This window comes from Cohnella sp. GCM10012308 (genome assembly GCF_042649185.1).
GTDB lineage: Bacteria > Bacillota > Bacilli > Paenibacillales > Paenibacillaceae > Cohnella.
On sequence record NZ_JBHRYU010000013.1, the window covers coordinates 57,672 to 115,342 of the forward strand.

Below are 57,671 nucleotides of genomic sequence, written 5' to 3' on the forward strand. Positions count from 1 at the left end.
AGCCGTTGGAGAAGACCTCCTGCTGCGGAAGCGTAGAAAAGAACCGCGAAGCACGATGCTTCGCGGTTCTTTTTACCGGCTTTTCTTCTCATCTTTATATGCATTCTTAACTACTCATTCACTCAAGCGTTCTCCTCCAACCGGATCGGGTAGAAGTCCGACGCGCTCCATACGGTTCCGCCTCCCCAGCCGAAAAAGCCTTCCTGTCCGTGATAAGACCTAAAGAAATAGCCGGACAGCGTCTTGGTTGCGCTCGGATCGACGCCGATGCTGGCAAAAGGGATCGCTTGAATCGAGATCCAGCGGTCCGCACCGACGTTCGCGCGCGCTTGCCATGGCGCGCTGTAGCCGCTGTTTTGAACCGGGCCGCTGTATTCAAGCTTCAGGCCCGCCGGATTGTTGAAAAATACATAGTAATTTTGCGCCGAGGCATCGCCTGTAATGAAGGTTTCGTTGTCGTCGTCCGCACCGCTGGTCCACCATTCGCCTGGCGCGACGGCGCTTGAGACGATCTTGGACACGTCGTTGTCGAAGTTCTCGTAGCCGACATACAGATTGTTGTCGTCCCACAACAGCCGCACCTTCGTCTGCACGGGCACCGGATCTCCCGTATTGATCTTCAGAAATTCGGTAACCGGCACGGCATCGGCCCACGGACCTTGGCTAAAATCGGTTGCGTTCATAATATCCTGTTCCGACGCCGTGGTGCGCAGCGCATGCGCTTCAAGCTGCGGCCGTCCGCCGACTTCTTCCACCATCTTTTCAAATGTCGTCTTAATGGGCGCGATTCGCGCTCTCACCTTCTCGTCCGCCAGCGCCCAAGCCTGATCGAGCGCCTGCTGCGCCTCGTCCGCGATGCCGGCTTCGATGACATATTTGCCGATATACGTGCTTGCGCTCGTATTGTAGGCGATCGGATCGTCGTACTGATTCCAGCCCTGTTCGATCAGGTCGTAATAGGTCCGCATCGGGACGGACGCGTCACCGTAAACTTTTGCGATATATTCCGTCTTCAATTGCTCGATATCCGCGTCGGGATTCCACATCAGCTTCTCGAACAGCCAGAATTGAAGCGCGTTGATCGCCCAGTTCGGACCGTTGGCGTCGACGATACCCTCCGGTATCACGCCCGTCAAGCCCAGCTCCCGGTAATAACGCATATCGGCCTGCACTTTTTCCGCGATCGGCCTTTCATACTTGTCGGAGAGGAACGACCCGTAATAGTTGTACATGACGATTTGGTTCGTCTTCGCCAGCCAGCCTTGCAATTTGAGGACATAAGCGTAGTTCAGGCTGTCCGGATCGTCGGTCTTCATCGGCAGGCGTTCGTCTCCGGAGATCGGCGCAAGCACGATCACGATGTTATCCTCCAACGCGATCCTTGGCGGGACCTCCGTAAAGAAGTAGGCGAACGTCACGATTTTGGCCTCCGGATGCGTCACCTTGACCTGCCTCGCGATCTTGTTCAGGAAGGTGTAGAACACCGTCGACTTGTAATCCGCCTCGTTCGGCTGGATCGTCACGCCGTCCTCGGTAACGAACGGCTGGTCGCTGTAGCCCGCTTGCTCGTAGTAGTGCGTATCGTTAATGCCGACGCCGACATATTCGATCGGATTTTCGTCCAGGAACGCGGCCACCCGCTCGGCGATGACTCCAGGGACATCGGGATGATAAAAGTTGATCTGCGTTTGCTGCGACTCCGGAATCGGGTTGCCGTTCGCGTCCGTATTGAAGTATTCGGGATGCGTGTTAAAAAACAAGGCGTTGGGCAGCCAGTAGCCGAGGTTATGCCCGATGTTGAACGGCTTGATTCCAATGCTGTCCTGTCCGGCCCACAGCGGCAGATTTTCGAACTCGGCCAGCTTGGCATTCAATTTGTTGCGCGCCATCATAAGCTCCGTAGCGGGGTCCGAATGGTATTCGCCGTTCGCGCCCAGCCCCGTAAGATGCCAGCCCCTTAGCAGGAACGGAGACTTCTCCGAATAGTTTACATGCTCGGCCCTGACCGTCTGCTGCGGCTCGTAAACGGTTCCCGTATCCGACGCGCGGGTCCACAGAATGCCCGTGTTCTTCTCCAGGAAGTCATACACGCCGTTCAGCGCGCCCTTGGGCTCGGTACCCAAAATGTAGATGCGGTTCCCCGTCTGACGAATGGCAAACCCGTCCGTTCCGTGCAGATCGGCGATATCCGCCGGGAATAGCGCAGCGAGCGCAGGATAGGAATCGGGCGTTCCCACAATGATCTGGTACCGTTCCTCAGTCTCTGCGCCGGACGTCAACTGCGCGGCCGGAGCCGCTTGCTCCTCCGTCAGGGACAGGGATGAATCGCTTCGCGTCCTGGAAGTCCCCTTGTCGGCGATAGTCAGCGTGACATCGTCCACCCATAAGGCCGGCGTATCGGATACGATGTACAAATAGGCCAATACAAAGTTGGAGCCGCTGACCGCCTGCGGCGTGAACGTCCATTCGACCTGCGTCCAGCCGTCGGATACGTCGTGGGACACCATCTCGGTCGGCGGCACGAGATCGGCCCAATCCGCGTTGTTTTTCTCCATAAAACTCGCCAGCACGCGCTGGCCTGTCGGCGCGCTCCCCTTGACCCAGGCCTTCAATACATATTCTTCGCCGATCTGCATGCCAAAGATCGGATCGGTGCGAACGGCCGTCCATCCGGCCGCGGGCAGATCGATCCGGAGCGCATTCGTCCCGCTGCGCTTGACGTCCTTGTCCAAGGCGCCGGAGGGAACGTTCCAATCGGTCGGCAGCTCTCCTCCGGGCGATTCCGATTCAAATCCCGGATTGCCGATCAGATTCGCCGGCTCGGGCTGCGGGTCCGGATCGGATGTCACGCCGGTGGCCCTCAGGGACACATCGTCGATCCACACGCGGTCAGTGCCGGCAACGATGTGGAAATAAGCCCATGCGAAGTCCAGCTGGGTACTCAATACCGGCGTGTACTTGATCTCGATTCGGGTCCACGTGTCCGTCACGTCGAACGTATACTGCGGCATGCCGTTCGATTTGGACCAATCGGACGACAACTCAGCGAACTGCGCGATTACTTTTTGCCCGGACGGCTGGCTGCCTTTGACCCATGCGCTGAGCGCGTATTCATGCCCTGCCTGCAGCTTCAGCTGCTGATCCGTGCGGAGGGTCGCATACGGCGCGCTGAATTCCAGTCTCATCGACTGCGTCCCGCTGTGCGCGGCGGTCTTGTCAAGCGCGCCGGAGCTTACGTTCCAGCCCGAAGCGGACACCGTCTCGAAGGACGAATTGAGCAGCAGATTCCGATTCAGGCTTACGCTCAGGTTCATCGTCGCAACCGGCAGCCCGTCGATATCGGCTTGTATCGTCACGAGATGGACGCCGTCTTCCGCCGCATTCGTCACCTGCACGGCAACCGGCACATTCCGGCGTTCTTGCGGCGCCAGTACCAGGATCGGCTCAAAGCTCGCGGCAATCGGCCCGTCGTCCGTGCGCCTGAAGGTCAGCGCGGCCGATTCGGCGCTGTTGTTCATGACCGATATGGCGGTATGATAGGTGCCGTTCTCCTTGAGATCGAGCCGGTCTTCGAGCAGCTCGACGCTGACGGAATCGCCGTCGATCTGCCCTTCATAGATCGGAAGCTCAGCGCCGCTGATCATCCGGAGCGTATCCCGCAGCTCTCGCGCGGCAAGCCGCTCCATCTCGTCGGCCAGCGGGCTGAAGACGATATCGGCGTTGTCCGTTCCCGCATCGACGAGCGTTGGCGTGACGGACGGCTCGGGATCGGGCGAAACGGTCGCGGTCGGCGTCGGGGTAGGACTCATAGTCGGAGTCGTGGTGGGGCTATCGGTCGGCGTCGAGGTAGGACTCATAGTCGGAGTCGTGGTGGGACTATCGGTTGGTGTCGAGGTGGGGCTATTGGTCGGTGTCGGGGTTGGGCTCGCAGTCTGTGTTCCCGTTTCCGGCGCGTGAGTTGCTTTCCCCTCCTCTGCATGAGGTCTTCGTTCGAAAGTGCTGCCATTCCCGTTGCTGCCGTAGATCACTTTATCGATGTCGCCTTCTCCTTGCATACGTACCACCTCATTCAGCAAAAGTGCTACGATCCTGGCGTCCTTATCCAAGGCGATCCGCGTTCCGGGTGCCTGGTCTGTGTTGGTCAGCTTCTGAATGACGCCGCCCGAGAGCTGCAGCTCGATCCCCGGCGCATCGATCTCTACTTCCTTGAAGCTGCCTGCCAACCTGATCTTAGCGCCCGCGGCGAGCTTTCGGTCGAGACGGATCAGACCGATGCCCGCTCCCGACGAAGCGTTTTCGGCCGATTCGACGACGGACGAGGACTGCAATATCAGTAACGCTATTTGCGACGATCCCTCGAGGACGATACGAAGGGTGCCTGTTTTCTTGTCCACATGCACTTCGCCCAATATCGCGTTTTGCACATGAACGCTGTTCTCTCCGCCACCGTTTAGCGTCGTTTTGCCTTTTACCGTCACGCCGCTCAGAGACACGTCCCCTTCACCCACGCCATCGCCGACGAGGAGATCCCCTTCAATGATCATGTTCCGGAGCGTGACGCCGGGAACGCGGATCGCGACATTGCCTTTGACGGTCACCGCGCCTTCGAAAGGGCCGAACGTTCCTGCCTTGTTATAGGACAGGCCGATGCCGGATAAAATTCGTTCCAGAATCGCGACGGTTTCCGCGCGCGTAACTCCGCGCTCCGGCTTGAAGCTTCCGTCGACGTAGCCTTCCATCAGCTTGCCGGCTGCCGCGGTTCCGATCGCTTCTTTGCTCCAGGCTGCCATCTGACCCGCATCCGTGAAGGCATCTGCCGCCTCGGCATCTGGCGTAAGTTCCGATGCCAGCAGTCTGGCGACGACAACCGCGGCCTCTTGCCTCGATACCGGCTGCTTCGCGCCAAATCGGCCGTCGGCATAGCCTTTCAGGTAACCTGCTTGGGCAGCTGCGGCGATGTCGCGGAAGGCCCAGTCCGATGGCGCCAGGTCGCTTGCGCGCCAGTCCGGCGCCGCCTCCGTGAAGCCGAATATGCGATTGACCAGCGCAGCGAATTCCGCCCTCGTAATCGTCCGGTCCGGGCGGAACGTACCGTCGGGAAATCCCTGAATCCGCCCGGCTTCGATCCATTCGCCGATCTGTCGCTCGGCCCAGTGGCCGGCGATGTCGCTTACGGCGGCCTTCCCGCCGGCGCCTTGGACCGGAACCGGGTCAGCCGCCATCGCCGCCGCCGGACTAAAAGCCGATACCAGTAAGCAAAGCACCGTTACGGCTGCCAAAAGGCGAGTTTTTAAAAATAAAAAGCCGTTTGCCGATCTGGAACGGAACATGTGAACGCCTCCAAATCAATTTTGTTGGTGTGATAAGCCGGCATCGCCTCTCGTCGTGCAGGCGATGAACCTCCCGCGGTCCGCAAAACTAGCATCGCCTCTCGTCGTGCAGGAGATAGGCCCTCCGCGGTCCGCAAAGCCGGCATCGCCTCTCGTCGTGCAGGCGATGGACCTCCCGAGGCCCGTGAAGCAAGGATCGCCTCTCGTCGTGCAGGCGATGAACCTCCCGCGGTCCGCAAAGCCGGCATCGCCTCTCCTAGTGCAGGCGATGAACCTCCCGCGGTCCGCAAAACTAGCATCGCCTCTCCTAGTGCAGGCGATGGACCTCCCGCGGCCCGCAATATCGTCATCGCCTCTCGTCGTGCAGGCGATTGGCCCTCCGCGGGCCGCAAAGCCGGCATCGCCTCTCGTAGTGCAGGCGATGCACCTTCCGCGGCCCGCAATATCGTCATCGCCTCTCGTCGTGCAGGCGATGGACCTCCCGCGGGCCGCAAAGCTGGCATCGCCTCTCCTAGTGCAGGCGATGGACCTCCCGCGGTCCGCAAAACTAGCATCGCCTCTCCTAGTGCAGGCGATGCACCTCCCGCGGTCCGCAAAACTAGCATCGCCTCTCCTAGTGCAGGCGATGCACCTCCCGCGGTCCGCAAAACTAGCATCGCCTCTCCTAGTGCAGGCGATGAACCTCCCGCGGTCCGCAAAACTAGCATCGCCTCTCCTAGTGCAGGCGATGAACCTCCCGCGGTCCGCAAAACTAGCATCGCCTCTCCTAGTGCAGGCGATGAACCTTCGGATCCCGCGAATCTAGCATCGCCTAGCTCACATAAATTTCAGAATTTTCAGTCTACTACAGCCGGAGGTGCCCTCGGCACCGTCTTTTTCTTCATCGCTATGCTCACTGTCCTCACTGTCCCCACTGTTCCCGATATTCCTGAGGCGTAATGCGGTTCTGCTTTTTGAAAAAACGGATGAAGGCATGGGAGGAGTTATAGCCCAGCTCCGCCGCGATCTCATGGACCTTGAGCGGGCTCTTTTTCAGCAATTCTTTGGCTTTGCGGTCCCGGAATTCCATCAGGTAATCCGACAGCCCGTTCCCGGTGATCTGCTTGTACAATCTGGACAGGTACGAGGGATTCAGGTTCACATGGTCCGCCAAATGGATCAGCGAGATGTCCGTGGACAGATGGCTTTCGATGAACTCATGCACCTTTTTGACGACCTCATGGGTGCTCTGCTCCTGCTGATTGATGTTCCACGAAATGATGCCGTGCGCCAGCTGGAGGAAATAGCGGCTCCACTCGGGCCAGGATACGCCGTCGTCGAACTGCGCCAGTCTGCTCCAATCCATCTGATCGCCGAGTTCCCGCTCGAGATCGTACTTGTTTACGAAGGTCAGAAAAACGAGCGCCATCGCATGGTAGAGCTCCAGCTTCTGCAGGCGCGGAATTCGATCCTCCGTGAACACGGGAGACAGGTCTTCGTAAATTCGGTAAAATTCCTCCTCGCTGGCATTTTCCAGCGCGTTGAGCAGGAATTGTACTTTGCTTTGCAGCTCGAAGTTCTTCGTTCGGCTTTGCTGCCCGGCGCCCTCGCTGCTCGTAGAAGTCCCGGACGCATCGTGAGCAAGCTTTTCGTCCGTCAACAGAATGCCCCTGCGCCAACCGAGCCCCCTCACGAACAAGAACTTCAGCGCATGGAACCGTTCCGCCAGCTCGGGCCACGGGACTTCGCGACTGCCGAGGACGAACGAGATCGACAGCTTCAGCAATTGCTGGCACTTGCTCTGGATCATTTCCATCATCCCGTTGACGTAATGGAACGTCCGCTCCCACGCCTCCGGCTCCACGGATTGGGGCTGCAAGATCCAGATCATTTTAGAAGATTCATAGACAAGGGAGACCAGATTGACGGAGTCGGAAAAGAATTCCTCCGCGATGTTTTCCGCCGCGTAGATCATCAGCGCTTTGTCCGGCGCGGTCGTAATCTCGTTCCAGTCGTCCACCCGGCACAGCAGCAGAAAGACGGGATGATCCGGGTGGAAAGGAAGCTGCAAATTCGAGAAATGCTCCGCCATGAGCGGGGACCCGACCTTTTTTCCTTGAAGAAGCATCCACAAATATTCCTTCTGCAAGGAAGGCAGCGCCATCTTCATATGCGCCTCGGCCTTCTCGATCAACCGCCGCGCGTCATACTCCTTTTCCAGGCTCTGTATAGCCTTCTCCACCGACTGGACGATGACTTCGTCGCTCTCCGTCTTCAGCAGATATTCCATCCCGCCCAGCGACATCGCGCTCTGCACATAGTTAAAATCGCTATGGCTGGTCAGCAGAATCACCTTGCAGATCGGGTAGCTCCGGCGAATCTGCCGCAGCAGCTCGATGCCGTCCATGCCGGGCATGATGATATCCGACAGCACGATATCGATGCGGTACCGTTTCATGAGCTCCAGCGCCTCGAAGCCGGAATAGGCCTTGTACACCTCCAGAGGCAGATGGCTCTCCTTTTCGAACAGCTCCGCCAGACCGTTAGAAATGACCGGAAGATCGTCGACAATCAGCAGTCTGTACATGCCTCATCCCTCCTTTGCTTGAAGCGCCAGCCGGATCGCGACGCACAACCCGCCCAGCCTCGATCGCGACATGCGCAAGCCGTATTCCGGACCGTACATGATCTGAATGCGCCGGTGTACGTTGATGATCCCCGTCGTATCCTCGATGCCGTGGGCCGACAGGCCGAGGCGTTGATTCAGCCGGTCCAGATCCTGTTCTGCCAGTCCGCTGCCGCTGTCCTCCATGTAGATCGTCAAGTCGTCTCCGCTGCGCTCCGTATGGATCGACAGCTTGCCGCCCTGGATCATACCGGCGACGGCGTGCTTGTAGATGTTCTCGACGATCGGCTGCAGGATCAGGCGCGGTACCTGGTAATGGGCAAGCTCGGGCGTTAGCGCCTCGAAATCGACCTGTATCCGTTCCCCGTAGCATACCTTCTGCAGCTCGACGTACGTCCAGGCATGCTTGAACTCCGTACCGAGCGCCACTTGATCGGCATCGTTGCGGGTGATGAACTGGAAGTATTCGCCGACGTACTGGCAGAATCGGTAAGACAGCTCCAGATCCTCGGACTTGATCAACCGGCACAGGACGAAAAAACAATTATAGAGAAAATGCGGATTGATCTGGGATTGCAGCCGCTTCAATTCGGACCGCTGGCTGTGTATTTTCTGCTCGTAGTTTTCCTGGATCAGCGTCTTCAAGTGAATCGCCGTCTCGTTGTACGCTTTGTACAAATATCCGAATTCATCCTGCGCCGGCGGATGGGCGATCGGCCTGATGTCTCCGGTTCTCATCAGCTTGAAGGCGCCGATCAGCCGCTTTAACGGACGGTGAATCATACGAAAAATGGACATGGAGAACGACAGCACGATAAACAGGGACAACACCGAAACGCCCAGGATCCAAAGCTGGTATTTGCGGGTCGGGCCGGTCATGCTGCTCTCCGGAACGTAGCTCACGAGATAGGAAGCAAGCGCCGGGGAATACGTGTACGAGATCAGATAGGGGACGCTCCCGATTCGCAGCGTCTCGTAGCCCGCGGCCTTCTCTTGCCGCCGATCGGCGAAATATTCGCGAAGCGCCGCAAGGATGGCCGGGTCTTTTTCACCCGAGATCGTCCAGTTCTGCGAGAGGTTCACCAACGCGGCGTTGCCCTCCGGGACGCTGATTACTTCGCTCAACGTTCCGATGAGCTTATCCACCGACATTTCCACGCCGACGACGAACAGCGCCTTGCGGTTGACCACGGCGGGGTACTGCATGCTGACGAACAGCCGGCCTTCCCAATAAATGAGCGGGCTTTCCTGAATATGGTTTTTTAGCTGCAGCGCCTCGAACTCGTCGGACCGGATCTCGGTTTCGTACTTCGAGCTCAAAATCGTTCTTTGAAGCAAAGGAATGTAGGCCCTGACTTCTTTAATGTAATTGCTGTTGTATTTGATCAGTTCGATGCGCTTTTGAATGGCGCTGATCATCTCGAATTTCTCGTAGTCGCTGATGCTGTCGCCGATCGAGCCGAGCAGCATGAGGTCCTTGTCGGCCGCGTATTCGGGAAGCACGCGCAGCAGCCGCTCCACCTCCATCTCCAGCATATTTCTGTAGAAGTCGTTGCGGCTCGAGATGGATTGCGAGATCTCCCTGCGGACGCTCTCCGCGCCCTTGTTGTTGATGACAAGCGTCAACAGGTATAAAGGAGCCAATACGACCATGAAGATCAGCATCAGCTTGGTAAAAATCGTAAAACGGTTCCACTTGGGCAAATTCAGCATGATGACTCCCCCTGCCGGCCGATGATGCATCTCTGTGCGTAAGTACACTTTAGCATGCCGGCAAGGAAAGCGACCACGCGCCCCTCCCCTTATTCCTTCACGCTGCCCAGCACGATTCCTTTAATGAAAAATCTTTGCAGGAATGGATAGACGAGAAGGATCGGAAGCGTAGCGACGAAAATTTGCGCCGCGCTGCTCGTGCGGTCGGAGATCAAGCGAAGCAGCTCGGCATCCTGAGAGCTGATGAAGCGCATGTCGCGGTTAATCACGATCGTTTGCAAAAAGGTTTGCAGCGGATAATTTTCCGGCCGGTTCATCAGCACGAGACCGTCGAACCAGCTGTTCCAATGATTCACCATGGTGAACAGCCCCACCGTCGCCAGCGCGGGCATGGACAAGGGCACCATGATGCTCCACAGAACCCGGAAATGCCCCGCTCCGTCCAATCTCGCCGATTCGTCCAGCTCCTTGGGCAGACCGCGATAGAAATTAAGCAGCAGAATGATGTTAAATACCGCAAGCGCGCCGGGCAGTACCAACGCCCAGATCGAGTCCATCAGACCGAGCTTCTTGATCGTCATGTACCAGGGCACCAAGCCGCCGCCGAACAAAATCGTAAATACGAATATCCAGGTATACCAGGTTCGAAATTGAAAAGAGTCATTGTCCTTCGACAAAGGATAAGCCGTGATCACGGTGAGAATCAGACTGAACAGCGTACCCAACACCAGCCGCTGGCCCGAAATCCCGAATGCGGTCAAATATTCCGGCTTGCTCACGATATTCCGGTAAGCCGCCGTGGTGAACTCCACGGGCCACAGCGATACCTTTCCTGCCGCGGCAGCCGCGCCGGAGCTGAGAGACAATGCGAACATATGGATCAACGGAAACAGGCAGAGCAGGGACAGTAAGACCAAAAAGCCGTAATTGCCGACTGTGAACAGCTTTCTGCCAATGGACATGCGCGAGGTCAACGGACGGCCTCCTTTCCTAGAAAATGCGATAACCGGCAAAGCGGTAGGCCATCGTATACGACATAGCCACCAAGACGAAGGACACCACGGATTTCAACAAGCCGACCGCCGTCGCCAATCCGTACTGGACCTGCTCGAATCCTACGCGGTAAACGAAGGTATCTATAATATCGCCGCTCTCGTACACGATCGGACTATACAAATTGAAGATTTGCTCGAAGCCTGCATTGAGCACGTTGCCGATGCTGAGGGTCGCCATCAATACGACGATCGGCAGCATGCCGGGAAGCGTCACGTGCCAAGTCTGCTTCCAGCGTCCGGCTCCGTCCATCTCCGCTGCCTCGTACAAGGAAGGATTGATACTGGTTAACGCAGCCAAATAGACGATCGTGCTGAACCCGAACTCTTTCCAAATATCCGAGACGACAAGCGTATAAGGAAACCAGGCATTGCTGCCAAGAAAATAAATCGGCCGGAATCCGAGCCAGCCCAGAAACTGGTTGATGATGCCGGACGTCGGCGACAGCAGGTCGATCAAGATGCCGCCCAGCAGCACCCAGGACAAAAAGTGAGGCAAATAGACGAGGGTTTGAACGGTCCGCTTGAATGCTTCTTTGCGGATTTCATTCAGGAGCAGCGAGATCGCGATGGGCACGAGCAGGCCGCCGATAATTTTCATGAACGCGATAAACAGGGTGTTGAACATAATCCGGTCGATGTCCGGATAATCGAACATGTACGCGAAGTTTTTGAAGCCGACCCATGGGGAATGGAAGATCCCGCGGGTAGGAATAAATTTTTCGAACGCGATCAAGATCCCCGCCATCGGGACATAGCTGAACAGGACGGCCATGGCGATACCCGGCAGCAGCAGCAGATGCAACGGCCATTCTCTTTTCAATCGTTTGACGATCATAGGCGGGCTTCCTCCTAAACAAATCGGGAGGGGACCTCCGGCGAGCGAGCTCCCCTGCCGCATAACCTTACTTCGTCGTTTCGGCGTACCAGGCGTTCACTTCGGCCGTCATCTCGTCGCCGCCGAGCCTCTTCCACTCGTCCACGAATTTATCGAAATCGTCGATCGGCGCGTTGTTCATAATGATTTTGAAGAAAACCTCGTTCATCTTGGCATCGAGTATCGGCTTTTTCTCCAGCATGACAGGACCGAATGCCCCGTAAAACTCGTTAAAGTGGTAACGGTCGTTCTGCAGATAGTCGTACATGATGGAGAAGGCGCCCTTCGGTCCGGAGATCGGATATTCCGCCCATTCGCTCATATCTCCGTCCAGATACTTCATGATCTTGCCGTAACGGTTCGGGGCTTCAAGACCCGTAAGCGAAGCGGGATCCTTGGCTTCGACCGCCTTCGGCACGGAGTCGCCCAGCAGGACGGTCTCCGTCTGGGAGAACGCGCGGATTGGATTGAGCTTCCAATAGTTGGATGCTTCTTCGTTTTGGAGAAGATATACTTTGTCCGACTCGGCCGGATTCGTATAAGCCTGGACCCACTTGTTCAGAAGCCGGATGACCGCTTCGGGATTCTTCATTTTTTTGTTGACGACGTAATAGCCTCCGACGCCCAGCTCGATCTGCGACAGGGCGGGCTTGTCGTCGGCCGACACGATCGGATACGGCCACCAGTCCTGCTCAAGCTTGCCGTTCTTGACCGCGCTCGTGAAGAGCGGGTACGCGCTCAGCCAGAAAGGTCCGTATACGATGCCCATCTTGTTCGAGGCGACCAGCTCGCTCTCCTTCGTGACATCCTTGACGCCGAATTCGGGATCGATGAGACCGGCCTTGTACATATCCTGCAGCTGCTTGAGCGCCTGCTTGGTCTCCGGCTGGATGTTGCCGTTCACCAGCTGGCCGGACGCATCCTTGATCCATTGGTTCGGGTACGAATGATAGCCGTTAAAAAAGCCTTTGATATCGAAGGTCTGGTCTTCGAAGAATTCCTTCGTCAGCGGAAGTCCGTACGTCTTGCCGGTCCCGCCGGCATCCTGCGAAGCGAACGCCTGGGCGATATTCACGACGTCCTGCATCGTTTTGGGCTCCTGGAGATTCAGCTTCTTCAGCCAATCCCTGCGAATCCACACTTCCGTAGAAGCGCCATAGGGGCCGTTGGTCATCGGAATCGCCATCAGCTTGCCTCCGATTTTGGCCGACTCCATCTGCTTGCCGCCGTCTCCGGTCAGGTAGGCTTTCGTTTCCGCGGTCGCGTTTTTCTCGTAAACGTCCGTCAGGTCCATGATCATATCGGCTTCGATGAGCTGCTGAAGCTGGGCCGTGTCGCCGACGAACATCAGATCCGGAATGTCGTTCGAAGAAATGCTCATTTGAACCTTTTGTTTATACTGCGACGTTTCCGCCACCCACAGATTCTTGATCGTAATGCCGAGATCCCGTTGAAGCGCATCGGAGACGGCGTTTTTGTCGATGGTCTCGCCTGCCTTGTACTTGATGTCCGCCGCGTTCTCGCGCACCATCGTGATCTCCACCGGCTTCGGACTGCCGCTTGCGCTGCCGTCGCTTGCGGTGCCGTCGCTTGCCGTTGCCCCGCCGCTCGGCTGAGCCGTATTCGCGGCTCCCTCGTTCGTGTTGTTGCCGCTGCAAGCGGTGACGGCGAGCAGCGATGCGATCAGCAAGCCGGCGGCCGTGATTCGTCTCTTTCGTTTCATTTTCGGACCCCTCCATTTTCGTTAGGAAACGAGTAATGAACTAGCGGAAGAGAAAAACCGAATAATTATACATATTATGTATGTTAACTATACGGCCGTTTCCCTTGTCTACATTGTAAGAGATGGAGGACGCGAAGCTCTATACACATCCCTTTACTTTCGTGTACAGTTGTTTACTTCCCAATGCCCGGCTCGCCATTCCGCACCAAAAGGGTCAGCGACAACGGCGCCAATCTCCCTTGCACGATTGTCCGGTCCGCATGGCTCCGCAAAGGAATCGGCCGTCCCGACGGCACGTCGCGGCTGAAGAACCGCCAAGCTTCGCCCGTCAGGTCCGCGCCGGCAAGCGCGATCTCGTCCACCTCGTCCAGCGAATGGTTGACGAGCGCAATCGCTTGGCGCCGCCCCGACCGGTACTCGAATACCGACACATGAGGCGCATAGCTTGCGATCGTTAAAGGCCGGCGTCCCGGCATGGCGGCCAGCACTTCCTGGATGACGGCCCGGCGGATCGGATTCAGCAGTCCCTCGGGCTGGCGCTGTCCGTAAGGCAGAATAAAGATGCGCCCGTCCACGATCGTCATGCCCGCGCATACCCGAACTCCCTGCACGGTTCGGATGTCGGAGACGATTTCTATCGAAGCATCTTCCTCGTATTCAACGTTTAAAAAGCGTCCCAGGGTCAGATAAGGGCGCATTCTCCCCTCCCTTGTGCCCGCATACTCCCGACCGTCCACGATTTGCTCGCAGGTCTGCAGCTCCGTCCACGACGCCTGCTTCGCGCCGCAGAGCGAGCCCAGCCCCATCGCGCACAGCGTGTCGACCGCGTCCCCTTCCAGCAAAACGGCATGCGCCGCGAACAGCGCCCGTATTTCGGCCTCGCCGTAATTCCGCAAGCTCTGTCCGGACAAGGCGATCGCCCCGTTCGATTCCGGCCGGTTCACCGCATATTTGTTGGCGATTCCGAAGGCGGACAACAAACCGGACCAAAAGGCTTCCGCCGGATACAGCGCCTCCATATGGCAGGGGGAAGACGTGTGCAGCCGATAGGCGGAGCGTTCGTTGACCAGCACCTGCACGCCCTCCATTTGATCCATAGAGAGGTCCAGGGAAGCCGCAGCATCCAGGAACGTCTTCTCCTCGCTCAACCAAAGCTCCGCCCGCTCCTCGGGATACAGGCCGTTGCCGGCCATATCGACGATATTAAGCGTGATTCCCTGGCTGCCGAGCAGCAAGGAAGTCTCTACTTGATATTTCTGGAAAGTCTTCGATTTGGAAAAGGACGTATAGGGGACATTCTCCAACTCAGGCCTCAGTTCTGAATGCGGGGGCAGATAAGCGGCGGTCAGCATGGAGACCTCTTGGAAAAGCCACGCATACTGCATGCCGCTCGTCTCGCGGTAGGCCGGCAGATGCGGCCGAACGAGGGCATGCCGGGCGCCGCCCAGCGCCTCGATCAAGGCGTGCCAATCCCGGCCTTCGGCCGCGTGCACGCTCGGCATGCTCGTCATCAAGCCCATGCGGGTATCCGGCGAGACCCGATGCACAGCGTCGGCGATCAATTTCGCCACGTCCACGAGCGTCTGCCGGCACGAATCCAGCCAGATCCGCCGGTACTCGTGCGGCTCTCCCCCGGCCAGCAATCCCGCGACGAACGCCTCCCGTCCGATGGACGTAAGCCCTGCCATGCGGGCGAATTCGCGCAGATGGGCATCGCAGAAGCATCCGCCCCATTCGAGCGGCCCGTGGTTATGGAAGCGGAAATCATCTTCGATCCAAAGCGAATAAGGCTTCAAGGTCGCATAATAGGCATACATCTCCGCGATATAGCTGCGCCATTCCGGACACAGCGGGCAAGCCACGACGGAGGAGGATGTCCCTTGCGGATCGACCATCAATTGAAAGTTCAGATCCTCGGACAAACGGTTGCCTGCGGCATCATGCAGAAGCGTGTTCAGCGGATTGATCGAGGTTGTCACGCCGATGAGGTCCAATCGAGCCTTCGCCTTGGCGATCGTCTCCATCCAAGGCCTCGCTTCTTCCATTCGAGTATGGTTCAGGTTCATCGGCTCGATAAAGAACATCACATCGTCGATATGTCCCTCGCGGCAAAACGCGACCAGCGCCTCCAGGCGCTCCTCTTCCCGGTGTCCCGGCTGCAGCGCATAGCGCAGCATGTATGAAAAATTCGTCATGTCGGTTCATTCCCGTCCGTAAATGATTGGTTAGCCATACCTCTCCTATTCAATCAGGCTGGACCGCAGCTTCTCGACTGCCAGAAAAAACGCCGTCGAAAACGAGCGTAAAATTAAAGACGTCCAATACCGGCTGGTAGGCTTCTTCGTTGTCCCACAGACTGTTTTTCAAGTCGTTCCAGCCTGCGAGCGCTTCTTCCGCGCGACCGCCATAGAGATGCTTCAGCGCCTCTGTCATCGACAGCCATACTTCCCGGTGATATTTCAGGTGCGCCCACGATGCCGCGTGGCACGGAATCTCGGCGGACAGGTTGCCCCCGATAACCGGCTCGAAGCGACGGAGCTCCGCTTGAACGGCTTCTATAATGGCAGCATCAGAATAGGCATCGCTCGAAAAGGCACCGTCCGAAAAGACAGCATCTGGCGTCCGGTTCGTCGTGCGGTCCAGATCGAGCTTCTCGAACAGCGCCGATAAAGCGGTCATATAATCGCGGCACTTGAAGCCGTCTTCCCCGTAGGCTGCCAGGAAATAATCGCCTGCGATCTCCTCGAAGCTCAAATGCCGGTTCCATAACGTCCTGCCCATCACCGTAAGGCCGAGTCCGTGCGGGAAAAAGGCCCTTTGCACCTGGCAGCTCACGTACCCTTGCAAGCCGATGTCGTGCAGATGCCTGATATCCTCGTGAAGGACGCGCGAGATCGACATCTGTCCCGGATCCTTCTGATGCGCCCACATGAAGTGGTAGTCGAAGTCGAAGCCTTCTCCGGGGAATACGTCCTGCCAGCCTTTCAAATAAGCCAGGTTGTCCTCGATCGTCAGCGGGAAGCGAATCGCGTTCCGCTCGAACGGAGAAAGCGCCGGCAGCGCCTCCGCTTCCGCAAACGTCTTGCCGTAAGGACGGGTAATGGGCGCAAACATGAGAACGAAGCGGTCGGGACGACGAATCCGCTCCCGCTGCGGCGGCCACAGCAGCTCCTGATAGAGCAGGAAGGCGATCCGCGTCTTGATCCCGTTGGCGGTCAGAGCATCGTCCAGTTCGTTCAACAGGAGAACGTACCAGTCGGAGGGCGTCGCCAGCCGGCATGACGCGCATTCGCATTGATTGTTATGTCCGTCCGACAGCCATACGTGAAGCAGGTCGATGTCCGGATGATCCAGCGCATACCGTACGATCTCCTCCGTCATCCTGGTTCTGGCCGCGGGATTCGAATAACATAGCTCCGTATCGAGCGGCACGCCGCGCCACCAATCGCGCTTTCCGTCCACTTCGGCCAAATAAGGCTTTATTTCCGGCGCAGCTTCTCCCGCCACCCGATCCCAGCCGAGGCCCGGGATACCGAGCGCCGTGCAGGTCCACCCGTGACCGATCGCATGGTACGTCAATCCCCTTTTCCGAATCTCTGCCGCCGCCCGCTCCACATAAGCGCTTGCGGCGTCCAAATCTAGCAGCCCGGACGTTTCCTTCCCGGGGTTGCGCAGGTGGTGGTACCACCTTTCAAAAAAAACGTAGCCTTCCCTGAACTGGATGAAGTACCCGTTAAAGCCCGCTTTGGGCAGCCAGTCGATCATCTCCAGCACGTTCTCCACGCTGACCGCGCCCTCCAGGCAGATGCCGCGATACTTGAAGTCCGCCTGCTCCGAGATGCGTACCGTCCGGGTCCGGTAATCCCTCCGGGGAATCACTTCGCCGTCTTTGCCAGGCCTCACCCATCTGCAGCCCAATTCCTGCAAGTACCGGTAGACCGCAAGCAGCACGCTCCCCGGATTGGAGCCGCTCAAGATGCCGTTGCCTTCCCGGATATCGATCCGGATCGCATCCCGCGACTCAGACTGAAGCCGATCCTCGTCCGGCGCATAAGAAAAAGCCTCCTGCAGTCCGATCCAGATTCCGGGCTCGTCCGGGCGGTACCGCTCGGATCGGGCTATCGCAATCTCCCCTTCAGACAAGAAGCTCAAGTAAACCTTTAATTGTTCCGCGGCAAACGCGACCGGTTCGCCGCCTCCGTCGATGATGCGAATGAGAGGGTTCATGCCGTTCCTCCTGATTTGGACTTATGCCCAAATTATAGAAGGCGTGCGGCGTGCGCTCTATACGCATTTGTTTACATTCATGTACATCTCTTTACGGACGGCCGCTTCAGGACCATTCCACGGCCTGGAACGATCCGATGACGTTCATTCTCACCCGATGCTCACGACCTTCCAGCCCATGAGCTCGCCGAATCGCTCCAGCACGGACAACGCGTCGCCATACACGATCACGCCATGGTGAATGCCGCCGTGGCGGCTGAAGGCGGCCAGGAATTCGGACACCGGCAGCCGGGGCGCAAACCATCCGCGGATCGTTTCCGGCATCCGGTCCAGGCCCTGCGTATCGAGCATGTCCACATCGGACAGGATCAGCGTAAAGCTGTCGTCCTTGGCCGGCGCCAGGCAAGCGTATACCGCTTGGCCGCCGCGGAATGCCGCATAGGCGGCGACGGGCGTGTCGGCGTCCGTAAAAGGAAAGGCCTTCTCCAGGAGCGCGGGCTTCCCGGCGGCGACGCGAAGATTCATCTCGCCCATATGGCTCACGAAGACGCGATTATGCTCCCAGTCCGGACAGAACATCTCCGCGAACGAGGCATCCGGATAGACGGACAGCAATGCGCCTACCAGCGCAGCGGTAAGGACATCGCCTTCGCCCGCATACCCGACGCCGCGGTCCATCGCTTTGCCCGCCTCCAGGAAAGGCATGCAGGACAAGCCCGACGACCTCGTAATGTCCATGAAGTTCACGGTAAAGGCGGTCAGTCCGTGCTGTTCCGTCAAATGCCGCACCTTCAAGCAGGCTGCCGTCGACTGCCAGTATAGACGCTCGTCCAGCTCGCCGATCTCGAAGCGGTCCCGGTCCGACTTGATTTCCTCTTCAATTTCTCCGTCCGTTATTTCCGCGAACGGCGTCCGGCCTTCCGTCAAGTCGAACTCGACGGTCTCGATACCGATCGCCTTGCGCAGCGTGTCGGCCGGCACCTCGAAGTCCCCCATGCCGGCAAACGGGCGCCCCAGCCTGCCCACCTTGGCCGTCCTCATGCCGTCCGCGATGCGGGCGGCTCTTACGCCTTCGACGACCCGATCCAGCACGTCCGACCGCGACCAGTGCCCCGCTTCGATCTGGAACGTCTTTCCCCGCCGGAGCAGCAGGTTGCACATGTCCTGTACGCCGTGTATGCCGTGATTGTACATGATCTCGTCCGGCAGCTGCGACGGACCGAATTCGTACGTGGGCGTCGTGTCCAGCACGACAAGCGGAAGCCTCGTGGCCGCCAGCGCGCCGATGGATTCAAGGGAGGGCGAATACGCCAGATGCAGCGTCACCACGGCATCGACGGACTCGCGTTCGAAGCGGGCGATCGCTTCCTCGAACTCCGGCTTGACCCTGCACGGCGGGACGGTGACGACGTCGAGGCCTTTGCCGCGGAGCTCGCCGGCGATCGTGCCGTGGAACGCGTCCACCCTTTCCCGAAGCTCGGGCCAATGATCGTCATATAACCGGACGTACAGCGGCAGCAGCCCGATTTTCAGCGGCTTCATCTGCGCCTCTCCTTCCCGATTCCGTCGACCAGGTCGAATGCGTTGTTGTAAAAGACGTCCTCGATGTCCTTCTGCCCCAAGCCCTCGGCGAGGCTCGCCCGCCGGAACGCTTCGATCTCCTCGTACATGAAGAACGTCAACGCTTCCGCTTCCTCGCCATCGACCTCGCGCAAATTTTTATCGCCCGATACGTCGCCGTAAACGCCCTTCGGCACCAGATTGATATATTTGCCGTTCTCGTAAATGCGCCGCATCCGCATCCGCAGGATCGGGAAGTCGCTGCCGAACAGAATGCGCTTCGGCCCTACCGCCTTGATCAGCTCCCGGAAAACGGTCTCGTTCGTATTGGCGCTAATATCGAACACCATGTTTTTCGTTTCGGCCAGTATCTCGAACGCGTTCCCGAGGTCCTCCGGACAATACGCTCTGCCCACATGCGCGATGATTAGCCTAAGCCCGGGATATTTCCGTTCGATCTCCAGCATCTGCATCAGGTTCACGGGATCCTTCAGACGGCCGTCTCTCGGAATATGCAGCATGGCGGCCCAGCCGCGCCTGCTCAGCACCTCCAGATGATGGGGCGGCAGGAAATCGTAAATACGGATTTCCTTCTCCGGAATGCGGACGTCGGCAAAGTTCAGATACACCTTGCAGCCGAGAAATCCGCCCTTCTCGATGCCTTCTTCGAACGCGGAGGCGCTGAGTCCGGGCTTCGTGACCATAAAGGAAGGCAGCCCATGCTTCTGCGCGCTCGCGCGGACGTATTCGTTGCCGGCGTCGATATCGTATTCCAGGCTGACCTGGGAGAACAGCAGCGGCGTCACCTCTTTTCCCGGAAACATCAGGCGGTAGGTCTCGAACAGATCCTCCACCGAATTGTCGCGGGCGACGAGCGAGGGCCAGGTCACCGCTCTCACGGGCGCGTTCGCCTCGCGGATCCGGATGCGGTCCAGCCATACATGCGTATGAATATCGAAAATCCGTTCGGGCAGGAAGGATTGCAGCTTGCTCTCGTAAAAAGCCTTGTCGACATCTTTGATCTGAAATAGGCTCATATTGTCACGCTCCATTATTCAGTAGGGAATCGCTTGGCGAACGCTTCGTATTGCCGCCGATAGATCTCATGCGCCTCGCGATCCGGCTGTCTCGTCAGCTTGGGGAACGCCGCTTGCTTGAACGCTTCTCTCTCATCGGGATGCAGGCCGGCCGCCACCGCTGCCAGAAGCGCAGCCCCGGCGGCGCCGGCGCAGGAGCCGTTGACCGTGTGGACTTCTACGCCTAGCACGTCGGCGACGATCTGCGGCCAAGGATACGTGTCCGACGGTCCGCCGACCATCGTGACGGACGTAAAGGAGATGCCGACTCGCGCGAGCCGATCAATGTGCGATTGTAGGAGGTAGACCGTGCCCGCCATTACGGCGCTTGCAAGATCGGCGGGGGAGACGCTCGCGAAGCGGCCGGCCTCGGCTTCCAGCAAGGGGTTGAGGAGCAGGCCGCCGGCGCCGGGCGCGGCGGACGCGGCGAGCGCGCTGAACGCTTCGTACCTGTCCGGGGCATCGGAAATATATTCGCAAACGATCCGGTCCACCGATACGGCGATCGCGGGCAGCGAAAACATCGCGCCCCAAGGACCGTCCGGCTGCAGAAACGGATCCGTCAGCATGCCGTTGCCGACCGCTTGGCTCCGCTTGGACAGCGGCGTGAAGCCAACCCACGAAGTGCCGCAGGAGAGCAGCAGCTGGCCCTCGTCCAGCACGCCCGCCCCTCTCGCTGCGGCGGGGTGATCGAAGGATCCGGCGGCCACGGGCGTGCCGGCCGGCAGCCCCGTAAGCTCGGAGGCCGCTTCGGTGATGCGGCCGAGCAGGGAACCTGTCGCGACGAAGCGCGGCAGCTTTTCCTCTGGGATGCCAAGCGCATGAAGATACGGCGCATGCCAGTCCTTCGCCTGCTGGTCTTGCAAATAGAAGGTCGTTGCCTGCGACGGATCGATCGCCCACTCGCCCGTCAGCCTGTAAAGCATGTATTCCGTGCTCATGCCCACCTTGGCCGACCGCTTCAGCAAGTCCGGCTCGTGAACGGACAACCAGGACAGGTGAGCGAGCGGGAACGCTTTCAGGAGCGGCCAACCGGTCCGTTCGTGAACCGCCGCCGGCGTCAGCTTGCCGAGCGCCGCTTCCATTTCGTCCGTGACGCGTTCGTCCATCCAGCTGATCGCCGGACGCATCGGTTCACCCCGCTCGTTCAATAGCACGGTATTTCCGCTCGCCGAAGCCATGCATAAGCCCGCCACGCCGCCCCCCGCCGGCAGCGCGGCAGTCAATTGGCGGATCGTGTCCGCGGTCAGGCCGAACAGTTCGTCCGCATCGAACTCGGCACGGCCGTCCGGGTACGCGTTCAGGCGAGTTTCCGTCCTCGCCCTGGCTGCGACCTCGCCCGCCGGGGACAGGAGCACGCCTTTGACCGCGGAAGTGCCCAGATCCAGTCCGATCGTATAGCGGTGCCGGAATTCGGGGCGCTCAGTATCAGAACGGGTCGGCATACGCGAATCCGAGACTGTCCGCCACAGGCCGGCAAGTCACCGCTCCTTCGTAGGTGTTCAACCCGAGACGCAGATCCGGATGCTCCGCCAGCGCCGGCTTGATTCCTTTGTTCGCCAGCTTGACCAAGTACGGAAGCATCGCCGCTTCGAGCGCGAAGGTAGAGGTACGCGGTACCGCGCCGGGCATGTTGGCGACGGAATAGTGCACCACGCCATGCTTTTCGTAATAAGGATTGTCGTGCGTCGTCACCCGGTCGACCGTCTCGATCGATCCGCCCTGATCGACCGCCACGTCCACGATAACCGATCCGCGCTTCATCGTCATGACGACGGATTCCTTCACGATTTTCGGCGCCTTGGCGCCCGGAATCAGCACCGCCCCGATGAGCAAGTCGGCCCGCTTGACGGCCTCCGCAACATTGTAATCGTTGCAGATCAAGGTGGTCGCCTTGCCGCCGAAGATGTCGTCGAGGTAGACGAGCCTGCTCTTGTCGACATCCAGAATCGTAACGTTCGCGCCGGCGCCGATCGCCATCTTGGCTGCGTTGGTTCCCACGACGCCCCCGCCGATAATGACGACCTCGGCACGGTTTACGCCGGGCACGCCGCCCAATAGAATCCCCATTCCGCCGTTGTTCTTCTGAAGCAGAGACGCGCCGATCTGAACGGCCATCCGGCCGGCCACCTCGCTCATGGGCGCCAGCAAGGGAAGCTGGCCGTTTGGCAGCCGCACGGTTTCGAACGCGATGCCGGCAAGCTTTTTCTCGAGCATCATCCGCGTCAGCGGCAGATCGGCGGACAGATGCAGATACGCGAACAGCGCCTGTCCCGGCTTGAACAGCTCGTATTCCGACGCCACCGGCTCCTTCACTTTTACGATGAGATCCGCTTGTACGAAAAGCTCGGCCTTGTCGGTCATCACGATGCCGCCGGCCTGCGTATACTGCGAATCGTCAAAGCCGCTGCCTTCGCCGGCGCGCGATTCCACCAGTACTTGATGTCCGTGAGAGGCCAACTCCTTGATGCCGCCCGGCGTGAGCGCCACCCGGTTTTCGTTGTTCTTGATTTCTTTGACTACGCCGATCTTCATGTCGATCACCGTCTCCCGCATGATTTAGTCATACCAGCCGAACTTCAATGCCCCGTTCCTTGAAAACTTCGATTTCTTCCTTGTTGGCGTTCTGATTCGTGATGAGGCAATCCGCCTTCTCGACGCGCTCGATCAGCGAGAAATTCGATCTGCCGATCTTGGTGTAGTCGGCGACCAGAATCGTCTTATCCACCCTGGCGATCATATGCCGGTACAGTTCCGCTTCCAGGTGATGATACGTGCTGATCCCGTAATCCGCGCTGACGCCGTCGGACGAGAGAATGAGCTTGTCGGCTTTGTACTTGTTCAATTGGCCGATGGTATCGTCGCCCGAGACGAATTGATAGGGAACGTTCAGGTTGCCGCCCAGCAGAACCACGACATGGACGTTCCGGCTGTAGCCGGCTTCCTGCGCGATCGACAGGGAGTTCGTAATGATGATCAGGTTTTTATGGTTTTTGAGCTCGCGCATCACATAAAGAGGCGTCGTGCCCGATCCGAGGATCAAGGTGTCTCCGTCGGAGATCTGCGTGGCCGCTTCGACCGCGATCCTTTTCTTCTCTTCCTGATGCGTCTCCAGCCGGTCCTGAAAATTCATGTTGTAATAGGATTTATAGGTGCTGATCGCGCCGCCGTGCGTGCGCTGCAGCAGCTCTTGCGCCGCCAGTTCGTCCAGATCGCTCCGGATCGTGACCTCCGAAGTCCCGAATAGCTTGCTCAATTCGGCGACCTTGATTTTCCCTTCCCGGTGGAGCAGATCCAGTATTCGTTTTCTTCTCTCGTCGATATCGAGTTCTTCCATATAATGCGCACACGCTCTCTCTCGTTAAGTGGGATCGTTCAAGCGATTCAAGACCTCTTCCATCCGATGAACGAAGTAATCGATCATGGCAGGCGTAGCGATGACGGGCGGCTTCGTTAATGCTGCCGGCGGGCATTTTGCCTTATAGGTTTGCGCGCTGATATCGATGCAGCTCCCGTTTAGAATCGCGGTAAATTCCGTCACCTTCCCGGGCTGGCGGAAGAACAGCGTGGATAGATGGCCCTTGCCTTCCACCTTCTCGATCAGCCCGCCGTGACGCTGCGCGAGCCCCTGGAGCTTCTCTTCATAATAAGTGCCCATTTCGCGGATGTAATCCGCATTTTCCTCGGAAAATTTCATCGTGATCAGATAGGCCAGCGCCGCGAGCTCCTCCTGGCCGTTGGTCACCAGCGCGCCGAACTGATTGAGCGTGTCCATCGCGGCGGTGGTGATGACGCGGGAAGCCGGGTATTGGCCGCCCGGGAAGCCTTTGCCAATGACGACGAAGTCCGGGTTCAAGCCGTATTCCCTGAACAGGTACATGCCGGGGTACCACATGCAGGACTGGATCTCGTCGCACATGACCGGCGTATCGTGTTCGTGGCAGAGCGCGTACGCTTTTTGCAAATAAGACGGCTCCAGCAAAATGCCCCCGTAATTCATCAGGACGATCTCGTGCAGAAATCCGGCGACCTTGTACGGCGGTTTGTTGTATTGTTCGAACTTGGCTTTAAAATCCGCGAAGTCGTTGATGCGCACGGGGCAGGTCTGCATGATCTCTCCCTGCAGCTTCTCCCGGATTCCCGGCCACAGCCCCCGCATCGTCTGCGCGACGATGGTCGTGCCGTGATAGTTGGCCTGGCTTCCCCCGTCGTGGTCGGCCATGACGAGGAATACTGGCGTCCGATCCTTATACTGGGGATCCGGAAACGTGTCGTCCAGCTTATAAAACCGCGCCAGCATCATCTTGATGGCGGCCTCGCAGGCCAACGTTCCCGTCTCCAGATTGATGACGCGATTGAGAACGTGAGGCTCGCGGGAATCCAATACTTGCTCCAGCGCGTCGGCGTCCGCCTTGGCAAGGCCGTTGGCCGTGCGAACGAGCTCCCTTTCCAGCAGGCGTGTGATGGAGCCGCGCGTGTTGTTGTGCGTCGCATTGGTGATGCCAAGCCGCTCCGCCTGGCCAATTAGCTTGTAACCGGGAAAATTGTGTCCCAGCGGCGTGTGGTAATGCTCGCTCTTGGTGATGAGGTACAGCTTCCCGTCCTCTCCCAACCGGTAATATCCGAGTCCGCCGAGCGGGCTGGCCTTGGGGTTGGCGGCCTTCCGGAATGCATCCGTCGGAGCGCCGGCATGCGCGCCCTTCAGCTCGGGCACGACCTGACTCCCTACCTGGGATAATAAGCCATCCATTCGCCGAATGTAAGCTTCGGGCATAAATTCAATGGATTCGCGTGCGATCTCCTGCGCTTCCTCCAGACTCAAGTCGGTAAGGAACGCGGCTGCGGCTGCTACGGCATCCGCGTAATCCTTGCCCAGCAAATCCTGCAGCGAGCTATTAACCGGCTTCATGTTCTGCACCTTCTGCATGTTCTGCACTTCTTTCATCTTTTGCACCTCCTGCATCTTTTGCGCCTCCTGCATCTTTTGCGCTTCCTGCATCTTTTGCGCTTCCTGCATCTTTTGCGCCGCTTTGCGAAGCAAGCTTTCGCTTTCCTTTAATTTTCTTTTTGTTTTCTTTTATGTTTCGTTTTATTTGCATTATAATTCGTTTATGTTGCGTTTGGCAACGCCAAATGTAAAAATCGAGCTATAAAAGGTGCCGCAACCCGTCTCAATGACAAGAAATCCGCAAGCACATCGCCTCAACAGCACCTTCGGACGAAAAAGGTTGTGTTAACTGCACATTGGATGCTCGTGCATAGGCTTGCTCGTTGCTCCTGTAACCGCGCTATTATCGCTTGCAGCACGCTCCAGCGCCCTCGTCGTTCCTGTAACTTCGCTTTTCTCGCTTACCAGTACATTTAGAAGAACCCGCCGGGGAAACACGCCCCTGACAGTCCTTTTAAATTTGGCGGATATCCGAAACCGGCCTTGCGGGCAACGCTTGTCAACGGCATAGCTGTCGGTCTTTCCCATGGTTCCGCGTATCGTCGCCCATGCCGCTCTTTCGCCACAAAGCCTGCAAATATACATCTTTTTTCGCCGATATCGCCTCATTAGACAAAAAGATGCGAAAATGCAGGTTTTTCCCTCCGTCAGCCGGGTTTCCGGCTTGTGCAACGAATTTACCTGCACATTTGCAGGCATTTCATCAAATACCGCACGTCGGTAGAAAATACCTGTATAAATGCAGGTTCTTTGCCCGCCAACCTTCCATAAAGCTCCGTCACACCGAAAGCGCGCCTACCTTTCCGTAAATTGCCGCCCAAATTTATACTTTCTGAACTAAAAAAAAAGAAGCCTCCTCCCCCATGTTTCAAGGGAAGGAGACTTCCGTTTCTCGTTAAAACGTCAGGACAATTCGCGCTTTACGATTCTAATAACGATCTTGCCGATCTTCCAGTAGTTCTGGAAGTCCTTCATGAAGTTCGAGATTGCGCTGCCCATCATCGACTGCAGGATGAACACGCCGATCGCCGCGCGGTACTCGTCCCACACCGCTCCGAGCGCATCGTCCCACTCGTAGCCGGTCAGGATGAGCAGCGCCGTCGCCTTCATCCAATCGCCCATGTCGTTCGTAAGCAGGTCGGCCGACTCGTGCGAGGAGAACCCGGCGCCGCGCAGCGTGCCCAGTGTCACGATGATCGCGGCCTCGTCGTCGCCAAGAGCACGCCGTTCGACCGCTGACAGCTCGCCAAGGAATTCGGCCTGCTCGTTTTTGCTGATGGCCTTGACGATGTAATAGATCTGTTTGTTGTTCGCCTCCGCGATTTGCAGCGCCTTGACGATGACGGTGAGGGAGATCTCGCCGGTGTTGACCATCGCTTGAGCGATATCCTGCAACGGCGCCATGCCGTACAGATAGTCGGGGATCCACTCGGGACGAAGTCCCGCCTTGTACACCGCCTTCACGACCTCGTTCAGGTCCGTGAAGCCTCCTTGCTTCAGGTCCTGCGCGATGACCGCATAGTTATTGGACGCGCCCGACTGGACGATCGCGACCGCGATCTCCGTGGCGCCAAGCCCGGTTTGCTTCAGATAGGCGATGGACTCCGCTCCGTAATAGGCATACTTCAAATAATCCGTGAGCTTGTAACCGTTCAGGGCGAGCAGCCGCAAACGATCGCTGCGGCTTGTAAACATGCGGCTTACGAAGCCAGCGGCATCGTAGGCGTTGTAGCCCAGTCGCTTCAGAATGGCTTCCTCCGCAATGCTGCCGCTCAGCTCGTGCATCGCCTGCATCGCATTCTCGATCGGCAGCCGGCCGAAGCCATAGCCCGCGACCGCCAGCGCGATGTCGCTGATGGAAGCGTTCGGCAGACCCGCACGCATAATCGTCATCATCGCGGTTACGCCCGCGGAGCTGCCGCCATTGCTCTTGTACATCAGGAATTCCGCCATCGCGGCAGGGGTATTGACGCCGAACCGGACGAGCAGCGCGGCCTGTTCCTGGAGAGTGCCTTCATTTTTAAAGCCCCTGTTGAAGGATCTGTATCGCAAACTCAAGATCGTCGCCCCGTCGTAGCCGAGCGCGGCGAGCGTATCGACCAGATAACTGTCGCTCACCTCCAACTTGCCGTTGCGCTGCATCTCGACCGCGATATCGCTTGCGCTTGCCCCCTGGGCCTTCATTCGAGTCAGAAGCGCGAGCAAAGGATCGACACCGTATACTTCGGCGATCTTGCCGTTGATCTGATCCGGCGAAGCGTCCACGTTGATCATCGCATCCTTGGCCCCGAGCGCGTCCAAGCCGAACAACAGCTTGAGCGCGAGCACGATGTCCGTCAGCGTGAACTTGCCGGACATGTAACCCGCCATGTTGGTCGGATTGCTCGCATACCCGGCCGGCACCATCTGCTTGAGATATGCCAGATTCGTATCGGCATAGTAGACGGCTGCGATCGCCAGCGTGATGTCTCCGACCTGGTCGTAAGGCTTGAGAAGCTCGGTCGCGCGCGCCGCATCTGCCTTGTAGCGGTTCTTAAGCTGCATCGCGATGTCGGCGAGCGGATAATTCGATTGCTTCAGGAAGGCGACAGCGCCTTCCGCCGTCGTCACCCCGTACAGCTCGAGGACGTCCGACAGCAGGTCGGCCGACGTCGGACCTTGTCCGCGCGTCTGATTCACGGCGGCTTCGATCGTTTGCGCCGTATAGACGCCAAGACCCGACAGGATGGTCTTCGCAGCCGTCTCCGATTGGGCATAGCCGTTCATAAGCGCGCTTGCGATGTCATTCGCGCCATATCCGGCCTGCCTCAGCATGCCCGCAGCGTCCGAAGCCGAACTTACGCCTACGGCGCTCAGCACCGCAGCCAGAGCCGCCCCGGTCAAGCCTCCCGCACTTGATGCCAGCACATAGACGATCGTGGCTGTATCGAACAATTCCGTGCCTGCCAGAACCGCGGCAATCTCGCCCGCGGACAGGCTGTAATGTCGGCTCAGCGCGCCGGCGATATTGGCCAGCGGAATGCCTGCTTGCCACAGGAGCCTTGCGGCGACAGCCGGATCCGGGATCTCTTCGCCGCCGGCAAGCACAGCGTCCGCATCGGCGGCCGAAGCCGGCGCATAGACGTCCGCTACGGCGGCCGCGATCAAGGATGCGCTGTCGAAGTCCAGCGCCGCGAGCCCGTCGGCGGTCTGCTCGGCGGTCAAGCCATAGTACGACAGCGATGCCGACACGATCTCCTTAAGCGAATAGCCCATCTGCCGCAGGATCGGCGCGCCGTCCTGCAGCTTGGCGGCTCCGGCGCCGCGCAGGAGTTCGCCTGCGCTTTCCGCGAACGGCTTGCCGTAATACTCGAGCACCGCGGCCGTAACCGCGCCGGCCTGGTAAGCGGATATCGGAAGCAGCGCGCCAAGCGTTTGACCGGCGGTCAACCGGTAGTGATCGCGCGCGGCAAGCACGAGGTCGTCCAGCGTCAGGTCCGCCGCGCGCAGATCCGGGATAGCCGCTTCGAACGTCGTTGCCCCCAGCCCGTCCAGCACAGAGACCAGCGCCTGGCTCATCGTCTGTCCGTATACGGTGGCGATCGCGGCGACGACATCGCTGCCGTTGCCGTCGAAGAAGCCCGACGCGTCAAGCGCCGACGCCGTCTGACCTTGCGTCAGTCCATAGTGCTCGCGGCCGACGCGGACGATGCTGCGCAGATCGAAGTTCATCCGCAGCAGGTACGATACCGCATCGGTCAACGTATGCATGCCGCTCGCTTCGAGCGAATCGACGACGCTCGCGTCGCCTGACATGCCGTACACGTTCGCCACCGTGGCGACGACGTCCTTGTCCTTATACATGCCGAACGCGCGGAATGCCTGCAGCGCTTGTCCCGACGAGAGACCGTATTCTTCCTTCGCCAGCATCGCGCCCGTCCGCAGATCGAACCGCTGCTGCGCGTAAATGTAGGCGATCGCATCGGCGAAGGACGCTTGTCCGTTCGCCGTCAACAGCTCGTGAATCGCATGCTCCACCGTCTGACCGTAGACGCCCGCCGCCGCATAGAGCACGACGCTGTCGCGTTCGCCGCTGTGCGCCAGCAGGGCTTGCGCCGTCCGGCCGAGCGGCGCGCCGAAGTGATCGCGGGCGATGGCGGCGATATCCTGCAGCCCGAACCCGGCATCCCGCAAATACGGAATCGCCGCCGCAAGCGTAGTGATTCCCTCGGCCGCAAGCGCGGCGGCCGCGACAGCCGCCTTGCTGTCGCCGTAAATGCCCGCCACCGTCTGAATAACCTTCGTCAGCTCGGACGGGTAAGCGTCGGCGAGCAGCCTGGCCGCTTGCCCCGATTCCAGCCCGTAATAGGCTTTCAGGCTGCGGGCGATCTCCGCTTGCGAATACTTCGCGTTTTTAAGGAAGCTGATGCCGTCGGCCGGCGCAGCGCTGCCGGATGCGGCCAGCAGCTGCGCGACCGTCACTTGGTCTTGCGCGTACAGCGATTTGAGCACGGCGATCGTATTTTGCAGGTTCGGATTGCTCGAACGGGCTATCAGCGCCTGTATGACCTCTTCCATGCCGTAGCCGCCGCGGATCAGCGCCGGACCCGATACGCTCGGATCCCGGTATTCCGTATAGCGGGATGCCAGCAGGCTGATGACCGAGCCCGCCGACGCGCCTTGCGCCTTCAGCGTCTTCACCCACAGCGCGACTGGATTGCCGCCGAACGCCCAGGCAACCGCCGATCCGATCTCGTCCTGATCGTAAAACTGTATCGACAGCAGCGCATCAATTGCGCCCGACTCGTCCAGTTCGTACTGCTCGCGAAGCACGAGCGCGATATCCTTGAGCGGATACGGGCGCAGGCGGACGATGATCTGGTCTTTGGCCAGTCCCTTGGATTGCAGGTACAATGCGGCTTCCTTGGCCGCGATGCCGTACCGGCTGAACGCCTTGATCCAGTCCCAGCCCTCGCTGTCGTATACGGCCGCGAGCTCGCCGACCGGATACCCGGTACCGCTCAGCACGGCGGTGAGCGCGGACATCTGAGACTCCCGCGAATTGCCGGGGTAGAGCGGGATCGTGCCTTCGATGATCTGCTGCAGCGTGAACTTGCCGGTCGCGCTCATCGTCGCCGTGATGTCGCCGATGGACGAGGCGCCGAACAGGAACTTCGCATCCTTGGCCAGCTTGGCCGCGTCGCAGGCGCAATTCGCCGTCTGCTGATCGATCCACATCGGCATCGTCTGGCCGAACTGCGAGATCAGCGCTTTTTGGTAATCGTAGAACGAATACCGCTCGCTCATGCCCGCCGCCAGATTCGCCGGATTGGCCGGTTCGGCGGCATCGCCGGCATAAGCTGCGCGCAGCGCGGCGAGCGCGTCCTCGGCCGAATAGAATGCGCCGGTGGCGAACATGTCCCGGACGGCGTCCTTCATCGCATAGGCCTTGCCGCCCTTCGTCACCGCATCGTGCACGTACGTCAGCGACGTAGGGAGCGAATAGTGCGCATCCTCCAAAAAGTTTTCCAGCACGGACGCGATGCCGGCATAGACATGCTTCAGGAAGTAATCCGCCACCAGGACCGGGTCGTAGCCGCCCTGGAGCAGCGTCGTGAACAGTCCCTTGGCATCGAAGCCCCACGGATGAAACATCGGCTCGAGCGCGTCGTATGCGGACGCGGTATCCGCCCCGTAGACGGTGCGCAGCAGCGTTGCAGCCTGAATCTTGCTGAAGCCGCCCTGTACGAGCTGGCTTGCCGTCTCCCGCAGCGTCAGCGAGGTGCCCCATGCGCTCATCACCTGGCGGGCGATCGCTTCAGGGTCCCCGCCCCGGCTCAGCAGGGCGGCGACAGCCGTCGCCGCGCCGCCGCCGGCCGCACGGATCGCATCCGCCACGTCGAACGCGGACAGCCCTTGGCCGAGCATGGCCGACGCCGCGTCCGCCGGCGAGAAGATCGCGCCGGCTGCGGCATACAGCTCGGCGCCTGCCAGCCCCGCTTGCGCGAGCGCCCGGACGGCCTCTGCCGCGTCCGCGAACGTATAGAGCTGCCGGACGGCTGCGCCGATGGCCTTGGCCGGGTAACCGGCGCCGCTCAGCAGTCCGGCCGCGGTCGCCGCGTCGGCGGCGAACAGCGTCTTGCTCGCCGCGGCGGCATCGGCCGCGGACATGCCGCCGGCAGCCAGCGCCTGCACGGTCCCGGCATCGGTCAGGCCATATGCACTACGCACGGCGCTTGCGGTGTCCGCAGCTCCGTACAGGCTGCGCAGCTGCGTGGCCGCGCTGTCGCTCGTCTCATGAAGCGCGCGGTTCATCGTCAGCGCCGCCGTCTTCGCGGACACGCCTCCCAGCTTAAGTCCGCGTACGATATCCCGCGCCTGGTAGCCGACGTCGCGGAAGCTGCCGGCGAATTCCTCCGGCGCGTAACCGGCGGCAAGGAAGCCCGCGATCCACGTGTCCGGCGCGTTCGGCAAATACCGCGTCGCCCGAACGGCACCGAATGCCGTGGACGCATCCGCGTCCATCTTGTACAGCAGTCCGAGTACGCCCGCAAAGTCCAGCTGGTACTCTTTGCCGACGGCGGCCGCGTACAGCGAGGCGGGGAAACCGCCTTCCCGCAGCAGCTTCGCGGTCTCGAGCGCCGAGCGTCCGAATTGCGCATGCAGCATCGCCGCCGGCGTATCGGCATTCCGGCTGTCGACGTAGCTCTGCACGAGACCGAGCTCGCTCGAAGTATTGAGCGCCGGCGTAGCGGCGAATTGCGCCAGGAATGCGCCGTTCACGCCTTTCACCCGGTTCACCCCGGTATAGGCGACCGCCAGCTCGTCGGTCGAACGGAGGAGCGCCCCGCTCCAGGTCAGCTTGACCGTCGTCGCGTTGACGAAGTACGACTTGACGCCGCTCTGCCATTGGCCGTTTATTTTTAGCGCAAATCCGGCACTTGTCTCCATCGAGACGAGCGGCGCGTCGAAGGTGAGCAGCACGCTCGCGCTGTCCGCTCCCGATACCGCAAGAAGCATAACGGGCGGCTTCTTGGCGTATTGCACGGTTTGGTCGGCGCCCAGTAGGTACCCCGGCTTGGACAGCGCGAGCGTCAGCGGATAGTCGCTTGGCCACGATACCCCAACCTGATAGGTCCTCCCCCCGTCCGGCGTCGTAATCGTCAGATCGTAATAGGCGTTGACGAAGCCTGGCTTGAACAGCTTGATATCCAGATCCGGCACCGGCTCGGACAGCGCGAGCGTGAAGCCCGACTCGTTCGGATTCAAGACGGTGGCCGTCACGGCGATCGGTACCTGCACCTGCGTTCCGCCGCCCGTTGCGAAGCTGTAGCCCGTCTTGTTCAGCTTCAGCGTATAGGTGCGTCCCTCCGTCAGCTTGACGTCGATCGCATACTTCGCTTCCGTCTCCCCCGCCGCCGCACGTCCGATGGCGACCGGATCTCCATCTTCATTTACCAGCTCGATATCGTCCGCGCCGAACCCCGGAACCGCTTTGTTAAAGGCGAGCGTGAAGCCGTTCTTCGAGACGCCGGACACCTGGGCCTGAACCTGGATCGGCAAAATAACCTGCAGCGGCGCAGCCGCCGGATGCGCCGGGTCGCGGACGTCGATCGTATAAGCCTCGCCTCTCGTCAACGATACGACGACCTGGTAGAGGCGTCCGGTCTGGGCGGCGCCGGACAGATCGAAGAACGAGGCCGCATTCAGTTGGATCCGCGTACCGGACGCATTCGTCAAATAGACGTCGCCCGGCTTCAGATTCGGTACAGCATCGCCGAGATTGAGGACGAAGCCGACCTCGGAGACATTGGTCGCCGAGAGCGCAAGCGCAGGCTGCGCCTCGCGCTGCAGGGCCGGGCCGAAATCGTAGCCGCTGGCGACGAGCTGCAGCGCGTACGTCTCGTGCGCAGCGAGCTCGGCAGCCGCTTGATAGGAGAGCCCATCCTCGGACGCCGTCCAGGCGGTGATGGCGACTGCTTTTCCGGCGCTGTCCGTAAGCGTCAGATTGCCAGCGGTCAGTCCGGGTACCGCCCGATTCAGCTTGATCGCGAAGCCGGTCGTCAGCAGTGCCGGCACTTCAACTTGTACGGCAAGCGGCACGACAAAGCCTGCATCGGCGCCGAAGTCGTAGCCCGCTTTTGCGAGACGCAGACTGTAGCGCCGCTGCGCCTGGAGCGCAGCCTGCACGGCGTAGGTGGCGCCGCCGTCGGACGTCGTCATGGCGGCAACCGCGATAGGAGCGCCGTCCTGATCAAGCAACGTGACGTTGGCTGAGCCAAGTCCCGGGACCGGATCCGTCAGGCGGATCGTCAGTCCGGACGTCCGTACGTCCGAATACGCGGCGTTGACCGTAATCGGTACGTTCAGCGTCATCGCGGAGCCGAAGTCGTAGCCGGCCAGCGCGATCGTCAGCGTATAACCGTTGCCGCCGGTCAGTGCCGCGCTCAGCACATAGCTGGCGCCGCCGTTCGTCGTCTTCGCGCCGGTCAGCGCGACCGCATGCCCGGACGCATCCCGCAGCGCGAAGTTGGAAGCGGACAGTCCGGCTACGGCAGGAGCGAGCGACACGGAGAGACCCGTCTCGGAGACCGCCGCGATTGCAGCCGTCACGGCGTCGGGAATATCCGCCGTCAGCGGGTCGCCGAATTCGTAGCCGGCCTCGGCGATCGTCACCGTGTACGTCTCCCCGCCCGCATAATCGGCGACGATCCGGTAGGTCGCTCCGCCGTCGTCGGTCGAGACCGCACCTACCGGCAGCATGGCGCCTGCGGCGCTGCGCAGCGCGAAGCTGCTCTCGTCGAGACCCGGCACGGCCGGGTTGAAGCCGATCCGGATCTCGCGCGGACTCGCGCCGGTAACGGCCGTCCGCTCGAAGATCGGCACGCTGAACGGGATCGGATCGCCGAATGCGTAGCCGTCCTTTTCCGGAACGATCGTGTAGCTCTCCGACTGCAGGAAGTCTGCGGACAGCGCGTACGTCGTGCCGCCGTCCGTGGATTCGGCCGACAGCACCGGGAGACGCCGTCCGTCGGAAGCCCGCCGCAGGACGAACTCCCCTGGACGCATGTCCGGAATCGGCTTGTCCAGCGACAGCTGGAAGATTCGGCTTCCTCCTGGGGCCAGGCCGTCGAACGTCGCCCGCGCCTTGCGGACGATCAGCGGAATGCCCGGCCCGTAGTCGTCGCCCGGCTTGGTGATCGTGACCGTGTAGTTCACGTCCGGCAAGAGCGCCGCATCGATCTCGTAGCTCAGCCCGTTGTCCTTGGATACGATGCCGCTTGTCTTGACGGCATTGCCCTGCTCGTCCGTGACGACGAGCTTGAACTCGCTGCTCCAGTTCACCGCCCGGTCGAAGTTCAGCCGGAAGCCGCGGACCGACGCCATATCCACCGAAGCCGCCCGTCTGTTCAGGCTGAACGGAATCGTGAACTTCACCGTATAATTCGTTTTGACGGTCGTGACGGTGTAAGTCTTGCCCGCCGTCAGCTTCGCGGACACCTGATAGGTGGCGCCGCCGTCAGCGGTGGTTGCCGAAGTCACGGCCGTCGTCTGGCCGCTGCCGTCCTTGACCACGATCTCGGAGGCGCCGAGGTCGGCCACGGGAGGGCTAAGGAACAGCCTGAAGCCCTGCTGGTTCTGGAACATCGTCGTGATGCCGACCGCGATGCTAAGGCCGAACGTCAGCGGCTTGCCGAAGTCGTAGCCCGGCTTGGAGACGGTCAGCGTATAAGTTTCTTGCGCGTCGAAAGCGCCGGTCAGCTTGTACGAGCCGCCGCCGAGATCGTCCATCGCGAACGAGACCGGACGTCCCTTGCTGTCCCGCAGGTCGAAGCTGCTCTTAACGAGGCCGAGCTCTCCGCCTCCGTAGCTGCCGATCCCAAGCAGCAGATCCGTGCTTGTCGTGAGCGCGACAAGGACATTCGCCGGAATCGGGATATCGAATGCGAGCGGCGCGTCGAGCGCGAATTCGTCGCGTTGCACGTCGAGCGTGTATCCTGAGCCCGGTTCGACGACGCCGGCGCCGACCGTGTAACGGAACTGATAGCTGAGGCCTTGATCCGCCGTCGAGAAGCTGTACAGATGCGTGCCGAGAACGCTGCCGCTTGGATCGCGCAGGACGACTTCGGCGCCCTTCAGGCCCGCAACCTTCTCGCCGAACTGGAGCGTGAAGCCCGTCGACGTCACGTTTTTGATCGTCGGCGCGAGCGACTTGCGCACGGCGAACGAGACCGGCTCCGTCTGCTGATACGTAGCTGACGATTTGTATTGTACCGTGTAAAACTTCCCGGGCGTCAGCGCGGCCTTCAGCGCATAGCTGCCGCCGCCGTCCCCGGTAGACGCGCCGGTCGCGGGGACCGCCGCGCCCGCGGCATCGCGAATAATGAAGCTGCCGCCGGTCAGGCCGTCGACGGGCGTTGCGAACCGAACCGTAAGTCCCGCCGCCGTGCCGTCAGCCGCCGAGATCACGGAAGGGAACCCGAACGTCGGCGAGGTCAGCGCGTAGTCCGCGAGCTCCGGCGCGGCAGCCGGATTCAGCGCGATGCTGTACGTATGGGCGGACGAGAAAGCCGGAAGCCGCAGCCGATAGACGGTACCGCCGCCGGCCATGACGTATTCGTACGGATAATAATCGTTCCCCGCTTCGTCCCGGGCGAACACGCCGCCGTACTGCGCCTGCGGAAGCGCGGACGAGAAGCGGACCTCGATGCGTCCGTCCAGCGTCGTCTGCACGATCGTCGCCGACAGGAAGTAGCCGACGTGGAACGTGACCGGCGACGCGAAGCGAAAGAAGTCCTTGCTCAGCGTCAGCTTGTAGTCCCGTCCGCCGGTCAGGCCGACATGGACGCGGTAGCTGGCCCCGCCGTTTGCGGTGGACAGCGTCACGCCGCCGAGCCGGCTGCCGCTCGCGTCGCGCAGATCGAGATCGGCCGGCAGCAAGCCGGGCACGGCGCTGTCGAACGTCAGGTCGAATCCGTCCGCGCCGATGCGGTCGACGGCCGGGACGCCCGCATCTACCGTAGGAGCGACCTGGAACGGGACGCCCTCGTCCGGCAGATGGCCGTACAGCCTTAGCATGTAGCTGCCTCCGGACAGCTCGGCCAACAGTCGATACGTGCGGCCCTGATCGGCCGTCGTCGCCGAATCGATCGTAACCGGCGCGCCCGTATCCGCCTGGACAAGTCCGAAGCTGCCGGCGGACAGACCGCTCAGCGCTTCGCTTAGTTTCACGGTCAGTCCGCTATTCGTAATTTGATCGACCGTTATGGTCGCGACGATCGGCACCGTGAAGTAGAACGAATCTTCGTCGATGTCGGCATCCACCGACAGCTTGTAGTCCCCGGGCGTCAGCGCGACCGCGAATTTGTAGCTGGCTCCATTGTCGGTCGTCTCGACGGAATCGATCCGCAGCGCGCTGCCTACTGCTGCGCCGTCCTTCGCTCTGTGCAGCGAAAAGGCGTGCGCGGTATCGATCGCAGCGGGTGGATTGAGCGCCAGCGTAAAGCCGGTCCCGGAAGGATCGACGATCGTATTGCGCGCGTAAACGTTGATCCGGTGCGGCCCGCCGAAGTCGTAGCCTTCCTTGACGACGGTCACGTCATAGCCGCGGCCTCGCGCGCCTTCGAATGTGGCGATGAACGCGTTTTGCATCGGAACGAGCGCCTTTATCGTTACCGCGGCGCCCGAGGCGTCCGTAATTCGATAGTTATCCATCGTTGTCGGCACGGAAGGATTGAGTCCGATAAACGCGGCCAGATCTGCCAGCCCGCCCCAGTTGTTAATCGTCGGACGGATGATTTGCAGCGCGCCGCCGAAGTCGTAGCCCGCGTGCCGAACGTCGAGCGCATAGTCGCTGTACGTCATTTGCTCCGGCACCAGCAGGTAGCTCCAGCCGCCGTCGTCCGTCGCCGCCGACGCGAGCGCATAAGGCGTGCCGTCCCGGTGCGTCAGCTCGAACGCCTCGGGGGGCAGCCCCGGGACCGGGACGCTGAAATGCACCCGTAAGCCCTGATCCACGTAATTCACCGACTCGAAGGTCGTGTAGCGGCTGACGGCAATCTTCTCAGGCACGTGAATATCTCCCGAGAAGACAAGATCCGCCGCGGCGATGCGATACCCGTAAGCGCCGGCTGCCGACAGATCGGCCGTCACGACGGCGGACCTGCCGTCTGCCGCAAGCTGTACGCGCTGCACGGCGACTGCCGCGCCCGACGCTCCGGTCAGCGAGATCCGGTCGGCGGTCAACGACGCGAGCGGCGAGCCGAAGCGGATGGAAAAGCCCTGATAAGACACCCACTCGATCGTAGAAGGCGATTCGGTCGCCTGGACGGACAGCGTTAGCGGTTCGTCAAAGGCATAGCCCTGCTTGTTGAGCGATACCGTATACGTGTCGCCCAGCGCGAGCGGCGCGTATACCTCGACGATCCTATGCGTGGATTCGGTCTCCAGCATGTTGATGCCGACGGCCGTCTCGTCGCTGCCCGTAATCGAGAAGCTGTCCATCTCCAGCTCCGGCACCGGCTTGTCCAGCGACAAAACAAAGCCGGAGGAAGTAAGACGGCTGACGCTAGGCGTGACGACTACCAGACCTGCAGGCACCGTAAAGGTCAAACCGCTGCCGAAGCCGTAGCCCGGCTTGACGATCGTCAGCCGGTACGTCTCGCCTTCGGTCAGCGAAGCCGCGATCGCATACGTAGCGCCGCCGTCTTCGCTGACGGCGCTCGCCACGGTCACGCTGTCCGCGCCGTGCGTTAACTGGAACTGGCCGGCCGACAGATCCGGGATCGGCACGCTCAGGCCGACGGAGAATCCCGCGGCGCCGGCCGTACCGCTCGGCGACAGCGTGACGGCGATCTCCTCGGTCCCCTCCGCCGGCACGTCGATCGTCAGACCGCCGCCGAACCGGTAGCCCGGCTTGGCGATCGTCAGCACGTAGCGTTCGCCGGCCGTCAGGGCCGCTGCGATCGCATAGGTGGCGCCGCCGTCGGCGCTGTCGGCGGACACGATGTCCACGGGCTGGCCGCCGTGCGTGAGCGTGAGCTCGGCCGCCGTCAGTCCGGCGACCGGCCCGTTCAGCGCCAGCGTGAAGCCGGTCGGCGCGGCCGCGCCGACGAGCGACGCCGCAACGTCGATGTCCTCCGGCTGCGTGACCGGGACCGCGACGGCGAGGCCCGCGCCGAAGCCGTAGCCCGTCTTGGCGATCGTCAGCGTATACGTCGCGCCTTCTGACAACGCGGCAGCCAAAGCGTATGTCGCGCCGCCGTCAAGCGTTGCCGCGTACGTCACGGGGACGCTGCCGCCGGCGGCGTCCTTCAGAGCGAAGTTCGCCGCCGTCAGGCCCGGCACTGCGGGACTGAGCGCCACCTTGAGGCTGGACGCGCGCGCTTGGACAAGCGTCGGGACGACCGTTATCGTCGTATCGACCGGCGGCGTCGGCGTAGGTGCGGTCGTTGGCGCGGTCGTTGGCGTAGGCGTAGGTGTTGGCGTAGGTGTTGGCTGCACGCCGCCGTTGCCGCCATTCCCCCCACTTCCGCCTGTATTGCCGGCCGCGCCGCCGCGCTCCGTCACTTCCACGTTCGCGGGCTTCGTCTCGAAGCGCACGTTCGCCGCGTCCACCAGCGCATGGCCGATCGTCCCGGTTCCTGTGACCTCCGCGCCGCCGTGCAGCTCGGCGCTCTTAACCGCGACGCCGTCGCTCAGCTTGATCGCGGCGGACTTAACGCCTTCCCCGACCTGCAGCGCTTCGATCGTACCCGCGCTGACGGTCAGCGTCACGTCGCTGGCGACTTCGACCTTGCCGAAGCTGCCCGACAGCACGACCTCGCCTGCCGCCGTGATGGAGATGCCCGCGATCCCGCCGCCTTGCGTCGTTCCGTCCGACTCGATGTTCGCGTCCGTCCGCACGTCCATCTGCGCGATGACCGTCGTGCCGCCGACGACGACGCGAATCCGGCCGTCCTTCTTCTCGACGACGACCGTCCCGAGCCGCGAATCGTCGATATGTACGCTATGCGCCCCGCCGCCCTGCAGATTCGTGCTCCCGCCGACGGCGACGCCCTTCAGGTAGACGTCCCCTTCGCCGACGGCTGCGCCCACCGTCAGATTGCCGCGCACCTTGACGTTGCGCAGCGTGATGCCCGGCGCGTCGATAACGACGTCGCCGGCGATCTCGGCGGTGCCGGATGCCGGACCGTAGGCGCCTGCCGCCGCCAATCGAAGCGCCGGCGGCACGATGCCGCCGCCCGCGCCAATCACGGCCTGCGTGCGGATCCGGTCCAGCAGCACGACGGCCTCCGCGCGCGTCAGCTTGCCGCCGGGACGCACCGTTCCGTCCGCGAAGCCCTGCACGTAGCCGCCTTCGACCAGCGCGTCCAGCGCAGCCTTTGCGTAGGCCGGCACGTCGCTCCGGTCGCCGAACGCGCCCAGCGCATCCGCCCCGTCGCGCTCCACGACCGGAACGAGCTTCGCGAGCATGACGGCCGCCTCCGCGCGGGAGAGCTGCCGATCGGGCTTAAACGTTCCGTCGGGGAAGCCGTTAATATAGCCTGCCGCCACCGCGGCTTGCACCTGGACAGCGAACCAGGCGTTGCCCGGCACGTCTGCGAACTTCAGGCTCGCCGTACCCTTGTATGCGAACAGCCGGTTCGCCAGCGCGACGAATTCGATCCGGCTGATAACCTGATCCGGACGCAGCGTGCCGTCCTGGAAGCCGTTAATCAGCCCCAGCCGCTGCCACTCCGCCATCGTACCTGCGGCCCAGTGCCCCGCCGTGTCGGCGGATGCTCCCGCAGCCGCCAAGGCCTCCAGGTCTGACGCGATGACCTCCGCCGCTTGCGTCGTTGCCGCCGCAGCCGATCCGCCTCCGAAGTTCGGCAGGATCGCGCTGCCCAGCATGCTTGCGATAAGCAGCCATACGAGCGCGCACCCGCGCCAATTCATTCCTCTTTTCCCCACAGTACGCCTACCCCTCCCTCGCTTGCCGCGGCGCCGGGACAGGATCGACCCGATGCGGACGGACGGCGAGCATTCTAGGGTTAAGTCTACGGAACCGGAATAAAAGAATAATGAAAGAATTCGCCAGGAAAAGACAAAAAACCGCTTCGCATCAAGGCTTGGCGGCGTTTTGTCGCGTCTATGAAAATATTAGTCGGCACGCTGGTTGACGTTCTGAGTCGCGCTATCCGACAGCCCGCTGACGAGCGAATCGTAGAGCAGCAGCAGCTCCTTGGACGGCTTGATGCCGAGCTCGCGGCCGAGCAGCTTCACGTAATCGGTATACTGCGCGGTAAGCCCCTTTTTATCTCGCTCTATCGCGCGCCCCCGCATCAGCAGACCGACGACGGCTTCATCCCAGGGGTTGCGGGCATGCAGCTTCTGCAGCAGCTTGGCGGCGGCGGCCGTGTCCGGCACGTCAAGCAGCGCGGCGGCAGCCGCCCGCACGAAGGCCGCATAGCGGTTCGCCAGCCGTTCCGTATGCTGGACCGCCCAGACATAAGCTTTGGCGCCGAACAAATCGCCCGTATACAGCCGGTCGACATTCAGGGCTTCGGCCGCGTTGCCGGCATGAAGCTTGCCGAGCCTTGCGATCTCCCGCTCGAACGTCTCGTAGTCGACGGCTGCGTCGTCCAGCTCCAGCACGTACCCGTCGTTTTCCGAACGGACCGACTCGCGCAGGCCGATCGGCTCCAGCGACTTGCGCAGCTGGTAGACCGCGGTATTGAGATATTTCTCCGCGTTCGAGACCGTCATGCCGGCGAAAATCTCGGCGATCAGGCGATGGCGCGAGATCCGCTTGCCCCGGCTCAGCAGCAAGTACGCGAACAGCTCGGCGCTCTTGCCCGACATCCACTTCACCCGCCCCCGCTCGCTTTGCACGGCGAAGTCCCCCAGCACCGAGACGGTCACCTTTTCCCGGCTTTGCGCAGGCGCATCCGCTGCCTTCGCGTTCCCCAGCGCCTTGCGGCTCTCCAGCGCGCGATGGACCGTCCGCTCCAGACGCTCCTGCGTCACCGGCTTCACGAGGTAGTCGAGCGCGGACAGCTCGAACGCTTCCACGGCAAAGTCCTTGTGCGACGTGACGAACACGATCTGCGGCTTGCCTCCTGTCTGATCCAGCTGAGCGGCGAAGGACAGGCCGCTGCCGACGGGCATGGAAATGTCGACGAAGGCCAGGTCCACGTCTTCCCGTTCGTTCAGGAAGGCCGCTGCCGACGACGCGTCCGCGAAGGTGCCGACCACCTCGAGGCCGGGATATTTCTCCAGCATCTTCCGCATGATGAGGTGCATGACGGGCTCGTCGTCAACCAGCATCACTTTCATCGTCGCTCACCGCCCATCCGTCTTTATCCGTCATGGCATCCCCGCCGGCATGGCCCGGCAGCGTGAACCAGAACGTCGTGCCCCGTCCCGCCGCGCTCGCGAACCGGAGCGCGCCTCCGTGCATGCGCAGAAACTCGCGCGTAAGCACGAGCCCGAACCGCATCTCTCCGCCGCCGTCCGAGCTCGCGAAGCCGGGCTCCTTGAAGTACATCTCGTCGCGCCGGAGCAGCTTGGCCGTCTCCTCGTCGATCCCTCGCCCGTCGTCGCTCACGGACACGCTCACCTCGCCGCCGCGGGCGGTCGCGCTCACCGCGATCTGACCGCCGACGTCGGTGTACTTGATCGCGTTGGCCAACAGGTTGCGGAAGATGAGGTCGAGCATCTCCTTGTCCGCGTTCACGGTCAGCCGGTCGTCGATCCGCTCCGCAATCCGGATATGCTTGGCGGCGGCTCTCGCGCCGGCCAGCGACAGCGCCTGGCGGACGACCTGCTGCAGGTTCCAGGCTTGCGGGCGAAACGCGATCGTGCCGTTCTGGCTGCGATACCAGTCGAGCAGATTGTCCACGAGCTGATAGGTGCTGCGCACCTGCCGCTTGATCTCGGGCAGCACCTCGGCCTTCGCCCGCTCGGGCTCTTCCGGCTCCGCCTCCAGAATCTCGGTCAAGCTGACGAGCAGCGCGATCGGATCGCGGATATCGTGGGCCATCACCGTGAACAGCTTGTCCTTGAAGGCGTTCAGCTGCGTCAGCCGTTCCGACTTTTCCCGCAGCCGCTCCTCGTTTTCCCGCAGCGCCGTGACGTCGCTCAGCATGATCATTTTCCCGATCGGGGCCGTACCGGCGTCGTAGATGTGGGTGATGCTGCATATGTAGTGCCGCGTCCGGTCCCCGAGCGCGCGCGCCAGCGGGAAGCGCTCGTCCAGATGCGCCGCCGACGTCAATCTGTCCAGCAGCCCGGGACTCTCCGCGAGCAGCGCGCGGGCTGGCACCGGTCCTTCTTTTGCCGCATGCAGCCCGGGATACGCCTCCGTCGCCGCGTCGTTGTGGCTTACGACCTGGTTGTCGTAATCCAGCAGGATGACGCCGTCCCGGATCGTATCGAACATCTTGGCGTAGGCGAGCGGCGTCAGCCGCAGCAGCCGGAAGCGGAAGATGCCCCAGGCGTACACCAGACCCGACAAGGCGAAGCCGAGCGGCGTAAAATCGATCTCCTTATTGAACATGTAGGCGATGTTGAACAGGATCGGACCCGCTGCGCCCACGATCAGCACGACGATCTGCTTGCGCACGATCGGGACGGCTCTGAGATACATCGGGAGGAACAGTAAAATGCCGAACAGCAGAATCGTATAGTTGTAGACGGCGTGGATCGGATACCAGGGACCTTTGATCGTATTGTAAACGGGAACGAGCCCTTCCGGGTTCGGGACGTAGGCTTGATAGAGGAGATGGTGCCAATCGTTGGTGAGGTGCAGCAGGAAGGTAACGGTCGGAATCAGGAAAATCCCGATCGCGACCGGCTTCCGGTTCCGGGCGGCAAACCCGGTGAATTGAAACACCAGCAGCAGCCAGAAGGCCGAAACGAACGGTATGCCGACGTACTCCAGCTGATACGACAGCTTGACCTCGCGCAGGCTCTCGCTCACGATCTCGAACGTGTAGCCCATCGCATAGCAGGAGGCCGTCGTCATCATCCAGATCATCGTGCGAGCCATCGGCTGCTGGCGCTTCAGATAAGAGAGACAGGCGACGAACAGCATGAGCGCCGTCGCGAGACACAGCAGCACCGACATCCATTGCCTCGTATCCACCGCGCCCGCCTCCTGTCTACTCTTGTGTAACACTGAGATTCGACAAGGCGTGGCGAATTCCTTGTCGCTTGCGGCGGCGGTCCCTTGGCTTCATCAAGTTTGAATTCCGTCGGATAGGTCTTATGTAACAATTTACATAGGTACAACGAATTATTATGTTAAAAAATTAAGTGAAAATTAAGCAAATCTATTACTTTTGGCTTTTATATTTTCGATAAAAGAATGTCGGAAACTTGGATGGGGAGGGAATTTTATACGCGTAAGGTAATCATTGAGCGGCAATTGCGACTATAGACACAGATATAAAAAGAGAACCGCAATCGAGCCGGAACGGATCCAGATGCAAATTATACAACAGGAGCGGAGTTTAGTGAAGAAATTGCTTAGAATGTCCTTTTTCTCCAAAAACTTAATTTTATCCTTTATCAACATTATCCTTATCGGGGCGGCACTGATCACCTCCGCATACATCGTTGAAAAGAACATTCTGATCGACCAGCTGCGCGGCCAGATCAAGGTCGTCACGGAAAACTGGGCCAAGGGCATCGATGCGGACAAGATCCGGCAAGCGATGGCCGAAAAAAGCTATAAGGGCCCCGTTCAAACGGAACTTACCGCTTATCTGGACGAGGTCAACAAAAACAATCCCAACATCGCCCAAGCGTATGTCTTCGGCACGGAGCTGACGAACGGCAACCAAACGTCGATCGCCGCGATGCCGACCAGCCTCGTGACCGCATTCGAAGAAGCGAAGCTGAACGTCGGCGACATGTACGAGCAGCCGAAGATCGTCGCCGACGCGCTCGCGGATATGCTGCATACCGGCAAGCCCACCTTTACCACCATCTACTCGGACGGTTTTGGTACCTGGACGACGATCGCTTATCCGATCAAAGACGCCGACGGAAGCACCTTCGCTTACTTCGCCGTCGACGTGGATGCCAGCGCGGTCTCTAAAGGTTTGGGCAAGCTGCTGACCTACGGCATCACCATCCTTCTCATCCTGCTCGCCGTCATTCTGTTGATCCAGTTCATCGTCGCCCGCCGCATGATGAGGCCGATCAAGGAATTGATCCGGGGCATCGAGCAAGTGAGCCAGGGCAATCTGGACGTGAAGCTGCAGGCGGGGAAAAGCGATCTCGGCATGCTGAACGACAAGTTCAACGATATGGTCGGCCGGATCAACGATACGATCGCGAAGGTCCAGCAAACGTCCCACGCGCTCACTTCCTCCGCCAGGGCGCTGCATACCGTCTCGGAAAAGAACGACGCCAGCATGGACGCGATGACCGCCAACATGCAGGAAATCACCGTGGGCGTCGTGACCCAGGAGCAGGCCGCCAGCGACGGGGCCAAGGCCATGGCCGAGATGGCCAACGTGATCCAGAACATCGCCGCCAACTCCTCCCAGGTCGCCGACGAAGCGACGGAGATGGAAAAACTGTCGCTCGAGGGCAACAAGGTCGTCCGGCAGGTGTCGGATCAAATGGGGCAAATCGAAGAATTCGTCTCCCGAACTACGGGCGCGGTCCAACTGCTGGAGGGCCGGTCCCAGGAAATCGAGAACATCGTGGCGATGATCACGGGCATCTCGAGCCAGACCAACCTGCTCGCGCTGAATGCGGCTATCGAAGCGGCACGCGTCGGAGAGTACGGCGCAGGCTTTGCCGTCGTAGCACACGAAGTCCGCAAGCTTGCGGAAATGTCGGCGCAATCGGCCAACCAGATCGCCGAGCTGATCAAGGAAATTCAGACCGGGATCGGCGTCGCTGCGGCCGCCATGGAGCAAGGCACGAACGAAGTCAGAATCGGCAAGGAGGTCGCCTCGGAAGCTGAGCGGATGTTCGCGGGCATTCTGAACGCCACGAACAACGTCTCGCTGCAAATCCAGGAGGTATCCAGCTCGACCGAGCAGATGTCGGCCGGCACCGAGGAATTGACCGCCACCTCCGCGGAGCTGTCGGCATCGGCGGGCAAGACCGCCTCGAACAGCGCCAGAATCAACGAATCGATCGCGGACCAGAAGGAATCGATGCGCGCCATCGTCGAATCTTCGACAGGGCTGACCGCGATGTCCGTGGAGCTGCAGCAGCTGGTCGAACGTTTTAAGGTTCAACGTTAATCAAAGAATCGTTCAACGATCGATTTTGACAGTTCCATATACGCACTCTCCCGGATCCAACCGAGACGCACGCTATTCTCCGGGATGGGGTGCGTCTCCATTTCTAGCAATGGAGGCAATAAAAAAATGGCTTTGCAACCGCCGGTTCTCTTGCTGCCGATGGACTTTTCCCGTCATACCCGCACTTATGCTTACGTTACGACCGAACATGTACTAGACGCGTCATTGACCCGGACGCTCCGGAAATCCAGAAGGGAGGGAAATCACGATATCGCTTTGCTCGCGGCCGTTTACTTCGCCTGGATCTGCCGGTTGTCGGGCGAGCGGGAAATGGCGGCAGGCGTCGCGACGGCCGCGAGCGACGCGCCCGTGCTCGTCGACGCGGCTGCGGCCCGAACGTTCGGAGATCTGCGCGATGCCGTTCACCGCGGCCTGATCGCGCCGAATCCGCCGTTCGAAGGCGAATGCGAGACCCGCTTCTCCGTCGGATTCCCGCTTCGCGCGGAGCGCGAGCTGCTCAACTGGCAGCTTCGCGAGCGCGAAGGCGGCTGGCGCATTTTCGTCGAATACGACGCCTCGCTCTTCCGCGAAGCGACGATCGCTCGTTATGTCCGGTATTTTGTCGCGCTGCTGGAAGCCGCCCTGGCCGATCCGTCCGCCAGCTTCGCGGGGGTCGATCTGCTGACGGAAGAAGATGCCGCCGTCTATGCCGCGCTGAACGCGACGGAAGCGGATTACGATCGGGCCGCGACCGTTCACGGCATGATCGAACGGGCGGCGGCGCGTTATCCGGACAAGACGGCGGTATCCTCCGCGGACGGCAAATGGACGTACCGGCAGTTGAACGAGCAGGCGAACCGAACGGCCCGGATGCTGCTGGACCGCGGGCTTCGCAAGGGAGAATTCGTCACGATCCTGATGGAGCGGAGCGCGGAGCTGATCGTGAGCCTGCTTGGCATCATGAAGGCCGGCGGGGTTTACGTCCCCGTGGATCCGGAGCATCCGGAGGAGCGGAACCGCTATATCGTGGAGGATACGGGCTCGGCGTTCGTGCTGACAAAAGGCAAGTACATGTCCGTCGCGGAACGGTTGTGCGGGGGGATCGGGACCGTCAAGGCGATCGTGGACGTCGAGGCGGGATTTCCCGCATACGACGGCAAGGACAATCCCGACGCCGGCGCCGGCCCGGACGATCTCGCGTACGTCATTTATACCTCGGGATCGACGGGCCGGCCGAAAGGCGCGCTCATCGCGCACGAAGGCGTCGTCAACTTGGGCGAATCCGTCCGCAAGAATTGCCGGATCGGGCCCGACGACGTGCTGACCCAATTCGCCACGTACAGCTTCGACGCCTCCGTCTGGGATACGATCGGCGCGTTGTTCTACGGCGCGGAGCTGTACCTGCTGTCCCCTGCCGAGCGCATGTCGGTCGAAGAATTCGCCGCGGCGGTCGAACGGACGGGGACGACGATCGTCGCGATTTTGCCGACCGTGTTCTTTAACCAGCTGTCCGCGTATTTGTCCGAAGAAGGCTACCGGAAGCTGTCCCGCGTCCACTTGATCACGGTGGCCGGCGAGGCGCTGTACGGGGAGCAGGTGCGCGCTTTCCAGCGCAAATTCAAGGACAACATCGCGATCGTGAACGTGTACGGCCCGACCGAGTGCACCGTCTGCACGACGACCCATTCGATCAAGGGCTACATCCCGGACGATCTGGCGAACGTGCCGATCGGACGGCCGATCGGCAACTATAAAGTTTATATCGTCAACGAGGAAAATCGGCTCTGCCCGGTCAACGTCCACGGAGAAGTGCTCATCTCCACGGTCGGGCTGGCGAAGGGCTACCTGAACCAGCCCGACAAGACGAGGGACGCGTTCGTCCCGAACCCGTTCGAGCCGGGCAAGCTGATCTACAAGTCCGGGGACTATGCGAAGCTGCTGCCCGACGGCACGATCGAGTATGTCGGCCGCAGGGATTCGCAGATCAAGATTCGCGGTCACCGGATCGAGATCGGGGAGATCGAGGACGCGTTCGCCAAGATTCCGAACGTGCAGAACATCGCCGTCGTGCCGAAAAAAGAGAAGGACGGCCAGAACATGCTCGTCGGCTTCTTTACGTCCAAGGACGGAGATCGGGTACCGGCCTCCGACATTAAGTCGCTGCTGGGAGATAAGCTCCCCTCCTACTTCGTGCCGAAGCTCATCGTCCAGCTGGAAGAGATGCCGATCTCCCCTACGGGCAAGATCGACCGCAAGAAGCTGGCAGTCTATGAGCTGCAGCAGGAGGATCAGACGCACGACGACGAAAATTACGCGCCGCCCGTCAACGAAACCCAAGCCGCCATCGCGGCAGCCTGGCAGGAATCGCTCGATCTGGGCAGGGTCGGTATCCGCGACGATTTCTTCGAGATCGGCGGCGATTCTCTGGCGATCATCCATGTGCTCGTCCTGCTCAAGCCGCGCTTCCCGGATATCGGCATCAACGACTTTTTCGAATGCAGGACGATCGAAAAGCTGGCCGAGCGCGCGGAACGGCTGAGCGCCGGCGCTTCCGGCTCCCGCAAGGCCTACGCCGGGGGCGAGGTCATCCCGCTGGACGAGCATCCCGCCGTACTGGGACAACCGTCTGCGGAGCTGCCGCATGAGCGGCGGGATGAGCAGCGGGATGAACGGCCGCATGAGCGGCCGTCCGCCGTGCTGCTGACCGGCGCGACCGGTTATCTCGGCGCCTATCTGCTCTACGAACTGCTCGTCCAGAGCGAGGCCAAGGTGATCTGCCTCGCACGCTCGAGCGGCGCGGACTCGGCGCAGTTCCGCATTCAGAAGACGCTGGTGCATTATTTCGGCGACTCGGCGCTCGATCTGCTGGACGGTCGCGTCTATGTCGTGGAGGGAGACCTGTCGCAGCCCGGGCTGGGGCTGTCGCCGGCGGACGCGCATTTCGTCGGCGAGAATGTGGACGCAATCCTGCACAGCGCCGCGGACGTGCGGCATTTCGGGGACGCGGATCAGTTCGACAAATCGAACGTCCTCGCGACCCGCCATCTGATCGAGCTGGCCGAGGGATCGGACCGCAGCGTGAGGTTTCACCACATCTCGACCCTCGGCATTCCGGAAGACCTGGCGTTGAGCGGGCAGTGGGAAGAACAGCTTGGGCGTACCGCGTTCGAAGCGGGTCTGAAGGTCGACAATCTGTACACGCAGAGCAAGCTCGAAGCGGAACGGTGGCTCATGGCCGCGGCGGACCGCGGTCTGGCAGTCAACATCTACCGGGCGGGCAACTTGTCCTGCCATGCGGAGAGCGGCAGATTCCAGCAGAATATCGACAACAACGCGTTCTACCGCATGATCAAAGCGATGCTGCTGCTTGGCAAAGCGCCGAAAGCGCACTGGGACGTCGACTTCACCCCGATCGATTATGCGGGCAAGTCCATCGTGCATCTGGCGCTGCGTCCCGACACCGCGGGACGGCTGTTCCACATCTGCAATCCCGAGCCGCTTCGCTACGACCGGATGATCGGGATGCTGGCGGAGCTCGGTTACCCGGTGGAGACGCTCGACTTCGCGGATTATATGAACTGGCTGTTCGATGCGAGCGTACCCAAGGATCCCGAAGCGGTGAAGCTGGCGATGGCCCAGCTGGAAGGCGACGGAGCCAAGGATTCCGATTACCGCTACGGCTGCCCGGCGACCTCCTCCTTCCTGGCCGGGACGGACATCCGCTGCGCGCCGGCAGACGACCGCTATCTTGGCAAAATGATCGATTATGCCGTTTCGATCGGGTATTTTCCGGCGCCGAAGACGCTGCTGCAGGCCGAGCTGCGGAGCGAAACGACGGGCGTTTAGCTGCCCGCAGATTAAAACAAGGGTTACCCTTAACCAGCGCGGTTGGCTGGCGGGGGTAACCCTTTAAATATGTCATGCCCGTTTTAATTGCTATAATAGGTGTGATCCCAAGCTTGGGAGAGTCATTATTGAGAAAGGGGATACGTAATGGACCGCGCAGAAGTCTGGGCTCTCATTTCATTATTAATATCCATTATTCTGATGATCAGACTTATCGGCCTTCACGCCCGCTTGAATGAGCTTAAATACGATATTGCCCGTCTGGAAGGCAGGCCGGAGGCATATCCCGTTGCCAAGCAGACTGCCGCCGATTCCCCCGCCTCGCCTCCCTTAAGTCCGATGGAGCTAACCTCCGAGTTGGAGGAGCGGCTGCAGCATTTGGTCACAGGCGGCAAGCGGATCGAGGCAATAAAGGTATTGCGGGAAGCTACAGGTCTCTCACTGAAGGATGCCAAAGATTACGTTGATACGATGCGACCGTAGCGTTCCCTTCACTTTGCATCGAAATGATGCGCCGCGACGACGAAAGCCAATCATCTCGCCGGACCGCAACCGGAGAAGGCTCCCAGGTTGCCGCCTGAACTCACAACGGACCGCGCCCCCCTCGGGAGCCCCGCAGGAGCGATGTGCGATCGGACGACGCTTCCCCCGTGCGAGATTTGCCTACTTGAGGCATAACAAACGAAAACCTGCAAATTGACATCCTTTTTCGTGTATGACAAACCTTGATCGAGAAAAGATGCGAATCTGCAGGCTTTTCTCTCTTTTCCTTTGGAATTTCGGGCTTCACAGTTAAATGCCTGCTGATTTGCAGGCATTTCCGCTTAAGCTCGTCAAACCGGCAAAAAGCCTGCACGTATGCAGGCTTTTATTCAGGAATGCCGCGATTAAAGCACGCGGCGCGCAGTTACATAGTGCGTCGACCAGAAGCCCGAGTTGATCGAGCTGATCAGGAGCCCGTCGACGGACGGAGTGTCGTGGATGACTTGGCCGTTGCCCATGTAGATGCCGACGTGATTAATGACGCCGTTATTGCTGCCGATCGTATCGAAGAATACGAGATCGCCCTTGACCAGGTTGCCCTTGCTCACATAGGAGCCGGCGGTCTTCTGGGATTTCGTCCCCCACTTCAGGTCGACCCCGATTTTGGCGAATACGAACTGGGTGAACGCGGAGCAATCGAAGATCAGCCTGGACGGATTGCGCGTGCCGTAGTCGTAGCTGACGCGACCCATGTAGCTCTTGGCGATTGCGATGACCTGGTCGGCCTTCGCGCCGCTTCCACCACCGGAGGGCGCCGCGCTTCCTCCTCCTCCGCCGCCGACATAATTCGTATATTCGCTGCTAGACGAGATATAACCGGAGTTGCCCTTCTGATCGAATACATGCAGCCAATAGCTGTTCGCTTGACCGACGACATGGACCGACTCGCCTGCGCCGATCATCCGGATGACGCCCGAGCTTGACGAATCGCTGACCCGCAGGTTCACGCCATGTTTTATTTTCGTATCATAATAAGCGGCGGCGGACGCCTTGGGCGCGGAAACGGCTTGTCCTGCCGCGACGGCTCCAAGACCGATTGCGGCGCATAGGCCGACAGCCAGCATGCGACGCAGAAAAGCAGGTTTGGTTTTAGACATGTGAGTTCCTCCCGAGATGTATGTATGTTTGTGCCTCGGAACCCACGATAGCACATTCGAAACAACATAAATATTCCCACCAAGAGAAGAAAACTCCGTTCGGTCATTAAATTTCGTTATTTATTAAAATATGGTTAGAAATTTCTAACTTTGTTCCTCTACATCCAATTATTATCACGATTGGTTATCGCAAGCACGTCGCGGATGCGGATCAAAAGCTCGAAATGGAGCTAAAAAAGAGGAGGTGCGGCCTGCGAAATGGGGAACGAAAAATCGAGCAGGCCGAGAAGAGAGCGCAAGTCGCAAAAGGTTATGCGGCTGCCGTGGGCGTCTTATCCGTGCTGATGATTTCTTTCTTCAGCCTGCTCCATCTCCCTTTGGCGTATAGGCATAGCAACAGGCCATTCGGTAATAAAACTCCGCTGCTTGAACGACTTCATGGACCGGAACCCACTCCTCCGCGGAATGGGCCTGCTCGATGGAGCCCGGACCGTATACGATGGAAGGAATCCCCCTCCACGCCTGCAGCTTGCTGGCATTGCTACCGTAAGAGACGCCGCGCAGCGCCGGACTGAGTTCAAGCCGTTCGGCGACGCCCTGGGCCGTTTGAACGACGGCAGCGTCGTGCGGCGTGTTTAACGCCGGATCGAGCAACAGCGGCTGAACGGAAATTCGGACGTGCGGAAGCTTCTCTCTCAGGTCGCTTTCGAAAGCCAGCAGCACTTGCTCCGGACTCTCTCCGGGAACGATCCGACGGTCGATGCGAATCTCGCAGGCTTCCGGTACGATATTGATCTGACTGCCGCCCGCAACGGTGCTGACGACGATCGTCGGATGACCGCACAGCGAACTGCCGATCAGCGCCAAATCGGGTTCGATCCGTTTTCGCACATGCTCGATCACATCGGTCATGGCATAGATGGCGTTGTCCCCCTTGTGAGGAACCGAGCTGTGTGCGGCTATTCCCTGCGTCTGAACGGAAAATCGGGCACAGCCTTTATGCTCGACCACGATGCCGAGCTCGGTCGGTTCCCCCACGACAGCTCCCGACAAGGGTATATCCAACGACATAAAAGCTGTCAATCCTTGAAACGCGTACTCCTCGTCGACCGATGCGCAGAACACCAGATCAGCATGGAGCAGTTCCGGATGCGCCGCGCAGCGCTCCATCATGTGGATCATGCCGGCTAATGCGCCTTTCGTATCGCACGCTCCCCGTCCGTACAATTTGCCTTCGCGATAGGTCGGAATCAGGGCGTCCCGCATGTTGCCGATGGAGACGGTATCCATATGGGCCTCGAATAGCAAGGCTGACTCCGGTTTGCCTACGCGGAGTTCGGCGATAATATTGTCACGCCCTGCGGCGACCGGTTGCCTTGTGACCTTCAGTCCTGCCCTCGTCAAGCGTGCTTGGATGTAATCGGCGACGTCCCGCTCGCCGCGGGCATCCTCGCCGTAATGCGGGTTCACGCTTTGGATGCGCAGCAGGTCGTCGAGAATCTTCACCGCCGGATGAACGGCGTCATCCCGCTCGGCTGATTGCATACTTGGCCCTCCCCTACTCGACTAGTAAATCCTTGACGGCGATCGGCCTGTTTTCCGCAATCGACACATTCGCGGCCGCGCCGATTATCATCGACATGGCGCCGGCACGCGAGCCGGCCATTTGTCCCAACGGATCCGGCTTGTCTTGCGCGAACAACATCCTTCTTAGCAGTTGATCTCCGCCGCCGTGCAAGCCTGTCACTTTTTGCGATTCAAGAATTGTCCGCTCGTCGTTGGCGCGATACAGCTTAATGCGCTGCGAGGGATCGTTCGCTTCGAATCCGCTATGGAAATCCTGCGCTTCGATTCTCCCTTTGGTGCCGACAAACGTTGCCTTCCAGCCTTCGTACGGACTATAAGCATTGAGCGAATAAGTCAGCAAAGCGCCTCGGGAATACTGCACGCTAAGAGACATGGTGTCGTAAATATCGATGTCCTCGCCGAACACGCATTGATCGCGATAGTAGCCGTCCACGCCCTCGGCGTCCCGGTACATTTCCTTCATAAATGCATCGGCCGACAAGTCGAAATAAAACTCGCAGGTGTTCGCATATTCGCAAGCGGTGCAGCGCTCCCCGCGTTCCTTCCTCGTCGGTCCGTAGAAGAGCAGCCGGCCTTTGGCGCTGACGACTTCCGGCTCGTCGTCCAACCACCAGTTCACCATATCGAAATGGTGGGTCGACTTGTGAACCAGCAGGCCGCCGCTATTGACCATCCGGCGATGCCAGCGCCTGAAATAGTCCGAACCGTGCTGCTTGTCCAACGACCATTCCAGATTCACGCTGAGCAGCTCGCCGATCGTGCCGTCCTTTAACAATTCTTTTACGCGTACGACATAAGGCATAAATCGGCAATTAAAAGTGACGGTCACTTTTTTTCCCGTACGCCGCTCCGCATCCAGGATCGCATTGCATTTGCTTGCATCCGTGGTCATCGGTTTTTCCGAGATGACGTCGCAACCGGCTTCCAAGGCGCGAATAATATATTCGTCATGCAAATGATCGGGCGTCGTGACGATGACTGTGTCCGGCTGCGTCTCCTCAAGCATGCGATCAAAGTCGGCATAGACGGGCGCGCCTCTCGCCTTGTCGCTGAACCGTTCGGCGCGAACCGGATTAATGTCGCATACGCCGACCAGTGCGGCATACGGCTTCAGCTCTTCCGCAAATGGGATCGCAAACATCATCAAAGACCTGCCGCCGGTGCCTACTACCGCATATGTTTTCAACGTCTTCCCCCCACCCCCGTTGCGCAGGGTATTTACGCCTCCGCTTAGGGCTGCAACAGTATTTTACCGCAAGTCACTTTGCCGGCGACCAAATCCGCGAACGCTCGATGGCCTTCCGACAACGGACGCTTTTCGGTCCAACCCGATCCGGTAATTTTCCCGGCGATCAAGAGATCGACGGCGTCGAGAAAGTCACGGCGTGTATAACAGAAGGAACCGAGGATTTCGATTTCACTGCGAATGGTATAATTGATAGGCAGCTCTGTAATGTCGATGCCCAGGCCGATATTCATTAACGTTCCGCCCGGATTGAGCAGCTTGACAGCCGTTTCCCGTGTCGGTTGGAAGCCGGCCGCGTCGATGACGACATCCGTCCCTTTGGACCCGAACGTCTCGCGTGCACGATCTTCCAGCCGATCCTCCCGGGCATTCGCCGTTTCCGTTATACCGATGCTTCGGCACATATTCAGCCGCTCCGCATTCGTATCGACAATCATGACCTTCGCGGCTCCCAGCAGCTTCGCCGTCATCGCGCAGAGAATTCCGATCCCGCCGGCGCCGAAGACCACGACATTCGCGAAGGGATGCCGCTCCATCGCCCGGCGTGTCGCGCGCAGCGAACAAGCAAGAGGCTCCGCCAGCGCAGCGTTCGCTGCGCTCAAGCCCGCGGGAACTTCGACCAAGGCGCTGACCGGCACAATCGCCCACTGCGCGAACGCACCCGGTCGATGAATGCCGATGATCTTTCTTTGCTCGCACAGCTGCGTCAGTCCTTTGGTGCAGCTATTGCACTTCCCGCAAAAGAGCAACGGATTAACGACAATCTTCTTGCCCGTCCAGCTCTCGCCAGTCGCGCCGCCGGCTTCTTCGACGATCCCGCAAAACTCGTGTCCCATAATCAGCGGCGGTACCCGCAAGCTGTTATGGCCCAAATAGCCTTCGATCTCGGAACCGCAAATCCCTACAACCTCCACACGCACAAGGACTTCGTCGCTCCCGAGAGCCGGGCGCTCCAGCTCCTCCCAATCCATCGTCTCCGCGGCACTCCACACCAGCGCTTTCATAGTCGACCTCCTTGTATTGGGCGTCAAAACGCATAGATAACTAACCTTTCACACTGCCCATTACAATGCCTTTGATAAAATATTTTTGCAAAAATGGGTACACCAGCAGAATCGGCAGCGTAGCCAGAAAGATTTGTGCGGCGCGCGCCGTTCTTTCCGTTATTTGATCCAGAATGGCTAAATTCCCGGCAGCCAGGTTGGACTGCAATTCATTCTGGAGGTGGGTGAGCAACGATTGCAAATAGGTTTGCAGCGGATACCCGTCCGGCGACTTCATATAGATCAATCCGTCAAACCAGGCATTCCAATGCCCGACCATGGTGAACAGGGCAATAGTCGCCAGTACGGCCGGAGACAACGGAATGTAGACGGATGCGAGCACTCTCCAATGACCGGCGCCGTCGATGAATGCCGACTCTTCCATCTCCTTGGGCAGTCCCCTGAAAAAGTTAAGCAGCAGCACGACGTTATATACCTGAACGGCGCCGGGAATAACCAAAGCCCAAATGGAACCGATGAGTCCGAATTCCTTAACCGTCATATACGTGGGAATAAGTCCGCCGTTTACGAGCATGGTGATGACGAAATACCAGGCAAAATACGACCGCAATCGAAAAGTCGATGTTTCCTTCGACAAAGGATAAGCGACAAGAACCGCCAAAGTCATATTGATCGCAAGTCCCAACAGCACACGCTGGACAGACACATAGAACGAAGCGAAAAATTCCGGCTTGGACAGCACATATTTATAGGCGCTAAGCGTCGGATCGACCGGCCACAAGGATACCCTGCCCAAATCCGAAGCGACCTTCGAGCTGAGCGACAAGGCAAATATATGAACGATCGGCAGCAGGCATAACAGGGCTATAGCAAGCAAAATAATGACGAGGACATAGTCCACCCATTTCCCCGATCCTCTTGAGGCGAGACGCAACACCCTCTCCTCCTTTCCTTCTGGACTCAGAAAATTCTGTAGTTAATGAGCTTGTAGGCCAAAAGATAAGAAGTCGAAATAAGGAAAAGCGATACGAAGGACTTGAACACCCCTACGGCCGTCGCAACGCCGAATTGCGCTTCCAGCAAACCTGTCCGATATACAAAAGTATCGATAATATCTCCGCTTGCGTATACGGCCGGGTTGTATAGATTGAACACCTGCTCGAAGCCGGCATCCAGTACACCGCCGATGCTCAGCAAAGAGACCAGCACAATAATCGGCATCATGCCGGGCAAAGTAATATGGAGCATCTGTTTGAAGCGTCCCGCCCCGTCCAACTTGGCGACCTCGTACAGCTCCTGATTGATCGAAGTGATCGCGGCCAGAAATACAATGGTGCTGTAGCCGAAGTTTTTCCAAACATCCGACAGGATCAGTACGAAAGGAAACCATCGATTATCGGCGAGAAAGAATATCGAAGATCCGCCGAAAGACTTGATCACGGCATTCACGATTCCGGATTCCGGGGATAGAACTTCGATCAATATGCCCGAAAGAATGACCCATGAGATAAAATGCGGAAAATAAATCGACGTTTGGACAAATTTCTTAAACTTTAATGCTTTCAATTCATTTAACAAGAGTGCAACGATCAGAGCAGCTGCAATACCCAATACAATCTTGGCCAGCGCAATGATCAGTGTATTGCCGATGACCTGCTTGAAATCCGGCATATCCAGCAGATAGGTGAAATTGCCCAGCCCGATCCATTCCTGATTGCCGAAAAGCCCCCTTGCCGGACGGAATTTCTGAAACGCGATCGTCATCCCCGCCATGGGGATATACGAGAAGATAAACACCAGTATAACGCCAGGCAGCAGCATGATATAGAGCGGGAGCTCGGATGTCCTTCTGTTGAAAATAATGGGTACCCCCTTGCTTCAGAGAGAACCTTCGAGCGGCGCAACCGCCCGAAGGTGTCTTCTACAAATTAATCTTTATTGGTTAGCCGCATACCACTCGTTCACTTCTTTGGTCATTTGTTCGCCGCCGCCTTTATTCCAATTGGCGACATAGGTATCAAAATCGCCGGCTTTGGCCGAACCCATAATCATCTTCGTGAACGTTTCGAGACTCAGCTTCTCAAGCGAAGCCGATCTGTTCTTCATCGTTTCCGTCAGCGGTCCGTAAAAAGCGTTGTTGAAGCCCAGGTCGTTTTGCTTGTACGTATCGATGACCTGCAACGAGCCGTTCTCTCCGAAGATTTGATTCACCCAGTAGAAGCTGACATCGCCATCCAGATACTTCTTTACACTCGTCAAATTCGTCTTCTCTTCGGGCGTCAGCTCGGACTCCGGCTTCGTGCCCTTCAGAACTGCGGACAAGTTGAGATGCCCGTCCAGATTCTTGAATGCCCTGTTGGATTGGATCGGGGTGTTCTGCCAGATGCCGCTGCCGTCTGCGCTTGTATTGTATTCGGCAAAAGTCGCATCGTCCTTCGTATAGAACTTTTCCATCCAGAAATTAAGCAGCTTGACGATCGCTTCCGGATGCTCGGCTTTTTTGTTTACAACCCAATACGCGATCGCGTTTGCTCCGCCTTGCGGCCGCGCCGGTTGATCGTCCGCGGAAAGAATCGGGTAGCTCTTCCATTCCGACTTTGGATCGGCAGAGATCAGGTTTTGAAGCGGGAAGCCTCCGCTATAGAAAAATCCGTAGAAGATGCCCGCTTTTCCTTGGATAATCGGATCGTTGCCTTGCACATAATCCTTGACAACGAACTCCTTGTCCATTTCTCCGGAGCCGAATAATTGTCCAAGGCTCTCAAGCGCGGTCTTCATCTCAGGCAATGTATTGGAGTAAACCAATTTACCGTCCGACGTCTTCACCCAGGTATCGACATAAGCATGATAGCTATTGAGGAAACCGGTCGCAAACTGCTTGAAGGTGGTCATATCCTTGGCTGCGAGAGCGAATCCGAAGGTATCCTTCTTGCCGTTCTGATCGGGATCGTCGTTGGTGAAGGCCTTTGCCATCGCGAGTACATCCTGTATGGTTTTCGGTTCCGG

General features: G+C 59.7%; 28 protein-coding genes (1 of these 28 only partly in view). 3 read left to right on the plus strand and 25 right to left on the minus strand.

All coding sequences use genetic code 11. The features are described 5' to 3' along the window. Positions 1–122 precede the first annotated feature (122 nt). The 18 genes from ACFOTD_RS15965 to ACFOTD_RS16050 form a co-directional block, all read right to left on the minus strand. Positions 123–5,330: a DUF4838 domain-containing protein gene (locus ACFOTD_RS15965; protein WP_378120409.1), complete on the minus strand. Its 5,208-nt coding sequence runs from the start codon at positions 5,328–5,330 to the stop codon at positions 123–125. Between the two features lie 901 nt (positions 5,331–6,231). Then, positions 6,232–7,896 (minus strand): response regulator, encoded by a 1,665-nt coding sequence (locus ACFOTD_RS15970; RefSeq protein ID WP_378120411.1) that lies wholly within the window; start codon positions 7,894–7,896, stop codon positions 6,232–6,234. 3 nt (positions 7,897–7,899) lie between these two features. Continuing rightward, positions 7,900–9,648, minus strand: a complete 1,749-nt coding sequence (locus ACFOTD_RS15975) for a sensor histidine kinase (RefSeq protein WP_378120413.1) — start codon at positions 9,646–9,648, stop codon at positions 7,900–7,902. Between the two features lie 89 nt (positions 9,649–9,737). Beyond that, positions 9,738–10,622, minus strand: a complete 885-nt coding sequence (locus ACFOTD_RS15980) for a carbohydrate ABC transporter permease (protein WP_378120415.1) — start codon at positions 10,620–10,622, stop codon at positions 9,738–9,740. A gap of 16 nt (positions 10,623–10,638) precedes the next feature. Then, the gene (locus tag ACFOTD_RS15985) at positions 10,639–11,538 is read right to left on the minus strand and encodes an ABC transporter permease (RefSeq protein ID WP_378120417.1); all 900 of its coding nucleotides are present in this window, start codon (positions 11,536–11,538) and stop codon (positions 10,639–10,641) included. A 67-nt stretch (positions 11,539–11,605) separates the two neighbouring features. Next, on the minus strand, positions 11,606–13,300 hold the full coding sequence (locus tag ACFOTD_RS15990) for an extracellular solute-binding protein (protein WP_378120419.1): 1,695 nt from the start codon (positions 13,298–13,300) through the stop codon (positions 11,606–11,608). A gap of 173 nt (positions 13,301–13,473) precedes the next feature. Beyond that, positions 13,474–15,495 (minus strand): hypothetical protein, encoded by a 2,022-nt coding sequence (locus ACFOTD_RS15995; RefSeq protein ID WP_378120420.1) that lies wholly within the window; start codon positions 15,493–15,495, stop codon positions 13,474–13,476. 49 nt (positions 15,496–15,544) lie between these two features. Beyond that, complete coding sequence (locus ACFOTD_RS16000; RefSeq protein WP_378120422.1) at positions 15,545–17,527, minus strand: DUF4838 domain-containing protein; 1,983 nt, start codon at positions 17,525–17,527, stop codon at positions 15,545–15,547. 150 nt (positions 17,528–17,677) lie between these two features. Next, the gene (locus ACFOTD_RS16005; RefSeq protein ID WP_378120424.1) at positions 17,678–19,069 is read right to left on the minus strand and encodes an L-arabinose isomerase family protein; all 1,392 of its coding nucleotides are present in this window, start codon (positions 19,067–19,069) and stop codon (positions 17,678–17,680) included. Further along, positions 19,066–20,124 (minus strand): amidohydrolase family protein, encoded by a 1,059-nt coding sequence (locus ACFOTD_RS16010; protein ID WP_378120426.1) that lies wholly within the window; start codon positions 20,122–20,124, stop codon positions 19,066–19,068. Before ACFOTD_RS16010 ends, ACFOTD_RS16005 begins: the two co-directional genes overlap by 4 nt. A gap of 14 nt (positions 20,125–20,138) precedes the next feature. Continuing rightward, the gene (locus tag ACFOTD_RS16015) at positions 20,139–21,608 is read right to left on the minus strand and encodes a xylulokinase (protein ID WP_378120428.1); all 1,470 of its coding nucleotides are present in this window, start codon (positions 21,606–21,608) and stop codon (positions 20,139–20,141) included. After that, positions 21,592–22,698, minus strand: coding sequence for an alanine dehydrogenase (gene ald / locus ACFOTD_RS16020; protein WP_378120430.1), 1,107 nt, complete (start codon positions 22,696–22,698; stop codon positions 21,592–21,594). The genes ACFOTD_RS16015 and ald overlap by 17 nt, the downstream gene beginning before the upstream one ends. A gap of 28 nt (positions 22,699–22,726) precedes the next feature. Then, complete coding sequence (locus tag ACFOTD_RS16025) at positions 22,727–23,500, minus strand: DeoR/GlpR family DNA-binding transcription regulator (protein ID WP_378120432.1); 774 nt, start codon at positions 23,498–23,500, stop codon at positions 22,727–22,729. Positions 23,501–23,524: 24 nt separating this feature from the next. Next, entirely contained in the window at positions 23,525–25,108 is a 1,584-nt protein-coding gene (locus ACFOTD_RS16030; protein WP_378120434.1) for an aminotransferase class III-fold pyridoxal phosphate-dependent enzyme, read from the minus strand. Next, entirely contained in the window at positions 25,059–25,262 is a 204-nt protein-coding gene (locus ACFOTD_RS16035; protein WP_378120435.1) for a hypothetical protein, read from the minus strand. The genes ACFOTD_RS16030 and ACFOTD_RS16035 overlap by 50 nt, the downstream gene beginning before the upstream one ends. Before the next feature lie 752 nt (positions 25,263–26,014). After that, the gene (locus ACFOTD_RS16040; protein ID WP_378120437.1) at positions 26,015–40,030 is read right to left on the minus strand and encodes an S-layer homology domain-containing protein; all 14,016 of its coding nucleotides are present in this window, start codon (positions 40,028–40,030) and stop codon (positions 26,015–26,017) included. A 204-nt stretch (positions 40,031–40,234) separates the two neighbouring features. After that, entirely contained in the window at positions 40,235–41,410 is a 1,176-nt protein-coding gene (locus ACFOTD_RS16045; protein ID WP_378120439.1) for a response regulator, read from the minus strand. Next, entirely contained in the window at positions 41,391–43,220 is a 1,830-nt protein-coding gene (locus ACFOTD_RS16050; RefSeq protein WP_378120441.1) for a sensor histidine kinase, read from the minus strand. The genes ACFOTD_RS16045 and ACFOTD_RS16050 overlap by 20 nt, the downstream gene beginning before the upstream one ends. A gap of 370 nt (positions 43,221–43,590) precedes the next feature. On the opposite strand from ACFOTD_RS16050, the gene ACFOTD_RS16055 reads away from it, so the two are divergent. The 3 genes from ACFOTD_RS16055 to ACFOTD_RS16065 all read left to right on the plus strand — a co-directional run bounded on the left by ACFOTD_RS16055 (position 43,591) and on the right by ACFOTD_RS16065 (position 49,671). Then, a complete protein-coding gene (locus ACFOTD_RS16055; protein WP_378120443.1) occupies positions 43,591–45,342 on the plus strand; it encodes a methyl-accepting chemotaxis protein in 1,752 nt (583 codons plus the stop codon). 126 nt (positions 45,343–45,468) lie between these two features. Then, on the plus strand, positions 45,469–49,188 hold the full coding sequence (locus ACFOTD_RS16060; protein WP_378120445.1) for a non-ribosomal peptide synthetase: 3,720 nt from the start codon (positions 45,469–45,471) through the stop codon (positions 49,186–49,188). Between the two features lie 147 nt (positions 49,189–49,335). Beyond that, positions 49,336–49,671, plus strand: coding sequence for a ribosomal protein L7/L12 (locus tag ACFOTD_RS16065; protein ID WP_378120446.1), 336 nt, complete (start codon positions 49,336–49,338; stop codon positions 49,669–49,671). A gap of 404 nt (positions 49,672–50,075) precedes the next feature. Here the strand turns inward: ACFOTD_RS16065 and ACFOTD_RS16070 are convergent, their stop codons facing one another. The 7 genes from ACFOTD_RS16070 to ACFOTD_RS16100 all read right to left on the minus strand — a co-directional run. Further along, entirely contained in the window at positions 50,076–50,828 is a 753-nt protein-coding gene (locus ACFOTD_RS16070; RefSeq protein WP_378120448.1) for a C40 family peptidase, read from the minus strand. Positions 50,829–51,185: 357 nt separating this feature from the next. Then, complete coding sequence (locus ACFOTD_RS16075; protein WP_378120450.1) at positions 51,186–52,373, minus strand: M20/M25/M40 family metallo-hydrolase; 1,188 nt, start codon at positions 52,371–52,373, stop codon at positions 51,186–51,188. Between the two features lie 13 nt (positions 52,374–52,386). Continuing rightward, positions 52,387–53,601 (minus strand): Gfo/Idh/MocA family protein, encoded by a 1,215-nt coding sequence (locus tag ACFOTD_RS16080; protein WP_378120452.1) that lies wholly within the window; start codon positions 53,599–53,601, stop codon positions 52,387–52,389. 44 nt (positions 53,602–53,645) lie between these two features. Further along, positions 53,646–54,665, minus strand: coding sequence for a zinc-dependent alcohol dehydrogenase (locus ACFOTD_RS16085; RefSeq protein ID WP_378120454.1), 1,020 nt, complete (start codon positions 54,663–54,665; stop codon positions 53,646–53,648). 40 nt (positions 54,666–54,705) lie between these two features. After that, positions 54,706–55,599 carry a carbohydrate ABC transporter permease gene (locus ACFOTD_RS16090; RefSeq protein ID WP_378120456.1) on the minus strand — a complete coding sequence of 298 codons (894 nt, stop codon included), beginning with the start codon at positions 55,597–55,599 and terminating at the stop codon, positions 54,706–54,708. A 26-nt stretch (positions 55,600–55,625) separates the two neighbouring features. Further along, on the minus strand, positions 55,626–56,486 hold the full coding sequence (locus ACFOTD_RS16095; protein WP_378120458.1) for an ABC transporter permease: 861 nt from the start codon (positions 56,484–56,486) through the stop codon (positions 55,626–55,628). A gap of 114 nt (positions 56,487–56,600) precedes the next feature. Next, positions 56,601–57,671 carry the 3' portion of an extracellular solute-binding protein gene (locus ACFOTD_RS16100; RefSeq protein WP_378120460.1) on the minus strand. The gene runs 615 nt beyond the window's last position, so 1,071 of the gene's 1,686 nt are visible here — the last part of the coding sequence; the start codon falls outside the window, past its right edge; it ends in the stop codon at positions 56,601–56,603.

Excerpts from the sequence above, each read along its gene's own strand:
- ACFOTD_RS15985 (WP_378120417.1), bottom strand. The coding sequence starts at position 11,538 with ATGATCGTCAAACGATTGAAAAGAGAATGGCCGTTGCATCTGCTGCTG.
- ACFOTD_RS16035 (WP_378120435.1), bottom strand. The coding sequence starts at position 25,262 with ATGCAAATAAAACGAAACATAAAAGAAAACAAAAAGAAAATTAAAGGA.
- ACFOTD_RS16010 (WP_378120426.1), bottom strand. The coding sequence starts at position 20,124 with ATGAGCCTATTTCAGATCAAAGATGTCGACAAGGCTTTTTACGAGAGC.
- ACFOTD_RS16070 (WP_378120448.1), bottom strand. The coding sequence starts at position 50,828 with ATGTCTAAAACCAAACCTGCTTTTCTGCGTCGCATGCTGGCTGTCGGC.
- ACFOTD_RS15990 (WP_378120419.1), bottom strand. The coding sequence starts at position 13,300 with ATGAAACGAAAGAGACGAATCACGGCCGCCGGCTTGCTGATCGCATCG.
- ACFOTD_RS16040 (WP_378120437.1), bottom strand. The coding sequence starts at position 40,030 with ATGAATTGGCGCGGGTGCGCGCTCGTATGGCTGCTTATCGCAAGCATG.
- ACFOTD_RS16045 (WP_378120439.1), bottom strand. The coding sequence starts at position 41,410 with ATGAAAGTGATGCTGGTTGACGACGAGCCCGTCATGCACCTCATCATG.
- ACFOTD_RS16030 (WP_378120434.1), bottom strand. The coding sequence starts at position 25,108 with ATGAAAGAAGTGCAGAACATGCAGAAGGTGCAGAACATGAAGCCGGTT.
- ACFOTD_RS15975 (WP_378120413.1), bottom strand. The coding sequence starts at position 9,648 with ATGCTGAATTTGCCCAAGTGGAACCGTTTTACGATTTTTACCAAGCTG.
- ACFOTD_RS15965 (WP_378120409.1), bottom strand. The coding sequence starts at position 5,330 with ATGTTCCGTTCCAGATCGGCAAACGGCTTTTTATTTTTAAAAACTCGC.
- ACFOTD_RS16000 (WP_378120422.1), bottom strand. The coding sequence starts at position 17,527 with ATGAACCCTCTCATTCGCATCATCGACGGAGGCGGCGAACCGGTCGCG.
- ACFOTD_RS16095 (WP_378120458.1), bottom strand. The coding sequence starts at position 56,486 with ATGCTGCTGCCTGGCGTTATACTGGTGTTTATCTTCTCGTATATCCCC.
- ACFOTD_RS16075 (WP_378120450.1), bottom strand. The coding sequence starts at position 52,373 with ATGCAATCAGCCGAGCGGGATGACGCCGTTCATCCGGCGGTGAAGATT.
- ACFOTD_RS16005 (WP_378120424.1), bottom strand. The coding sequence starts at position 19,069 with ATGAAGCCGCTGAAAATCGGGCTGCTGCCGCTGTACGTCCGGTTATAT.
- ACFOTD_RS16065 (WP_378120446.1), top strand. The coding sequence starts at position 49,336 with ATGGACCGCGCAGAAGTCTGGGCTCTCATTTCATTATTAATATCCATT.
- ACFOTD_RS16085 (WP_378120454.1), bottom strand. The coding sequence starts at position 54,665 with ATGAAAGCGCTGGTGTGGAGTGCCGCGGAGACGATGGATTGGGAGGAG.
- ACFOTD_RS16015 (WP_378120428.1), bottom strand. The coding sequence starts at position 21,608 with ATGCCGACCCGTTCTGATACTGAGCGCCCCGAATTCCGGCACCGCTAT.
- ald (WP_378120430.1), bottom strand. The coding sequence starts at position 22,698 with ATGAAGATCGGCGTAGTCAAAGAAATCAAGAACAACGAAAACCGGGTG.
- ACFOTD_RS16025 (WP_378120432.1), bottom strand. The coding sequence starts at position 23,500 with ATGGAAGAACTCGATATCGACGAGAGAAGAAAACGAATACTGGATCTG.
- ACFOTD_RS15970 (WP_378120411.1), bottom strand. The coding sequence starts at position 7,896 with ATGTACAGACTGCTGATTGTCGACGATCTTCCGGTCATTTCTAACGGT.
- ACFOTD_RS16060 (WP_378120445.1), top strand. The coding sequence starts at position 45,469 with ATGGCTTTGCAACCGCCGGTTCTCTTGCTGCCGATGGACTTTTCCCGT.
- ACFOTD_RS15995 (WP_378120420.1), bottom strand. The coding sequence starts at position 15,495 with ATGACGAATTTTTCATACATGCTGCGCTATGCGCTGCAGCCGGGACAC.